The sequence below is a fragment of the Rhodococcus sp. NPDC003322 genome, from assembly GCF_053589555.1.
In genome coordinates, this window is the sequence record NZ_JBSFSC010000003.1 from 518,313 (window position 1) to 574,429 (window position 56,117).

The window sequence follows — 56,117 nt, forward strand, 5'->3', positions numbered from 1 at the left end:
ACGGGATGCCGGACGCCGACGAAGCGACCGTCGTCGCGTACCTCGAGAAGCTGGCGGGCAAGCTCGACCGCTCGCCCGCCGCGAACTGAGCGGGGTCGAACACGCTGCGCCCGGACGGGTTTCCCGCCCGGGCGCCTTCGTCTCAGATGGAGGAGGTGTGCGGTGGCGCATTTCGTGACGCGATACGACTTCCGGGCTCCGGGATACTCGCCCGATGCTCGGCGGCGCCTGTTCGCGGTCGCGCTGGAGCAGGCGTCCTATGTGGATGCGAAGGGGCACACGGCGATCACGCTGTCCGAGCATCACGGCTCGGACGACGGCTACCTGCCCAGTCCGCTGCTCGTGGCGTCCGCGTTCGCGGCACGCACGACGCGGATCCCGATCTCCGTCGCCGCGCTGGTGGTGAACCTCTACGACCCGATCCGTCTCGCCGAGGACATCGCCGTGCTCGACCACCTCAGCGGCGGGCGCGTCACCTACACCGTCGGACTCGGGTACCGGCCCGAGGAGTACGCGCTGTTCGGGCGTCCGTGGACAACCCGCGCGCGAGACCTGGAGACGGCGATCGGGCGGATGTTCGACGCCTGGGCGAGCGGCGCGGTGACACCGGCGCCGTTGACCGCGCCGCACCCGGTCATGTTCTACGGCGGCGGCGTGCCGGCGGCCGCAATGCGGGCGGCACGGCTGGGGTTGCACTTCCAGCCGGAGGTGGCAGACCGGGAGCTGAAGCGGCTGTACGTCGACGAGTGCCGGGCGCTCGGCCGCGAGCCGGGGCTCGTGATGTTCCCGCCGCCGGGTCCCGCGACCGTGTTCTGCGCCGACGACCCCGACGCGTTCTGGGCGAAGTTCGGCCACCACCTGCTCGCCGATGCACTGGCCTACCGGGCCTGGATCGGCGAGCGCGACTCGCACGTGAAGGACTCCTCGGCGACCGTCGACGAACTGCGCGAGTCCGGCGTCTATCGGGTGTACACGCCGCAGGATCTGATCGGGGCGTGCCGGTCCGGCGTGGTCCCCGTGGTCACCAGCCACCCGCTGTGCGGCGGTATGCCCGAGGAGCCGTCGTGGGAGAGCCTGCGGCTCATCAGCGAAGTGGTCATGCCCGCAACGTGATCAGCGGGGCCTCCCACCGTCCGCCTGGGGGAGCCCGCAACTCCAAGAAGGTTGATTCCGCAGGTTCAGGGGTTGTGCGCGCGGCCGAAGCAGCGGCCAGACCTGGCCTGAGCAGGGCGCCAGTGGTTCGCGTTGCACGGCGGCGGATGCAACGAGTACCCAGTCCCGCTGGTCGTCTTTCCCAGCAACGGACGGCTTTCCGTTGCTCGTGCCGTCGTGACCCATGAGAAGTCGGCTCGCGGGGCGGCAGGAGATGGTCGACGGCCTCGGCGCACTCGGCAGTCGGATGCCGATGACCAGTCCCTGTGCGTGGCACAGCAACGCCCCGGGCCGCGACCCGTCGTGGGGTCGTGGCCCGGGCGGTGCTGTTCGGTTGTGCTTGTTCAGCTGGTGAAGATGAGTTCTCTTCGGTTGTGGGCGGGCACGGGTCTTCGCTGCGGGTCCATCCAGCGCGGAGGCACGAACCACGGGTGACCGTCGTCCGTGCTGACGAACACTTCCCATTCACCCTTGTGGATGAGGCCGTGGTGGAAGCGGCAGAGCAGCACCAGGTTCGAGAGTTTCGTGGGACCGCCGTTCGACCAGTGGTGGATGGGGGCACCTCCCTGCACGAAGTGCTTGGGGGAGGGTGGCCGTCGGTCCAGGCGGCCGGGCGGCCGCAGCCTGGGGGTGCCCCCTGCACGAAGTGCTTGGGGGAGGAAGGCGCAGCCGCAGTCGCGGGCGTCGAGGGCGCGGCGGATGCGGCGGGGGATCACGCGGGTGGTGGTGCCGACGTCGAGGGGGTTGCCGTCGTCGTCCATGGCAATCGGGGTTACTGAAGCGTCGCAGGACAGCATGGCCGCGAGGCGAATGCTGATCGGCCCCAGCCATGGCATCCAAGCGGGACCTCTGCGGATGTACGACCGCCCCGGCTCGGCGGCGTTCGCGACGGCCTGCGCGACAGGGCAGCCGTCGGATCCGCAAGTTCCGTAGCAATCTCCTGGACCGCACTGGTTCTCGCTGCGATCGCAGAGGGTCGATCGAGCATTGCTCGTGCCGCGGGTACCAATACCCGTGCGGGTGCTCGTGTCGGTATCGGTGTCGGTGCATGCGACGGTGACAGTGACTGTGTTGGTGGTCGGGGTTCCTGCGTCCGTGGTGGTGCGAGTGGCGTTGGCGAGGTCGTTGAGTCCGACGAACACGGTCATGTGTGGTTTTTCGCCGCCTTCTCCGGGTGCGTCACCGGAGTCGAAGTAGTGGCGGACGATGTCGGCGAACGCGTCGGCGCGGCGTTGCGGCGCGGTCCTGGGGTCCTGGTCGGGTTCGCCGTGGGTGTTGTTGCGTCCGGGTTGCGGTTTGGACAGCGCGGACAGGGCGGTGAGGAGTTGCTCGCCGGTGGTCTTGTCGAAGTGCCCTTTGACGCGGACTCTGCCGGCGGCGGTGGGGGAGGCGAAGAACTCGTTGAGTGCCTCGTTCTCGTCGTCGGAGGGTGGCCCGTCGTTGTCCCTTTCGAGCATGGTCTTGAGGGCGGTGGCGCGGTTGGCGGTGTCGGCGGAGTGTTCGTGTTCGGCGGCGGCCACGAGGTAGTCGGTGCACTGTTGGGTGCATTCGGCGACCGGGTCGACCAGCTCGCCGTCCACGACGACGGGGTCGACGTCGGAGAGAAGGTCGGGGATCTGATCGAGCAGGTTGGTGATGGCCCGCACCTGATCGACATCGACGGTGCCGGCTGTGAAGGCGTCCGCGACGTCGGGTCGGTTCCGGAGGCTGCGTCCGGCGGTGATGATCTTCTTCGCGTGCCCGGGGGTGAGCTTGCAGGTGCCGGACAGCCACGCCTGTGTCGACGACGCGCCGACGGTCTGGGCGACACACCGTTCGTCGATCTCGTGGACCAGGCGCACCCGCAGGGCGTCGAGTTGCCGCATCCGCGCCGACAGCTCCGGTACCAACTCGAGCAGGGTCTTCTCGTCGAGACGCCAGGCCTCCACCCCGTGGGGTGCGGTGAGCATCTCGTCGAGTTCCATGAACCAACACTAGTCGAACGTATATTCGATTTCAATGGGTTAGATTGGTGCGCAACAATATTCGAGATCGGCAACTCGATCATCTGCTGGTGCGCGAGATGGGGGAAGCGGCGACGGTGGTCACGCCGACCATTGTCGGCCTGCCGATGGCACCGTAGTCGGGATCGGCAGTAGCTACTATCTTGACAGTAACTGTCATCTAGGGAGACACTTCCAGAACACGCTGAGGTGTCCTGGAGGTCGCCTTCGCGGTCATGGCCGGCACAGGAGGTCTGGAATGTCACTGAGGGAGCGGCAGCGGGCGTTGGTCCGAGCCGAGATTCAGCATGCGGCGTTCGCGCTGTTCGCCCGCGACGGGTTCGATGCCGTGACGACGGACCAGATCGCCGCCGAGGCGGGTGTCTCTCCGAGCACCTACTTCAGGCACGTCCGGAGCAAGGACGATCTGCTGCTGGATCCGGTCCGCGAGGGCGGTGCCGGAATCGTGGCGCTGCTCGAGGAGCGTCCTGCCGACGAGCCGGCGGATGTCGCTCTCTCGCAATCGATCCTGTCGCGCTCGAACGCATTCGCGGCGACAGAGATCGAGCAGTGGCGGGCGGCGTTCCGCACGGCCCCGCACCTGCTCGACCGGGTCGCGCTGATCACCCCGGAACACCGGACGCGGCTGGTCGAACTCGTCGGCCGGCGGATGTCACGGGATCCCGAGGTCGACAGCAACCCCGGACTGCTCGTGCACCTGATGCTCGCCGCCGCCGAATTCGGCTACCTCCAGTGGCTGCGCGGCCCGAGCGACCGAGGCGCTTCCCTGCCCGTGTGCGTCGAGGGAGCCCTCGACGCCGTGCTCGACGAACGGTGGAGCGCCGAACCGAAGGAGCCGCGCGGTCGGAGGGGCCGCGGCTCGTCATCGTGATTCACGACCAAGGACATGGAGGGCTGTCCCAATGAAGCAGGAGCTCAACTTGCCGGATGACACGGTCGATCTGATCGTCGTCGGATCGGGCGCAGGCGGGATGGCGGCGGCGATCACCGCCGCGCACAGTGGACTCGGCGTCGTCATCGTGGAGAAGTCCGAGTACTGGGGCGGATCGTCCGCCCGATCCGGTGGCGGGGTGTGGATTCCCGGCAACTCCGTGCTGCGACAGCAGGCGCCGGCGGACGATCTCGAGTCGGCACGCACATATCTGACGAGCATCGTCGGTGACGGTGCCGACCGCGAGCGGATCGACACATACATCGATCGCGGGCACGAGGCCCTCGACTTCCTCATCGAGAACTCGGGGCTGGACCTCGAGTGGGTTCGTGGCTACTCGGACTACTTCCCGGAAGCGCCCGGTGGACGCGTCACCGGACGATCCTGCGAACCGCGCCCGTTCGACGGCCGGAAGCTCGGGGACGATCTGGCGACCCTGCACCCGTCGTACACGAAGGCGCCACTCGGTGTGGTCGTCAAGCAGTCCGACTACCGGTGGCTGAGCACCGGGCTGCGGCACTGGCGTGGACCCCAGCGCATGGCCGCGGTGGGGACCCGCACCGCACTGGGCCGTCTCCGCGGAAAGAAGCTGGTCGGCCTCGGTTCCGCGCTCATGGGACAGCTGATGCTGGGTGTTCGCGCCGCCGGGGTGCCGGTTCGGCTGGGGACCTCGATGACCGAGCTTGTCACCGAGGGCGACCGCGTGGTCGGCGTCGTTCTCGACGAGGGAGGTGCCCGCACCATCCTGCGCGCCCGCCGCGGTGTAGTGCTCGCCTGTGGTGGGTTCGACCACAACGCCACGATGCGACAGCAGTACCAGCGCGCCCCGGTGGACACCTCGTGGAGCCTCGGGGCGCCGACCAACACCGGCGACGGGATCACCGCCGGCCTCACCGTCGGAGCCACGGTCTCCTTCATGGACGACGCCTGGTGGGCGCCGTCGATCCCGCTGCCGAACGGGCCGTGGTTCGCGCTGGCCGAGCGGTCGCTGCCGCGCAGCCTGATGGTCAACGCCCGCGGGACGCGGTTCATGAACGAATCGCTGCCCTATGTGGAGGCCACGCACCGCATGTTCGGCGGGCCGTTCGGGCAGGGCGACGGCCCGGCCGAGAACCTGCCCGCCTGGCTGATCTTCGACCAGACCTACCGGGACCGGTACATGTTTGCCGGCGTTCCTGCCCGGCAACCGTTGCCGCGTTCCTGGCAGCGCGCCGGAGTGATCACCACTGCGCCGACGCTCGCCGACCTGGCCGAGAAGATCGGGGTCCCGGGCGACGCGCTGACCGACACTGTCGACCGGTTCAACTCGCACGCCCGCGCCGGGCACGACCCCGACTTCGGTCGCGGCCAGAGCGGATACGACCACTACTACGGCGACATCACGAACAAGCCCAACCCCAGCCTCGGCGAGCTGACCAAGGCGCCCTTCTACGCGGCCAAGATGGTGCCGGGGGATCTCGGCACCAAGGGTGGAATCGACACGGACAGTTCCGCACACGCGCTCCGCGCGGACGGCACCGTGATCGCCGGGCTCTACGCGGTGGGCAACACCAGCGCCCCGGTCATGGGACACACCTACGCCGGACCCGGCGCCACCATCGGCCCCGCGATCGTCTTCGGCTATCTCGCCGCGCTCGACGCCGCGCGCAGCTGACGCCGGGCACAACGCGAGCGACGTCGAAGGCCTTTCATCGCGCCGGGTGATATCGGTTCGGGGCCGGCCGCCACGCATCGGCTCGGGGGCCTTCCCGACACCGAAACCTGCGAAAGTCACTCGGGCGCCGCCCATCCCTCGGGATGAGCGGCGCCCGTTTCCTGTGTCTGTCTAGGCCTTCGCGGCGGAGACTCCCGCGCGGCGGCCGTAGAAGCTGCCGTCGCCGAGGGAGGTACCCGATGCGTAGCCGCCGGCGCAGACGCCTGCGGTGCAGCGGCCGGCGGCGAAGAGGCCGGGGATCGGTTCGCCGGAGACGTGCAGGACCTCGGAGTCGATCGAGGTGCGCAGGCCACCGAGGGTGAAGCCGGCGGTGCAGTTCCGCAGATCGAGCGCGGCGATGGGGGAGCCGATCGGCTTGACCCACTCCGGCTTCTTGCCGAGCACCGGGTCCTCGCCGTTCTCCGCGTGCCTGTTGTACACGTCGACGGTCGCCTGCAGGGTGCCCGCGGGCAGCCCCATGTCGGACTCGAGTTCCTCGACGGTCTCGGCCACCCACTTGGGCTGGAACCGGAAGAACGGCGTCGAGCTGGTCGCCGCGCAGCCTTCTTCGTAGGCCGCCTCGTCGATGATCAGATAGGCCTGGTTCTCGTTGCGCAGCAACGTTTCCTGGCCGATCCTGCCGGGGTACGTGTCCTCGTTGACGTACCGCTGGCCGCGTCCGTTGACGAGGATGCCGCGGACCATGAGCTGTGGGTCGCCGAAGAACGCGACCTCGGTCGCGTCCATGTGCGCGAGGTCCGCGCCGATCGCCTGTGCCATCTGGATGGCCTTGCCGTCGTGCTCCTCGATCGCGGCGCCGGGGCGTCCGATCAGCCGCGGTGCGTACGACTGCACCATCTCCTTGTTGTAGGCGAAGCTGCCGGTCGCGAGCACGACACCGCGGCGGGCGCGGATCGCGAGTTCCTTGCCGTACTGCTTGGCGACGATGCCGACGACGCGCCCCGTCTCGTCCACGATCAGTCGCTGTACCCGCATGTCGTACTCGGACCGCACGCCGAGTGCCTCGGCAGTCTCGACGAGCGGCTTCATCAGCATGTAGCCACCGCCCTTCTCGCCGGTTCGCTTGCCCGTCATCTGCGGGACGTGACCGCGCGGGGCGGGGGAGGCGATCTCCTTGAACGGGGAGGAGTTCTCGCCGCCGGAGTACATCAGCCCGTCGTCGAACGGGGTCTCCCAGCCGGGCTGACCGTAGAAGCTCTCCTTGAACGGCACCCCGTTGTCGACGAGCCAGTTGTAGTGGTCGACGCTGCCGTTGCAGTAGTCGGTGATCTTCTCCTCGTCGGCGCCCGGACCGAGGGCGGCCATCATGAACGCCTTCATGTTCTCGGGGGTGTCGTCGAACCCGAGCGCCTTCTGCAGCGGCGTGCCGCCGCCCAGGTAGATGAACCCACCGGCCAGGGCGGCCGCGCCACCCCATCCGCTGGTCCGCTCGAGCACCAGCACCTCGGCGCCTGCGCGAGCGGCCTCGATCGCGGCGCTGACGCCGGCGATGCCGTAGCCGGCGATGACGACGTCGGCTTCGTGGTGCCAGGTCTCGACGCTCTCTGCGGACTGGGGACGGATGGGGGTGGCCTCGGCCATCGGTGATCGGGTCCTTCTCGTCGGGGATTGTTACTTCAGTGCAAGTATTTCCGCCGCGGGCTCGTCCCGCGGCGGAATCCGCGGACTAGTCCGAGCCGTTCTCGGCGGCCTTGGCCGCCGCCTTCTCTGCCGCTCGGGCGGCCTTCGCACGATCCGCGACGACCGCGATGCGGGAGGCGTTCACGCCGCTCGCGAGGGGATACCCGACGTAGTGGGCAAGGAGGATGACGATCTCCTCCATCTGCTCCTCGGTCAGTTCCTCGTTCTGCAGCGCCGCATTGATCTGCACCTTCGCCAGGTCGAACTGGCCCTGAGCCGCGAGCGCCCCGAGCACGAGCAGTCTGCGATCCCTGATCGTCAGCCCGGGCCGGTTCCAGATCTCGCCGAAGAGGTGCTCGACGGTCTGCGTGTAGAAGTCGCCGAGGTCGCCCGAGGGCATCTCCCAGCCGTACACCGTCTTCATCGTCTTCAGTCCGCGGGCACGGATCTCGCTGATCCCGTTCTGATCGGTCATGCGTTCTCCTTCGCAAAGGTGGTGGCGATCTCGCCCGGGCCGACGCCGAGGCCGGCGCCCAGTCCGGCGATCGCGCGGACGGCCAGCGGCAGCTCGACGTCGAGTCGGTCACCGAGGCCGAGGGCGAGCGAGAGGTCCTTCTCGCCGAGGTTGCGGGTGTGCGAGAGGATCGGGAACCACGGATCGGACTCCTCGAGCGCCGCGGTCGTCTCGCGCAGCATGATCGCGCCCGCCCCGCCGGTGATGGAATCGGTGTGCCGAACCACCTTGCCGAGCTTGCGGATGTCGATCCCGGCGGCCTCCGCCAGGCGCTGCGCCTCGGTCGCCGCCGTGAACGAGATGAAGTGAAGGAGGTTGCGGGCCAGTTTCATCCGGGTGCCCGCGCCCACCTCACCCGCGTGCACGACCATCTCCGCGAACAGGCCGAATGGCTCCTTCACGGCCGCGAACGCCTCCTCGTCGGCGCCGACCATGACGGCGAGGCGGCCCTGTTGGGCACCCATCGCGCCGCCACTGATCGGGGCGTCCACCAGATGCACGCCCTTCTCCCGGCAGGTCTGCGCCAGCTCCACCGCGGTGGTGTCCGAGATCGTCGAATGGACCGCGACGACGGTGCCTGGCCGCGCGGTGGACAGGATGCCGTCCGGTCCGGCAACGACATCGCGGACCTGGGCGTCGTCGAGGACGGTCACCGAGATGACCGACGCCTCGGCGGCGACGGCGGCCGGTGTGGCCGCGGCCCGGGCGCCGTCGGCGACGAACGGCTCGACTGCTTCGGGGCGGGCATCGCACACCACGAGCCCACCCGGCCAGGCGAGCAGACGCTTGGCCATCGGGGCGCCCATGTTGCCGAGGCCGATGTAGCCGACGGTCGCCGCCGTCGAATCGGGAGCGCTCACGAGCGGTACACCTGCCCGCCGTCGACGTTGTAGATCTGACCGCTGATCCAGCTCGCCTCGTCGGAGAGCAGGAACAGGCACAGCCCGGCGAGATCCTCGGGGGTTCCCATGCGCTGCAACGGGATCCGCTGGACGATCTGGTCGACAATGGCCTTCGGGGTGGAGGTGCGGGTGGCCTCGGTGTCGATCGGGCCGGGTGCGATCGCGTTGATCCGGATCTTCGACCAGCCCAGCTCGGTGGCCAGCTGCTGCGTCAGGCTGTTGATGCCTGCCTTGGCCAGGCCGTAGTAGTTCGAGTATGTCCAGGCCGCGGTCGAGGACTGGTTCACGATCGAGCCGCCCTTGGCCCGCATGTGGGGGACCACTGCGCGGCACACCAGCAGAGCGCCGTCCATGTTGACGCTCATGAACCTGCGGTAGTAGTCCCAGTCCACGGTGAGCAGCGAGTCGATCTTCATGCCGCCGTAGATCGCGGCGTTGTTGACCAGGTGGTCGATGCCGCCGAACTTCTCGATCGTCACGTCGGCCAGTTCCTGCGCCGAGGCGCCGTCGGACACGTCGACCCGCTGGAAGATCGCGGAGCCGCCGTCGGCGACGATCTGCTTGGCGACCTGCTCGCCGAGTTCGGCGTTCAGGTCGGCGACCACCACGTTCGCGCCCTCGGCGGCGAGGCGCTTGGCGTAGACCTCACCGATGCCCTGTGCGGCGCCGGTGACGATCGCGGTGCGTCCGTCGAAACGTCCCATGCTGTTGTCCTGCTTTCTGTCGAGTCGAAGATTGCTCGGGAAGTGGCCCGGTTCTAGGAGGTGGCCGGGCCGGCGACGAGCTTGGTCTCGAGGTACTCCTCGAAGCCCGCGACACCCATCTCCCGGCCGATGCCGGACTGCTTGTAGCCGCCGAACGGGGCGTCCGCGGAGTACCAGAGACCGCCGTTGACGCCGAGGGTGCCGGTGCGCACCCCGGCGACCACCCGTTCGATGCGTCCGGGGTCGGTGCCCCACACGGCCCCGGACAGGCCGTACGGCGAGTCGTTGGCGATCCGGATCGCATCCTCGTCCCCGTCGTAGGGCAGGATCACGAGCACGGGTCCGAAGATCTCCTCCTGTGCCACTCGCGCGGAGTTGTCCAGTCCGGCAATGAGAGTCGGCTGGATGAAGTAGCCGCGCTCCTGGCTTTCGAGGCGACCGCCGCCCGTGACGAAGGTGCCGCCCTCCTCGAGTGCGAGGTTCAGGTAGCCCTCGACGCGCTCGCGCTGCTTCGCCGAGATCAGCGGTCCGCAGACGACGCCGGGCTTGGTCGGGTCGCCGACCCCGACCCCCGCGAGTGCCTTGGCGGCGGCCGCGACGGCCTCGTCGTACTTCTCACGGGGCACAAGCAGGCGGGTGCACAGCGCGCAGCCCTGGCCGGCGTGCACGGCCACCGAGAACGCCGCCATGGAGCTTGCGGCCTTGATGTCGGCGTCGTCGAGGACGATGAACGCGGACTTGCCGCCGAGTTCGAGGAACACCTTCTTCAGGGACTGCGAGGCCGCGGCCATCACGGCGCGGCCGGTCGCCGTGGACCCGGTGAACGAGACCAGGTCGACGCGGGGGTCGGTGCACAGCTGCTCGCCGAGCTTGTGGTCGGTGGAGGTGACGATGTTGACGACGCCGGCCGGGATCTCGGTCTCCTCGGCGATCACCTTGCCGACCAGCGCGGCGCACCACGGGGTGTCGGGGGCGGGCTTGAGCACGACGGTGTTGCCCGCGGCGAGTGCAGGCCCCAGCTTGGCGAAGTTGATCTGGTGCGGGAAGTTCCACGGTGTGATTGCGCCGACCACACCGACCGCCTCCTTGAGCAGCCGGCGGTGCGTGGGGATTCCCATCGGAGTCGCGTTGCCGAGATCCTGTTCCCACGAATAGCTTTCGGCGAGATCTGCCCAGTAGCGCAGGTCCTCGATCGGACCCTCGAGCTGCGGGCCTGCGGTGAGCATGGCCGGCGCGCCGACCTCGGCGATGGTGACCTCGCGCAGTTCCTCGATGTGCGACTGCAGCGCGTCGCAGAGTTGGCGCAGGCAGCGGGCGCGGAAGGCGTGGTTTCGGGACCAGTCGGTGGTGTCGAAGGCGCGGCGGGCCGCGGTGATCGCGGCATCCATGTCCGACGCAGTGGCCTCGGCGGCGTGGCCGATCACCTCTTCGGTGGCCGGGTTCACGATCTCGAATGTGCCGCCGGAGCCGGGAACCAGTTTGCCGTCGACGAGCAGTGCCGAGCTGTCGGCAGGTCGAAGCGTCATTGCGCAGAACCTTCCTTTCTGGACAGGTGTCTGGACTATAGTTCGAACAAATGTCACACGCAATGGGTTTCGGGCAGAAGTGAATTCGAGATCGGGTCTCGACAAAACGTGAAAGCGGTGTCTACTGTGGGCACCGCCTCGGCGCCCCGGAGTCAGTTTCCGGGCCGTGGGTCGAGTGCTCTCTCGTTTCCCTGTTCGACTGATCGAAGGGAGTTCGTCATGAATCGAGTCGATGTGAGCGCCGGCGGCGGTGCCGTCGGTCGAACCGGGTTTGCCCGGTCGTGCCTCGTGCGATCGGAGCGGTAGGGCGCTCAGCCCTGCTGACCAGCGACGATGGCGCGCGACACGATCCGGGATTCGGCCCGGAAGGATGGTTACGGGCAGCGAACTGTAGTAATGTCTGGACATGTGTCTAGTAGTAATCGTGTTTCCAGTAGCTTCGAATCCACCCGCCGGCGTCTGACGCCCAAGCAGGCCGACACCGTCGACCGCCTCTGTGTGGCCGCGGTGGACGTTCTGCGAGAAGAGGACTTCGCCGGGCTGACGGTCCGCACCGTCGCGGCCAGGGCGGGTGTCGGCCCCGCGACGGCGTACACCTACTTCTCGTCCAAGGAACACCTCGTCGCGGAGGTGTTCTGGCGCAGGCTCTCGCAGTCGCCGCGACCGGAGACGAACGGACACGATCGCACCGGGCGCGTCGTCGCGGTGCTGCGGGACATTGCGCTGCTGCTCGCCGACGAGCCCGGGCTCTCCGCCGCGGTCACCAACGCGCTGCTCGGCAGTGACCCGGATGTCGAACACCTGCGGTTGCGGATCGGCATCGAGATCCGGGACCGGCTCGTCGAGGCGCTGGGCGAGGACGCCGACCCCGACGTGCTCGAGACGCTCGAACTTCTCTACGCCGGAGCGCTGCTCCGAGCCGGCATGGGCTACGGGTCCTACGCGGACCTCGCCGACCGGCTGGAGCGTTCCGCCACAATAATTCTGGAGTAGCCAATGACCGACCCGACTGGTGCGACCCGCGCCGGATCCCTGATCGACCCAGTGGTCTTCAACCCGTACGACTACGACTTCCACGAGGATCCGTATCCCACGTACGCGCGGTTGCGCGCCGAGGCGCCGCTCTACCACAATCCGGAGATCGGGTTCTGGGCGTTGTCCCGGCACGCCGACGTCCAGGATGCGTTCAAGGACAACACGCGGCTCTCCAGTGCCAACGGGGTCTCGCTCGACCCGGCGGCCTACGGTCCGCACGCACACCTGGTGATGTCCTTCCTCGCCATGGACGACCCACGGCACATGCGGCTCCGGCAGCTCGTCTCCCGCGGCTTCACTCCGCGCCGCGTCGCCGAGATGGACGGCCGGATCCTGGAACTGACACGGCAGTACCTGGATCCGGCGCTGGCGTCGGGTGAGTTCGACTGGATCGCCGAGGTCGCGGGCAAGCTGCCGATGGACGTGATCTCCGAACTGATGGGTGTGCCCCAACCCGACCGTGCGGAACTGCGACGGCTCGCGGATCTGGTGGTGCACCGCGAGGACGGGGTGCTCGACGTGCCGCAGGCGTCGGTCGAGGCGTCGATAAGCCTGATGGGCTACTACAAGGAGATGATCGAGCAGCGCCGGCGCTCTCGCACCGAGGACCTCACGTCGGCCCTGCTGGACGCCGAGATCGACGGCGACAAGCTGTCCGATCAGGAGATTCTCGGGTTCATGTTCCTCATGGTGGTCGCAGGCAACGAGACCACCACCAAGCTCCTCGGCAACGCCCTGTACTGGGGTGCGCACAATCCGGACCAGGTCGCGCCGGTGCTCGGTGACCCCGACCGGGTGTCGGACTGGGTCGAGGAGACCCTCCGCTACGACACCTCCAGCCAGATCGTCGCCCGCACCACCGCCGTCGACCTCGAGTACTACGGGCAGACGGTGCCGGCGGGGGAGAAGATGCTGCTGGTGATCGGGTCGGCCAACCGGGACGAGGACGTGTTCGACGACGCCGACCAGTTCCAGATCGGTCGTGACTCGACCAACAAGCTCGCGAGTTTCGGTGGCGGGGTGCACTTCTGCCTCGGCGCCCACCTCGCCCGGCTCGAAGCCAACATCGCGCTGCGGGAGTTCGCAACCCGGGTGCGCGAGTACGACGTCGACGAGTCCGGAATCGAACGTGTCCATTCGACGAACGTGCGGGGCTTCGCGGCCCTGCCGGTGAAGGTGAAGGTGCGCTGATGCCCCGTTTCGAACCCAACCCCGACCGCAGGCCCGCGCTGATCAGCGGGGCATCCTCCGGAATCGGCGAGGCCACCGCCTACGCCCTCGCCGAGCTCGGGCACCCGGTCGCACTCGGCGCCCGCCGAGTCGAGCAGACCGAGGCGATCGCGGAGAAGATCCGCGCCAACGGCGGCGAGGCGTTCGTCCACCACCTCGACGTCACCGACGGCGAGTCCGTCGACGCATTCGTCACCGCCGCCGAGGCCGCCCTCGGACCGATCGAGATCGTGGTCTCCGGTGCCGGCGACCTCGAGTTCGGCATGGCCGACGAGATGGATCCGCTCCGCTTCTCCAAGCAGATCGACGTGCACCTGGTCGGCGCGCAGCGACTGGCTCACCGGGTGCTGCCCGGCATGCGCGAGCGCCAGCGCGGCGACTTCGTGCTGATCGGGTCGGACTGCGCCGACCGCCCGCGGCCGGGCATGGGCGCCTACGACGCCGCCAAGGCGGGCCTCGAGGCGATGGGCCGACAGATGCGAATGGAACTCGAGGGCACCGGAATTCGGGCCTCGATCGTCCGCCCCGGGCCGACCTTCACCGGGATGGGCATGGACTCCACCCCGGAGATCCTCGCCCCCGTCGCCGAACTCTGGAGCAAGTGGGGCTTCGCGCGGCACGGCTACATGCTGCGCGCCTCCGACATGGCCAATGCCGTGCTCGCGGTCGTCACCGCGCCGCGCGGAGCGCATCTCGTGCTCGTCGAGGTGCAGCCGGAGGCCCCGCTGGCACCCCGTCCCACCCCCGAGAGCACCGACTCCACCGAGGAGAAGAACTGATGACGCTTCCACTCCCGCCCCGGGTGTCCGGCGGCGAACACGAGCACGGCCACCTCGAGGAACTGCGCACCGACCCGATCGCGCTGATGCGCCGGGTTCGCGAGGAGTGCGGCGATGTCGGGGTGTTCCGGCTCGTCGATCGTGACGTGGTGATGCTCTCGGGCGCCGAGGCCAACGAATTCTTCTTCCGGTCCGACGACGAGGACCTCGATCAGCAGGCCGCCTACCCGTTCATGAAGCCGGTGTTCGGCGAGGGTGTCGTCTTCGATGCCAGCCCGGAGCGCCGCAAGGAGATGCTGCACAACACCGCGCTGCGTGGTGAGCAGATGAAGGGCCACGCGACCACGATCGGCATCGAGGTCGAGGACATGCTCTCGCGGTGGGGCGACGAGGGCGAGATCGACCTGCTCGAGTTCTTCGCCGAGCTGACCATCTACACCTCCTCGGCGTGCCTGATCGGCAAGAAGTTCCGGGACGAGCTGGACGGCCGCTTCGCCGAGCTGTACCACGATCTCGAGCAGGGCACCGACGCGCTGGCCTTCGTGGACCCGTACGCGCCGATCGAGAGCTTCCGCCGCCGGGACGCCGCGCGCGTCGCCCTCGTCGAGCTGGTGCAGGGCATCATGGACGGCCGGATCGCGAATCCGCCTCAGGGCAAGGAGGATCGGGACATGCTCGACGTCCTGGTCTCGATCAAGGACGAGGAGGGCAACCTCCGGTTCTCCGCCGACGAGATCACCGGCATCTTCATCTCGATGATGTTCGCCGGCCACCACACCACCTCCGGCACCGCGGCGTGGTCGCTGATCGAACTGCTTCGCCACCCGGAGACGATGGCGGCGGTGACGACCGAGCTCGACGAGCTGTACTCCGACGGCGCGGACATCAGCTTCCACGCGCTACGCCAGATCCCGGTGCTCGAGGCCGTGATCAAGGAGACCCTCCGCCTGCACCCGCCGCTGATCCTGCTGCTGCGCGTCGCCCGCGGCGACTTCGAGGTCGGCGGGTTCGCGATCAACGAGGGCGATCTCGTCGCCGCGACCCCGGCGATCTCGAACCGGATCCCCGAGGACTTCCCGAATCCGGACCACTTCGATCCGGGCCGCTACATCGACCCGAACCAGGAGGACATCGTCAACCGGTGGACCTGGATCCCGTTCGGGGCGGGCAGGCACCGCTGCGTCGGCGCGGCCTTCGCGCAGATGCAGCTCAAGGCGATCTTCTCGTTGCTGTTGCGGGACTACGAGTTCGAGATGGCGCAGCCGGCGGACAGCTACCGCAACGACCACTCCAAGATGGTCGTCCAGCTGCAGCAGCCGTGCACGGTCCGCTACCGCAGGCGCACGAGCCGCGCGGCCGCCGTCGGTGCGGCCGCCGCTGCACCCGCGGGCTGCCCCGTCGCGCACAGCACGAGCGAGGCGTGATCATGCGCGTCGAGGCGGACCTGGACCTGTGCCAGGGGCACGCCGCCTGCGAGATGGAGGCGCCGGACGTGTTCACGGTGCCCAAACGGGGGAAGGTCGAAATCCTCGACGCGAACCCGCCCGAGTCGTTGCGCCCCGACGTGGAGAACGCGGTCCGTTACTGCCCGACCCAGGCGCTGCGGATCGTGGAGGACTGACGGCCGGGCGGCCGTCACACACACAGCCCCACCCACACACTTTTTCGAAGGAGAAGAAACCGATGACCGGATTCGATCGCGCCGAGCTCGACGAGATGGTGCAGCGTTGGCTGGATGCGAACAAGAAGGCCGAGGCCGAGGGTGACTGGAAGCCGTTGGCCGAGTTCTACACCGAGGACGCGACGTACGGCTGGAACTACGGTCCGAAGCAGGACTTCATGGCCGTCGGTCGGGACGAGATCCGGGAGGTGGCGCTGGGCCTCGAGATGCAGGGCCTCGAGGGCTGGGAGTACGAGTACAAGCACGTTCTCGTCGACGACCGCACCGGCGACGTGATCGGGCTCTGGACCCAGGTCTCCGACGCCAAGCGTGAGGACGGCACCAACTACTCCGTGTACGGCATCGGCGGCAGCTGGTTCAAGTACGGCGGCAACTTCCAGTGGTCCTGGCAGCGCGACTTCTTCGACTTCGGCAACGTCTCCGCACTCTTCATGGAGATGATCCAGAACAACGCGCTGTCCGCGGGTATGCAGTCGCGGATCCAGCGATCCATCTCCGGCGAGAAGCTGCCGGGCTGGTACCCCGTCGGCCAGGCCCCGGTCCCGCTGTGGTGAGTCCCGAGACGGAGCCGGCGCGCTCGTTCGCGGCGCTCTCGCGTGCAGATCTCGCCACCCTGGTGCCGGAACTGCTGCTGACCGGCCAACTCATCGACCGCTCCGGCATGGCGCACCTGATCGTCGAATTCGGGCGCGAGGGTATGGCGCAGGTCGCGATCGAGGAATGGCAGGCGTCGAGTCCCTGGTACACCCGGCGCATGCAGAAGGCGCTGCGGTACGAGGGCGACGACGTGGTGACCATCTTCAAGGGTCTGCAACTCGACATCGGGGCGCCGCCGCAGTTCATGGACTTCCGGTACCGGGTGGACGACCCGCAGCACGGGGAGTTCTGGCTCGATCACTGCGGGGCACTGATGGACGTCGAGCCGCTCGGCGACGAGTACGTCACCGCGATGTGCCACGACATCGAGGACCCGACCTTCGACGCGACGGCACTCGCGACCAACCCGCATGCGCAGGTGCGGCCGATCCACCGGCCGCCGCGGCGGCCCGCCGACCGGCACCCGCACTGCGCGTGGACGGTGATCATCGACGACGCGCACGTTCCGCCCGTCATGGAGTCGCACACCGAGCAGATCGGGCGCACCGCCGCCAACGGCCTGGAACTGAGCCCGATCGACATCAGCGGCGAGGGCAACCACGACTACTCGGGCCCACTGCTCTCGGATGTCCGGTTCGCGGATTTCTCGCAGTCGGCGCTGGTGCGGATCGCCGAGGAGGTGTCCCTGCAGCAGCATCTGCTCGCGCTCGGCTTCCTGATCGCCGTCCGCAAGCGGGCCGACGAGGACAAGGCGCTGGAGATCACCCGCAAGCAGCTCACCGGTATCGCCGGCGTCACCGCGCAGCGGATCCGGGACGCGCTCGGACTGTCCGACGATCTCGAGAGTCTGGCGACGGTGCTGTCGCTGCATCCGCTGTTCAACCCGAAACAGTACGTGGACAGTGAGATTCGTTTCGACGGTGACCGGCTCGAACTCTGGATCGGCCGTGGCGGACCGGTGGACGCGGACGGTGGCTGGCCGACCCTGATCGACGGCGAGCACCTGGAGGCGCTGCACGCGCTGGTGCGCGGAGTGAACCCGCGCTTCACCGTCCGGGTCGTCGGCGAGGAACCCTCGGGCCTGCTCGTCGTGGTCGACACCACCGACGAGCCCGCTCGCGAATGCGTCGAGGTCGCGATCACCAAGGTCAGCACCGGCGCCGCTTTTGTTTTCGAAGACCGCGGAATTCCCCTGCCGCTGTATGTAATCTGACGCTCCACGTCAGCTGCGCGGCCGAACACTCGCAAAGGACATTTGCATGGCCTACACGTTCGCCGATCTGTTCGAGCACTCTGTGGACGCAATGCCCGACCGCCTCGCGATGATCGTCTCCGGCGAGGAGGTGACCTACCGTGAGCTCGACGAGCGGGCCAACCGGCTCGCCCACCACCTCGAGAACACCGGTTTCGGCGTGGGCGCCCACATCGGCATCCACATGCACAACTCGATCGAGACGATGGTCGCGATCATCGCGGCGTTCAAGCTCCGCGCCGTGCCGCTGACCGTGAACTATCGGTACACCGCCGACGAGCTGCAGTACCTCTACGACAACGCCGACCTCGAGGCCCTGGTGTTCCACCAGGGTTTCGCGGACAACGTCGCCGCGGTGCTGCCCGCGGCACCGCGGATCCGGCACCTCATCTCGGTTCCCGACGAGTTGGCGACCGGGCAGGAGACACAGGTTCCGGACGCGCTCGCGTTCACCGACGCCCTGGCGGAGAGCACGCCCGAGAGGGGATTCGGGGAACGCAGCCCCGACGACCACTACATCTTCTACACCGGTGGCACGACCGGCAGGCCCAAGGGCGTGGTCTGGCGGCACGAGGACATCTGGCGGGTGCTCGCCGGCGGCATCGACTTCTATTCCGGTGAGCCGATCGCCGACGAGTTCCAGCAGTCCCGGAACGGTGTGGCCGCGGGCGAGGCGATGCGGTGGGTGATGCTGCCGCCGCTGATCCACACCTCGGCCCTGATGCCGACCTTCAACGCCTTCTTCTCGGGCAACACCGTGATCATGGAGCCGAAGTTCGACGCCGCCCGGGTGTGGGAGTTGGTCGCCGACCACCGGCCGCAGGTCATGGTGATCACCGGAGACGCGATGGGCAGGCCCCTGATCGACACCTTCCACGAACAGGACCGGGACACCTCGAGCCTGGCGGTGCTCGCATCCGGTGCGGCGTTGTTCTCCGGGTCGGTCAAGGATGCCTTCTTCGACGCGATGCCGAACCTGATGATCTCCGACTCGGTCGGATCCTCCGAGACAGGATTCGGCGGTATCGGTTTCGCCACCAAGGGGGTGGAGCAACACGGCGGCCCCAAGGTCGGCGGCAACAAGTACTCGGTCGTGGTCGACGACGACGGCCGCATCCTGCCGCCGGGCTCCGGCGGCGAGGGGTGGCTCACCAAGCTCGGCAACATCCCGGTCGGCTACTACAACGACCCCGCGAAATCCGCCGAGATCTTCCGCACGGTGACGGGCTCCGCCGACGGGAGTTCCGCGAGCTCCACTCAACGCGCCGTCGTCACCGGCGACCGCGCCCGGATCGAGGACGACGGTTCGATCACCCTGCTCGGCCGCGGAAACATGGTGATCAACACCGGCGGTGAGAAGGTTTTCGCGGAGGAGGTCGAGGCGGTCGTCAAGGCGCACCCGGACGTCTACGACGCGATCGTGATCGGCGTTCCCGACGACCGGTGGGGTAACCGGGTCGCCGCGGTGTTGCGGGCCCGCGACGGCGTCGAGCTGGACTTCGAATCCATCGAGAAGCACTCGCGCAGCCAGTTGGCCGGCTACAAGATTCCCCGCACCTTCTGGGTCGCGGCGGAGGTTGTGCGAACTCCGAGCGGCAAGCCCGACTTCGGCTGGGCCAAGGCCCACGCGACGGCGAACGACCCAGACCACCGAATCGACTAGACCTCCGCGCTCGGCGCGGACCTACGAGGAGTCCACTGCAATGGCCGACAACATCGACCTCGATCTGCCCGAAGGCTTCGACTTCACAAGCCCACAACTGCACGGCGAGCGGATGCCGTTCGAGGAGTACGCGAAGCTGCGTCGGCACGCGCCGGTGTGGTGGAACGCAAAGGACCCCGGGATCGACGGATTCCAGGACGACGGCTTCTGGGTCGTCTCGCGGCACGCCGACATCCGGGACGTCTCCCTGCGTTCGGACGAGTTCTCCTCCAACGTGAACGGCGCGATTCCCCGCCACGAGGCCACGATTTCACCCGAGGAACTCGAGGTCACCAAGCACGTCCTGATCAACAAGGACGCCCCCGACCACACCAAACTGCGCAAGCTGGTCTCGCGTCTGTTCACGCCGAGGTCCGTGGAGTCCATGCGCGACGAACTCGAGGAACGCGCCGATCGGATCGCCTCGGGGGCCGTCGAGAGCGGTAGCGGTGACTTCGTGCACGAGGTCGCCAGTGAGCTCCCGATGCAGGCGATCTCGGAGCTGCTCGGGGTTCCCGCCGAGGCACGGCAGCAGCTGTTCGAGTGGTCCAATCAGATGACCGGTTACGACGACGAGACCCTGGCCGGCGAGTCCCGGATGGCCTCGGCGCAGATCCTCGGCTACGCGTACGAGTTGGCGGAGGCTCGGCGGGCGGAACCGCTCGACGACATCATCTCCGCCCTCGTGCAGGCCGACGTCGACGGCGAGGCCCTGACTCCGGAACAGTTCGGGTTCTTCGTCGTGATGCTCGCGGTTGCCGGAAACGAAACAACCCGAAACGCAACGACTCTCGGCTTGATGGCGTTTCTCGAGCACCCCGAACAGTGGGAGCTGTTCAAGCGGGAACGGCCGAAGACCGCTGCAGACGAGATCATCCGCTGGGCGTCACCGCTCATCGCGCAGCAGCGCACCGCGTTGCTGGACACCGAGATCGCGGGTACCTCGATCGCGAAGGGTCAGCGAGTGGTGCTGCTGTACGGGTCGGCGAACTTCGACGAGGAGGTGTTCGAGAACCCGAACACCTTCGACATCCTGCGTGACCCCAACCCGCATCTCGCCTTCGGCGGGACCGGTCCGCACTACTGCATCGGTGCGAATCTCGCGCGGATGGAGATCGATCTGATCTTCAACGCGATCGCCGACCACATGCCCGACATCACCAGACTCGGCGATGCGGTCCGGCTGCAGTCAGGGTGGATCAACGGCATCAAGGAGTTGCGGGTCGACTACGGCTGCCCGCAGTCGGCGAAGGCGCCGGCCGGCGCCGATCAGTGTCCCGTGGTGCACTGAACGTGACGGCGCCGGCGGGTTCGGGGGGACGCAGCGCCGCGGTTGCGTTGCGGGGGCCGACGCGGGAACTCGGGAGAGGTGCACTGCGGGGGCTCGGCGAGTTCTACAAGATGGCGGCGGATGTCGCCGTCGGCTTGGTGCGGACCCGTTTCCAGCTCCAGGAGTTCCTCGAACAGAGCTGGATGATCGCGCGGGTGTCGATCGTGCCGACCGTTCTGGTCGCCGTGCCGTTCACCGTGCTGGTGAGCTTCACCCTCAACATCCTGCTCCGTGAGATCGGCGCCGCGGACCTCAGCGGTGCGGGTGCCGCTCTCGGTGCGGTCACACAGGTCGGTCCGGTCGTGACGGTCCTCATCGTGGCCGGCGCAGGCGCGACCGCGATCTGCGCCGACCTCGGGTCCCGGACCATCCGGGAGGAGATCGACGCGATGGAGGTGCTCGGCATCGACCCGATCAACCGCCTGGTCATCCCGAGGGTCGTCGCGTCGACGGTGGTCGCGCTGCTTCTCAACGGACTGGTGTGCGTGATCGGCATCGCCGGCGGTTTCGTGTTCTCGGTGTTCCTGCAGGGCGTCAACCCGGGCGCGTTCGCGGACGGCATCACACTTCTCACCGGCCTGCCGGAGGTGGCCATCTCGATGGTCAAGGCGGCACTGTTCGGACTGCTCGCGGGTCTCGTCGCGTGCTACCGCGGCCTGACCGTCCGGGGAGGCCCGAAGGGCGTGGGTGAGGCGGTCAACGAGACCGTCGTCTACGCGTTCATGGCCCTGTTCGTGGTGAACACCATCGTCACCGCCGTCGGCATCCGCCTGACGGCGGGCTGAGAGGGGGCGCACGTGGCACTCACACCGACCGGAAAGTTCGGTCCCACCCGGGCCCGTGTCGCCCGGGCGTCGAGGTCGATGGACGACCTCGGGCGCCAGGCCGTGTTCTTCGCCCGCGCCATCGGGTTCATCCCGTGGGCACTGCGCAAGCATCCGAAGGAGGTGCTGAGGCTGATCGCCGAGATCAGCATGGGCACCGGTGCGCTCGCCCTGATCGGTGGCACCGTGGCCGTCGTGGGGTTCCTGACCCTGGCCTCGGGCGGCACCATCGCGATCCAGGGCTTCAGTTCGCTCGGCAACATCGGTGTCGAGGCCCTGACCGGATTCTTTTCCGCGTTCATCAACGTGCGGATCGCGGCACCGGTGATCGCGGGAATCGGGCTGTCCGCGACCATCGGGGCCGGGTCGACCGCACAGCTCGGCGCGATGCGGATCAGTGAGGAGATCGACGCGCTCGAGTCGATGGCGATCAGCTCGATTCCCTACGTCGTCAGTACCCGCGTCCTCGCAGGCATGCTGTCGATACTCCCGCTGTACTCGCTGGCGCTGGTCGCCTCGTTCCTCGCCGGTCGCTTCACCACCGTGATCATCTTCGGGCAGTCCTCGGGCCTGTACGACCACTACTTCACGACCTTCCTCGACCCGGTCGACGTCGCGTGGTCGTTCGTTCAGGTGCTGGTGATGGCGATGCTCGTGATGCTCATCCACACGTATTACGGCTTCAACGCCGCCGGTGGGCCGTCCGGAGTGGGCACAGCGGTCGGTCGCGGCGTACGGCTGTCCCTGATCTGCGTGGTCGCGGTGACGCTGCTCGTCTCGCTCGCGATCTACGGCGGCTCCGGCAACTTCAATCTGTCCGGTTAGGGGGGTACGTGCGCAGGTACGGATACAAGCTGGCCGCGGTGGCGCTGGTCGTCGCGGTCGCCGGCGTCGTCACCCTGGCGATCGCGCTGTTCAATCAGTCGTTCACGCAGCGTGTCCCGGTCACGGTGGTCGCCGAGCGCGCCGGACTCGTCATGGATCCCGGCGCCCGGGTGAAGATGGCCGGGGTGACGGTCGGGACCGTCGAGTCGATCTCCCCGGACAGCGATGCGACCGCGCGACTGTCGCTGCTGCTCGACCCGGACGCGCTCGCCGCGATCCCCGCGAATGTGGCGGTCGAGATCACCTCGAACACCGCATTCGGCGCCAAGTTCGTGAGCATGTCCGCGCCGGCGGAGCCGAGCGACGCCAGGCTGGCTGCCGGCGCCACCATCGACGCGTCGCACGTGACCGTGGAGATGAACACGGTCTTCGAGAACCTGACCGAGGTGCTGCGCACCGTCCAGCCCGAGAAGCTCGACGCCACCCTCGGCGCCATCTCCACCGCACTGCAAGGTCGGGGTGACCGTCTCGGAAACGCTCTCTCGCAGGCAGATTCGTCCTTGGTCGAGTTCTCGGGCGCCTACCCGGAGCTCGATCGGACGCTGACCTCGCTGCCTCCGGTCACCGACACCTACGCGGCTGTGTCTCCGGACCTCATGCGGTCACTGGAGTCGCTGACCACCTCGGGCGACACAATCGTGGACCAGCAGAAGAACCTGAGTCTGCTGCTGCTGAACGTGACCGGGCTGGCGAACACCGGGGGCGAGGTCCTGGCGCAGAACACCGACGCGGCAACGGCGGTGATGTCCCTGATGCGGCCGACCACCGCCGTGCTCGAGGAGTATTCGCCGGTGTTTCCGTGCATGTTCCACGGTCTGGAGGAGAGCAAGCACATCGGGTGGGGCGCCTACAACGGCCAGCCCGGACTGAAGATGTCGATCAGCCTCGTCCCCGGTGCCGAGCCCTACCACTACCCGGACGACCTGCCGAAAGTCGCGGCGACCGGCGGACCGCACTGCATGGGTCTGCCACTGCGTGACCCGAACGTCAACGCCCCCTACCTGGTGACCGACACCGGAGTGAACCCCTTCGCGCCGGACCGGCAGCCGGGCGGCGGGCAGTCGAACACCACGAAGGATCTGATGAGCTACCTGTTCGGGACGGCGGGCCGATGAGCGCCGGTTCGGCCCTGCGCAAGGGCTACGCGGTCAAGTTCGGCATCTTCGTTCTGGTCATGCTCCTCGTCAACGCGGGCCTGATCCTGGTGTTCGGCCAGCTGCGCAGTGGTGGCGCCACCACCCATGCCGCCGAGTTCACCAGTGCGTCGGGCCTCAAGCCCGGCGACAAGGTGCGCATCGCCGGCGTGCCGGTCGGCGCGGTCAGCTCGGTGCGGCTCGCCGGCGACCACCGCGCCGACGTGGAATTCACCGTCGACGACGGCAACACGCTGACGATCGCGACGAGGGCCGCGGTCCGCTACCAGGACCTCGTCGGGAACCGGTACCTGGAACTGCTCGACAGTCCCGGTGGTGCCGGCAGCGCACAGCCGCTCGCAGCGGGGGAGACGATCCCGGTGGAACGCACCGCACCTGCCCTCGACCTCGACGCGCTGCTCGGCGGGTTCAAGCCGCTGTTCCAGGCGTTGGATCCGGATCAGGTCAACCAGCTGTCGATGTCGCTGCTGGAGGTGTTCCAGGGCCAGTCGGGCACCGTCTCCTCGGTGCTCGCGCACACCGGGTCCATCACGAACACTCTCGCGGACCGGGACGAACTGATCGGCCGGGTGATCGACAACCTCGACGCCGTCCTCGCGGAACTACGGGGACGCGGCGGGCAGTTCGGCGACACCCTCGACCACCTGCAGCAACTCGTCAGCGGCCTGGACGCGGACCGGGAACTGATCGGCGCGGCGGTGTCGAGCGTGAACACGGCGACCGGTACGTTCGCCGACCTGCTCGCGGACACCCGGCCGGACATCTCCGGAACCCTCACCCAGCTCGGTGCGACCCTCGATCCACTGGTCGAGCAGCAGGGCGAGCTGAACCGGATCGTCGAGTCGATGCCGGCGAACTACCGCCAGCTCGTGCGAATCGGCGCCTACGGGTCGTTCTTCAACTTCTACCTGTGCGGCATCGCGATGAAGGTCGACGGCGCCGAGGGCAAGCCGATGACCGTGAACCTGATCGAGCAGAAGACCGGGAGGTGTGCGCCGCGATGAGAACCATGACGGAGAACCGGGCGGTGCGGGTGGGTGTGGTCGGACTGGCCGTCACCGCCGCGGTCGTGGTGGCCGCTCTGCAGTACCAGAACCTGCAGTTCCTCAAGTCCGGTGTCCGGTACAGCGCGGTGTTCGTCGACGCCAGCGGACTCGCTGCAGGCGACGAGGTGAACGCGGCCGGCGTGAAGATCGGCACCGTCGAGGCCATCGACGTCGAGAAGGGCCGGGCACGAGTCGATTTCCGCCTCGACGAGACCGTCGGCATGGGGGAGAGCACCGCGGCGGCGATCACCACGATGTCGCTCCTCGGCAAGCGGGCGGTGAGCCTGGACCTGCAGGGCGAGGGGCGGATACCCGTCGAGGGGCAGATACCGCTCGATCGGACCCGCTCGGCGTACTCGCTGCCCGACGTCCTCGGTGACCTGACCACCACCGTCGAGGACATCGACCTCGATCAGCTGTCGGCGTCGCTGGACGAGGTCGGAAAGGTGATGGCGGACAGTGCCCCCAACCTGCGGCCGGCGCTCGACGGTGTCGCCCGCATCTCCGACAGCCTGAACCGGCGCGACGAGACGCTGCGGGCGCTGCTCTCCGACGCCGACAACGTCGCCGGCATCCTCGCCGAACGTGGCCCCCAGGTCGATTCCCTGCTCGTGGACGGCAACGCGCTGCTCGGGGAGCTGGACCGGCGCCAGGCCGCGCTGTCGGAGGTGATCACCAACGTCTCGGCCGTCTCCACCCAGCTCAGTGGGCTGGTACACGACAACGAGGCGCAGATGGCCCCGGTCCTGGACAAGCTCAACACCGTGGTCGGGATCCTGCAGAAGAACAGGGACAACATGTCCCAGGGCATCGACGGGCTCGGCACCTATGTCGGCACGCTCGGCGACACCGTGGCCAGCGGACCCTTCTACTACTCGTACATCCAGAACCTGCTGCCAGGGCAGTTCACCCAGCCGTTGCTCAACGCGGGATTCGGGTTGCCACCCGCGCCGCTGCCCATCCCGGAGATCAAATGACGACCATCCCAGCCGCCTGGCGCAGGCCGGCCCTCGCGGTGGCCGCGCTCGTGCTCGTCGCCGCGCTCGTCGGCGCGGGTTACCTTGCGGTGCCGCATCTTCGCTACTACCGGGTGACCGCCTACTTCACCTCCACCACCGGCCTCTACGTCGGTGACGACGTCCGGGTGGTCGGGGTGGACGTCGGCCGCGTCACGGGTATCGACCCCGACGGGGAGCGGATGCGGGTGCAGCTGAAGCTGGACCGGGCGGTGCCCGTCGCCGTGGACGCGAAGGCGGTCATCGTGGCGCAGTCGCTGGTCTCCGCGCGTTTCGTGCAGTTGACGCCGGCGGTCACCGACGACGACGCGCCCGCGCTGGCCGACGGTGCGGTCATCGGGGTCGATCGCACCGCGGTCCCGGTCGAGTGGGACCAGGTCAAGGCCGAGTTGGGGCGCGCGGCCGACGCCCTCGGCCCCAAGGACGGTGACCCGGGTCCCGCCGCGAACCTGCTCAACGGCGCGGGAACCGCGTTGCAGGGCAACGGAACCGCACTGGGTAACTCGGTCGTCGAGCTGTCGCAGGCGATGAGCACGCTGTCCGACAGCGGCGGCGACCTCTTCGGTACCATCCGCGGACTGCAGGCGTTCACCACGGCGCTCGCCGCGAGCAACGAGCAGATCGTGCAGTTCCAGGGTCGACTGGCGTCGGTGTCGGGCCTGTTGGCGGACAGTCGAACCCAGCTGGCACCGGCACTCGGAGACCTGGACACCGCAATCGTCGACGTGCAGCGGTTCGTCGCGGAGAACCGGACCGGCCTCACCGACCAGGTGCAGAAGCTGGCGGACGTGTCGCAGGTGCTGGTCGACAAGCGGGACGGACTCGAGAAGATCCTGCACCTGGGTCCGACCGCGCTGTCGAACTACTACAACATCTACCGGCCTGCGCTCGGCTCGATGATCGGTGTGCCCGCCTTCCAGAACGTCGGCAATCCGATCAACTTCATCTGCGGAGCGATCGCCGGTGTCGCGAACGAGACGTCGGAGAAGGGCGCCGAGCTGTGCGCCCAGTATTTGGGCCCGCTGCTGAACACGGTCAAGGCGAACTATCCGGACCTGACCTTGAACCCGAGCCGTTCCCTCGGTGCCCATCCGGATCAGTTGGTCTACAGCGAGCCGCAGCTGAAGCTGGCCGCTCAGGCGACCGCGGCGGCGACCGTGACGTCGATGCCTGCGCTGACCATGCCGACCGTCCCGGTGCCTGACCTGGGCGGGCTCCTCGCACCGTGGAAGGGGAATCGATGATCGGCAGAGCGTGGGCGGCGGGCGGCGTCGCGTTGACGGGGGCGCTGCTGCTGTCGGGCTGTCAGTGGAGCGGGCTCAACTCCGTCGCTCTGCCTGGCGCGGCGGGACGCGGCGAGGGCAGCTGGTCGGTGGTGATCGAGATGCCCGATGTCACCACCATCAGCCCGAACTCGCCGGTGATGGTCGGCGACGTCACGGTCGGCAGCATCAGTGCGATCGAGACCGCCGACTGGCATGCGAAGGTGACCGTCTCCCTGGACGGTTCGGTGCAGTTGCCGGCGAACGCCACCGCCCGGATCGGTCAGACCAGCCTGCTCGGGTCCAAGCACATCGCTCTTGCGCCGCCCACCGACGTCCCGCCGGAGGGAACGCTGGCCGACGGTTCGGTGATTCCGCTGGAGCGGGCGGGGGTGTATCCGACCACCGAGGAGGCACTGACCGCGCTGTCGGTTGTTCTCAACGGTGGTGGGCTCGCGCAGGTGCAGACCATCACCACCGAACTGAACAAGGCACTCGACGGCCGACAGGATTCGGCGCGGAACCTGCTGTCCCAGATGGACACCCTCGCCGACACCCTCGACCGGCAGCGGGGCGCGATGGTGACCACGATGGCGAACCTCGACGGGTTCGCAGGCGAGATCGCGTCGCAGCGCGACGTACTCGGTCGTGCGCTCGACACCCTGGACCCGGCGATGAAGGTGCTCTCGGATCAGCGTGCCGAGCTGACGTTGGCCCTCGGTTCGGTCGGTCGGTTCGGTGACGTGGGAACCGAACTGGTCAACCGGACCCGGGACGACCTGAAGGCCAATCTGGCCGCGCTGGAGCCGACGTTCGCGCAGATCGCGGCCGCGGGACCGGACCTGATCAACAACCTCGGCAGTCTGAGCACCTTCCCGTTCCCGCAGGTCACCCTCGATCAGGCGATGCGGGGCGACTACACCAACCTCTGGGTGCTGGTGGACCTCACGGCCGCGCGCCTGCAGGAGAGCATTGCCGGTGGCGCCCTGGTGGGACCGCCGACGGCCGTCTCCGCGGGCGCGGTGGCCGACCCGATGACCGCGCCACTGGCGGCGGTCGCAGGGCAGCAGCAGTCGCCGAAGGGGGAGGGCAGCGGCCGATGATCCTGACCAAACTGGTTCGCACGCAGTTGACGATCTTCGCGGTCATCGCGGTGATCGGGATGACCGCGGCGGCGATCTCGTACCTGCGGATCCCGACCACCCTCGGGATCGGTCGCTACACCGTCACCGTCGAGATGCCGAACGCGGGCGGGCTGTACCGCAACGCGAACGTCACCTATCGCGGTGACACGATCGGACAGGTTCGCGAGGTACGCCTCGACCCCGACGCGGTGCGGGCCGAGCTGTCCCTGCAGAGTTCGACGCCCGTGCCGACCCTCGATCTCGCGGTGGCGGTGCGTAGCGTCTCGGCGATCGGCGAGCAGTACGTGGACCTGCAGCCGAGCACCACCGAGGGTCCCTTCCTGAGCGACGGGGACGTGATCGAGGCATCGCAGGTGACCGTGCCGCAGGAGATCGGTCCGGTGCTCGACCAGGCCAAGGCGATGCTCGCGACCGTCCCGCAGGACAAGCTGCGCGCGGTGATCGACGAGTCCGCGGCCGCGTTCGCCGGTAAGGGCCCGGACCTGGCGCGCCTGCTCGACTCCACCACTTCGTTCGTCGATCAGGCTTCGGCCGCAACGACTCCCGCGACCACCCTGGTGCGAAATCTGGCGCCGCTGCTCGACACGCAGGTCGTCACCGGCGACCAGATCCGGCAGTGGACCGCGAACGTGGCGCATCTGAGTGAGCAGCTCGCGGTCGCGGACGGCTCGGTCCGCGGCATCCTCGACAATGGGCCCGCGGCGGCCGCCGAGGCGGACACCCTGTTCCAGGACCTGCGACCGACGCTGCCGGTGCTGCTCGCGAACTTCACCAGTACCGCCCAGGTGGCGGTCACCTACAATCCGTCGATCGAGCAGGTGCTGGTGATCCTGCCTCCGCTCGTGGCCGCGCAGGAGACCGTCGTGCAGAAGGGGCAGGCCGACGGCGCCGCGTACGTCAACTTCCATGTGCAGGCACAGGACCCGGCCGCGTGCTCCACCGGCTACCTTCCCGCCGACCAGCGCCGGGACCCGACCGACATGAGCGTGCCCGACACCCCACCGGACCTGTTCTGCAGTGTGCCGCAGGACTCGAAGTTCGCCGTCCGCGGATCCCGGAACATCCCCTGCATGGACGTACCCGGCAAACGCGCCCCGACGCCCGCGATCTGCAAGAGCGACGAACCGTTCGTGCCCGCGGGCACCAACGCCCCCGACGAGTTGTACGCCGGGCCCGACGGAACGCAGTACGTCCACACCGAGGTGGCGCCCGCGGCGGCGGGTGGGGGAGGTGACACCGGATGGCAGCAACTCCTGGGCCCACGGCCGTGACCGCGGCGCGACCCGACGCCGTCGTGGCGATCACCGACACCGGCGGCGCCGACGGTGACGATGCGCCCCACGGGCGGCGATGGTTGCGGATCCTGCTGTCCCTCATCGGGATCGCCGCGACCGGTGCGTTGGTCGCCGGAGTCGTGACAGCCGGGTCGACGTGGCTAGCGGACCGGTCCCTGGCCGCGCATCGGCAGGCGCGCGTCGACGCCGCCACCGAGGGTGTGCTGGCAATGATCGACGTGCACACCGACACGGCGGACGCCGACCTCGCGCGACTACGCGAACGGAGTACCGGGCAGTTCGCCGACGAACTCGCCGACGGACACGCGGGACTGGCCACCGCGATCCGGGACGCGGCGGTGAACTCCGACGGCCGCATCGACTCCGCCGCCCTCGCGTCGGAGACGGATGGATCGGCGGTGGTGATCGTCGCGGCATCCGCCCAGGTCGCGAACGTCGACAGCCCGACCGCCGCGCCGCGCAGCTACCGGTTGCGGGTGACGGTGGACGGCGTCGACGGACGGCTGCTGATGTCGAAGGTGGAGTTCGTGCCATGAAGGGAAGGTGCATCGCGCTGGTGACCGCCGCCCTCGCGGTTGTCGCGATGGTTGTCGCCTTCACGGCGCTGTCGTGGGCGAACCGTGCGGCCGCCGAGCGGGAAGCGGTCCGGACCGACGCCGTGGCCGTGGGGCCTGCTCTGGTCGAGTCGGTGCTGAGCTACAACTCGCCGACCGTCGACGCGGATCTGGACCGGGCCGCACAGGCCGCCACCGGAGGATTCCGGGAGCGCTTCACCGACTACGCAACGAAAACCGTTGCCCCGCAGTCCAAGGAGCAGGGGATCAGTACCCGGGCTCGGGTGGTGGATGTCGGATTCGTCAGTGGCACAGACGATCACGCGCAGCTGCTGATGTTTGTGGACCAGATCACGACGTCCACGGCGCAACCGGCCCCCGCGAGCGCGACCAGTCGGGTGGAGGTGGGTCTGGACCTGGTCGACGGTCAGTGGCGCATCGCGGAGTTGACGCCCGTGTAGGTCGCGGTGTTCGTGCGAGGGGTGGGGTGAGTCGCCACCTTGGGTGTCTGTCGACGCCGGCTGTGTGGGCGGAGTCTTGATGTCAGCAAGCAAGACCAACCCCCACCACCAGCAAGGAGAAACACCATGTCGAACACCATCAAGCGAGTTCTGGCCACCGCGGCGATCGCCGCTTTCGCAGTCGCCGGCGGCGCCGGCATCGCCTCGGCTGACGGCGGTGCCGCGAACGGTGGCAGCGCAAACGGCGGCTCGGCGACCACGGGCGCGGGTGGTGCCGGCGGTGCCGGTGGTGCCGGTGGCAACAACGGTGGCGTCGTGCTCGGCGGCGTCAACATCGGAGGCGGTAACCAGACGGGGCCGGTCGTCGGTAACGGTGGCGCCGGTGGCGCCGGTGGCAACAGTGGCGGCGCCAATGCCAACGGTGGCAGCGCGAACGGCGGGACCGGTGGTGCCGACACCTCGAACAGCGGCAACAACAGCGGCAACACCACCACGACGACCACGACAACCGAGGACAACTGCGGCATCATCTGGTTCTTCTGCTGACGTACCTGCGTCTGCGACACCTACCGACAGGCCCGGCACCTTCTGGTGCCGGGCCTGCCGGCCTGCGTTCCTGCGGGGCCGCTCGCGTGGACGAACACGGGTGGGGGTGGGGTCGACACTCCACCTTGGGTGTCTGTCGGTGGGGGGCAGATGAGCGGAGTCTTGATGTCAGAAGGCAAGACCAACCCCCAATCATCTTCCAGGAGAACACAATGTCGAACACCGTCAAGCGAGTTCTGGCCACCGCGGCGATCGCCGCTTTCGCAGTCGCCGGCGGCGCCGGCATCGCGTCGGCTGACGGCGGTGCCGCGAACGGTGGCAGCGCAAACGGCGGGACGGCGACCACGGGCGCGGGTGGTGCGGGCGGTGCCGGTGGTGCCGGTGGCAACAACGGTGGCGTCGTGCTCGGCGGCGTCAACATCGGTAGCGGCAACCAGTCGGGTCCGGTGGTCGGTAACGGCGGTGCGGGCGGTGCCGGTGGGAACAGTGGCGGCGCGAACGCCAACGGTGGGAGCGCGAACGGCGGGACCGGTGGTGCCGACAGCTCGGGCAGCAACAACAACAGCGGCAACACCACCACGACGACCACGACAACCGAGGACAACTGCGGGTTCGTCTGGTTCTTCTGCTGACGCGGCGGAATTCGACGCCACCTGAGCGACGGGCTCGGCACCTTCTGGTGCCGGGCCCGTCGGCGTTGCCGCGTCCCGGTTTCGGCGATGAGATGTTGGTGCCGGGTGCGTCGGGGGGTGGGGCCGATACGCCACCTTGGGTGTCTGTCGGTGGGGGGCAGATGAGCGGAGTCTTGATGTCAGAAGGCAAGACCAACCCCCAATCATCTTCCAGGAGAACACAATGTCGAACACCATCAAGCGAGTTCTGGCCACCGCGGCGATCGCCGCTTTCGCAGTCGCCGGCGGCGCCGGCATCGCGTCGGCTGACGGCGGTGCCGCGAACGGTGGCAGCGCAAACGGCGGGACGGCGACCACGGGCGCGGGTGGTGCGGGCGGTGCCGGTGGTGCCGGTGGCAACAACGGCGGTGTCGTGCTCGGCGGCGTCAACATCGGTAGCGGTAACCAGTCGGGGCCGGTGGTCGGTAACGGCGGTGCGGGCGGTGCCGGTGGGAACAGTGGCGGCGCGAACGCCAATGGTGGGAGCGCGAACGGCGGCACCGGTGGTGCGGACAGCTCGGGCAGCAACAACAACAGCGGCAACACCACCACGACCACCACCACGGACGTCCAGGACTGCCCCTTCTACTGGCCCTTCTGCTGATGCCACGGCCGCAACGGCCCAGTTGACACGGCCGGAACCGCCCAGTCGACACGGCCGGAACGGCCCAACCCGTCGGGGCCGGTGCTCCACCCGGAGCGCCGGCCCCGACCCCCGACCACTCGCCACGAAAGGACCACACAATGTTCACCACCACCTCGACCACCGTCCGCGGGACGCTCGCCGGACTCGCCGTGACCGCAACCCTGCTGTCGGGCGGCACTGCCCTCGCCGCCGCCACTCCGATTCCCGAGGGGCCGCCCGCGCCGGCAGTCGCGCCGGGCGCCACCGGACCACTGCAGAACGGGCCGGGCGGCGTCGTGCTCGGCGGCGTCAACGTCGGACCCCTGGGCGCGGGTGGCCTCACCGCCGGGCCCGGTGGAGTCGGGTTCGGTGGCATCGACCTCGGTACGGGTTCGCCGCTCGGATTCTGACGATTCCGATGTAAGGAACTGACGAGCTGCGGCGATACATCCATTGCCCGCACATGCGAGACCGGGACGGGAGGACGTCATGTCGAGCACCACCCCTGAACAGGGCCGCCGCACCACCGTGGTCGCCGACGACGGAGTCCCGATCGCGGTCCACGAATACGGTCCCGCCGATGCCGACGTCACCGCGGTGTTCCTGCACGGGCACTGCATGCAGTCCGGGTCCTGGGACCTGTTGCGGTACGCGCTGGAAGCGTCCTGGGGCGGCCGGGTGCGGATGGTGTTCTACGACCACCGCGGCCACGGCCGGTCCGGCCACGCGGATGCGAGCACCTACACGATCGACCAACTCGGTCGTGACCTCGACACCGTGATCAGCACCGTCGCACCATCCGGCCCGCTGGTGTTGATCGGGCACTCGATGGGCGGCATGACCGTGCTCACCTACGTGCGCCAGCAACCGGATTCGGTGCGGGGCAGGGTGGCCGGGGTCGCGCTGATCTCAACGGCCGCAGCCGGATTGGCCGATGCGGGACTCGGGCGGCTGTTGCGCAGCCCGGCGGTCGGTGCCTTCCACGCCGCGGTCCGCTGGGCGCCGCGCGTCACGGCCGGCTCGAAACGGGTGAGTTGCCTGGTCGGGGCCGCCGCGGTCCGTGTCGCGGGCACCCGCGGCCGCGTCGCCGACCCCAGGATGGTCGCGGTCGTCGCGGCGATGGCGGGCGAGACGTCGGTGGTGACGATGTCGAGCTACCTGAAGTCGTTCGTGGATTTCGACGAGTCCGCGGCCGTGGCCGCGCTGGCCGGTATCCCCGCGGTGGTGGTGTGCGGCTCCGCGGACGTGCTGACGCCGCTCACGCACTCGGAGGCACTGGTGGCCCGTTTGCCCGGCGCGGACCTGGTGCGCATCACCGGAGCCGGTCACTCGGTGATCGTCGAACGGGCAGCGGAGGTGGCAGCAGCGCTGGACGGACTGATCGCACGTGTGGGTGGAGGTCGGGACAGCCTCGTTCCCGCCGGTTGAGGTCACAGGTCGTGACTGGTGACGATTCCGCTGTGCAGGGCGCGTTCGGCGAGCGCCACCCGCTTCTGGTTCTGCGGCAGGTCCTCGACCCCGAACTTCCCGAACAGCGTCCGCAGGTGCGCCTTGACCGTGTCGACGGTGAGGAACAGTTCCTCCGCGATCTGCTGATTCGACGCCGGATTCGAGAACGAGACGCCGTGCTTGTACGGCCGGCACAGTGCGACCAGCACCGACCGCTGCGTCTGCGTGAGGGCGCGCACGTTCGGTGCCGACCCGGCCACCATCGTCGCGTCGTCCGCGACACCGCCGAACTCCTGGAACGTCAAGGCCGTCCCCCCGACCCGGACGCTGTCGCCGGGCCGCAGCCGACGGCGCCCGGTGATCCGGTCGCCGTTGACATAGGTCCCGTTCCTGGACAGCCCGTCGTCCACGATCGTCCAGTGCCCGCCCACGTACTCGAGCACCGCGTGGATCCGTGAGACCTCGTCGTCGTCCGGGAGCGACAGTTCCGCTTCGGTGGAGCGTCCGACGATGACACGGGGCCGATCGGGTGACAGCTCCCACGCAGTCTGCCCACCCCGGCCGTCCGAGGAGGTCAGCCGGGCCAGCGCGACACCGTCCGTGGTCACGAACTCATCGTCCCCCGTGGTGGGCGGTGCGCGCCAGCCGACCGGCAGATTCAGCCCGTGGGCCCGAACAGGGGACCACCACCGAACGCGCCGCGGTGCGACACCGGTTGGCCGCCCGTGACATCGGTGACGCCGTACTCCAGCGCCGTCTCCGCGGTGACGAGGGTGTGGCCGCTGCGGTCACCCACGTTCGGGTCGTTCGCCAGCGCGACGATCACGCGCCCGACGAACTCCGGTGACTCGGCGTCCTCGAGGGAGAAGCCCTCGAAGCTCTTCATGCCGCTGGCGACCATCCGCTCGTTGCGGATCAGCCCGAGCCAGAAACTGAGGGCGGTGACACCGGTGCCCTTGAGTTCGACGGCCATGTCGGCCGCCATCTTGTCCAGTCCCGCCTTGGACATGCCGTACAGCACCGAGTGCAGGTAGCCGCGGGTGCCGAACGAGGAGATGTTGCCGATGATCCCCGAGCCGCGGGGCACCATCAGCTTCGCCGCTTCGACGCTCGCGACGTAGTGCGCGCGCAGCCCCAGCCCGATCAGGCTGTCCCAGTCGTCGACCGGGCGCTTCCAGAACGGCTGCGAGAATCCCGCGTACCCGTCGGACGGGCCGGCCCACACATTGTTGATCAGCAGGTCCAGCCGCCCGCCCTGCTCCTCGGCGATCCGCGCGAACAGCTTCTCGATCTGGGCGTCGTCGCTGTGATCGCACTGCACCGCGATGCCCTGGCCGCCGCGTTCGGTGACCTCGGTGGCCGTGCGGTCGAGCTTGCCGCCGGTCCCGACCTCGCCGCGCGCGGTGACGTACACCGTCCAGCCGTCCGAGCCGAGAGCGAGGGCGATGCCCTTGCCGACACTGCGGCTCGCGCCCGTGACCAGCGCGACGCGCCGGTCGACCCCGCTGTTCGTGCCCGGCGCGCTCACGAGGCCGCCTCCGCGAACGCACCCTCGACGACGACGGTCTCCGCCGGGAGCGGACGGACCATCGCCCACGTCTCGGTGAAGTGGCACTTCGACATCTTCCACTCGCCGTCCTCGAGGACGTACTCGTCGTTGTACTCGCCGGTCATCAGCTTCTCGGTGTTGTCCATGAGGTTGAGCTGGCGGAACCGCAGCGTCCACCGGCCGGTCGCGGTGCCGTCGCCGGTGACCGTGATCTCGGGGTGCATCCCGTGATGCATGTCGAAGATGACGTGCTTGCCGTCGACGGTGTGCAGTGCGACCTTCGTGAAGATCTCCGCCATCGGGTCCGCGTCGTCGAACGCGCCGAGGCGGCCGTAGTCGATGCGCGCGCCACGGCGAATGAAGCAGTCGCGGAACGTCTTCGGATCCTTCGCGTCGCACGCGCGCCAGTACCGGTGTTTGAGCGCCTTGATCGCCTCGACCTGTTCGATTCGTTCGAGGCGACGCGAGAGGTCTGTCTCCATGCTGTTCGTCACCACCCCGACACTAGAGTGTCGGCCGTCACACGGGGGCGGTTCTCCCGCCCAGTGACACGGAACCGGGCGGCGGCCTGCGCCGACCGCGTTGCCTGCGTCGAGTCCTGTCCCGAGCGAACCCGCGACCCGGCTCCGGTCGTCGGATGACGGTGCGGGTGACCACGCTCAGGAAGTACTGTGCGGGCACCACTTTCGTGTTCATGGTCCACGGGGGAGCGCCGGGCGAGGTCCGCGCGTGTCCTCGTCACAGGTCAGGAGTCGCCTTGTCCCGGTCGTCCGTAATCCGTCGCGCCGTCCTGGCCGCCGCGCTGTCGACTGCCGTCATGGCTCACGCGCCCGCGGTCGGCGGTGCCCAGTCGTCCTCGTTCCCGTCCTCGTCGCAGGAAGGGTGTGCGACCGCCGGACCGGAGGCAACCTGTGTCGAGGCCACGGTCGAACTGGCCGGATCCACGCGCGACGTGCTGTGGTACCTGCCGAGCGGCCCGGCGAGCGCGCTGATGCTCGTCGAACACGGATTCGGGCGCAACTGCGCGAACCTGCACGGTACCGCCGAGACGATCGCCGGGCAGGGCCTGATGGTCGTGTGCCTGGACGAGGACATGACGGCGGGCAATCCGGCCCTGGCCACAGCGTTCGCGGACGCACTGGCGGAGCGGTCGCTGGTGCCGCCGAACGGCGCGCCGCTTCCACAGCGGTACATCGTCGGTGGTCATTCCGCGGGTGGGCACTTCGCCGCGCTCGTGGGCGCGGGCCTGGTCGAGCGGGGCTATCCGGACCTCGCCGGGGCGGTGCTGTTCGATCCGGTCGCCGCGGAGGGCTTCACCGCTGCGGTCCGGGCGGTGTCGGCGTCCGGGACGCGTCCGGTGCTGTCGATCGCGGCCCGGCCGAGCCTGGTGAACCTGTTCGGCAACTCGTTCGGGGCGCTGGCCTCGCTCGGCGCGGGCTTCGTCGGTGTCCAGTTGCTCTGGGCGGAGGTGGAGGCCGGCCGTCCCACCGGGGGCAGCTGCCACATCGACGCAGAGGGGGAGGACACCGACCTGATCGGCATCGCCGGCGCCGCGTGTGCGCCCGACCCGGTCCAGACGGCGCGGCTGCGGGACTTCGCCGGGACCTGGGCCCGCGACCTGGCGACGGGCGCCCGGACACCGTCCCATTACTGCCTGGACGCCGCCGAGCCGGGCAGCTGCGGCGAGACGGTGGCGGCGATGCTGGCGGGGGCGCGACCGGTCGCGGCGGTGATCCCGGCCGGCTGACCTGCGCTCGGTCGGACCCCGCGCCGAAGAGCGGAAGGCGAATCCCGATCGCTCGTTGTCAGACGCGCGCAGCCACGGCACGGGCCAACTGGTCGACGGTTTCGCTTGCGCAGAGGCGGTTGTCGCCGACGCCACCGCGCGCCCCGCGTTTGGCCCAGCCGACGACGTACAGGTTGTGGAGGGGTGCCCCGGTCTCGTACGAGATCACCCGGCCGCGATCGTTGGGGACGGCACCACGCGCGTCGAGGGGGATCCCATCGATGGGCTTGGTGGTGAATCCGGTGGCGCAGATCGCGGAGTCGGCGCGGAAGGTACGCCCGGTCTCCGTCGTGACGGTGACGCCGCCGGCCGCGTCCCGGCGCACGCCGGCAACCTCTTGCCCGAATGACAACACGACGCGCAGACGGACGCCGGTGCCGTCGGCGGACGCAGTCGCGGCGTCGAGGTCGGTCGAGCTCAGATCGGTGACGGGGAGCCGCGCGAGGTCGCGCACGAGCGCGTCGTCGGCGTCGGGGCTCGGCGCGGAGCCCGCGCTGTCGATCAGCAGCTCGGTTTCGGCGAGGTCCCGCAGTTCGTGGAACGCGGACGGCGTGAACGACGCACGGTCGGGGGCCGAGCGCGACAGGACGACCACCTGGTTGATCCGCCCGTCGGCCGGACCGCGGGCGCGGGAGTTCGCCGCCCACCGGACGACGTCGAAGGCAACGTTCCCCGCGCCGACCACGAGGCAGGTCGCCCCGAGGGGAGTCGGCGGGCGGAAACCGGACTCCTCGCAGTTTTCGGCCACCAGGATGTCGATCGCCTGGTGAATGCCGTCGTCGGTGCCGACGGTCACGCCGTGGCCGGCGACGGACCCGGGTCGGCGCGGCTGCGAGGCGCCGCAGGCGAGGACCACCGCGTCGAACCTCGCGCGGAGTTCGTCGACCGAGATGTCGACGCCGACCTCGGTGTTGGCGACGACGGTGACACGGTCGTCCCCGAAGGGAACGTCGAACAGCCGAATCATCTCGCGCACGCCGACGTGATCGCGTGAGACTCCCCGGTGCAGCAGGCCACCGATCGTGTCGTACTGCTCGTAGACGGTGACGCGAATCGACGTCGACCGGCGGAGGAGTTCGCGCACCGTGTACATCGCGGCAGGCCCCGAGCCGACGACGGCGACCGTGATCCCGTCGCCCGGACGGCCCAGCGGTCGATCGAATGTGGTGCGCCGCCGCTGTGTCCTCGTGGTTGCCGAGCTCCGAGCGTAGAACTCCCTGTTACGAGCGGCGTTCGGACGCTCGACGACGGTCAGCGCCCATTCGGGTTTGATCGCCGACGCCGGGCAGGCCTCGACGCAGGCGGTGCAATCGATGCACGAGCCCGGATCGATGAACAACGTCTCGGCCGTCTCGAAATCCGGTTCGCCGGGAACCGGATGGATGCAGTTCTGCGGGCACACCCGCACGCATGAGGCGTCTTTGCAGCAATGCCCCAGGATGACGTGGGTCACGATGACTCCTGCGTGATCAGAGAAGGTTCGACTTTCGATAGATCCATCGCGCGCCTGGATTCAGCAACCCTTCTCTGCTGAGGAACTCGATGAACGGCTCGGCTGCTTTGCGGAACATCATCCGGTGATGCTCGTTTGCGTCGATGTTCGCCTTCACGACCTTCCAGTCGAGGCCGAGATCCTCGTACACGCGTCGATTGACCAGCGTCCGCGCGATGAGATGGGTGCCGCCCGCGAGGGCCAGGGTGCTGACGAACCGCCGCAACCGCGAGATTCCCACCAGCCGATCCCGGATCTGCCGCCGGGCGAAGGCCATGTGCCTGGACTCCTCGACGACGTGGATGTACGAGGTGCGGCGGATGGGTGCGGCGACGTCCTCGTCGGTCATCCAGTCGCGTTGCATGACGTCGAAGATCTCTTCGCCGGCGAGCACGACGCCATATGCCACTTCGCCCCATACGAAGTGCCGGAACACCCATCCGAAGAAGTCCAGGATGCGATCGCGTGGATGGAAGCGGGATCCGATGGCGTCGACGACATTGACGAACATCAACGAATGCAGATTTTCGTCCGCGCACTCGTTCAGAAGGAACTTGACGTCCGGACGTGACGGGTCTGCACTGTGGCTCGCCCGCAGCAGCGCCACCTGCAGGCCGACCTCCAGCCAGATGGCCACACCGAGGAACTGCCCGACTTCGGTCCGGGTGAGTCGAACCCGTTCGGCCTCGGACATCTCCGCCCACAATGGGGTCCCGAACAACGGCGACCACTCGGGCGTCATTCCATGACGCCGGTCGTCCGCCGGATCGGCGTCGCACACGAGCGGATCCCTCGGATCGAAGGACAGTCGCCGGGCGGACTCCGTCAGAGTCTGGAACAGCACATCGCTGTCGGAAACGGACATCCCTTTCGTGCTCCTCTGGCTTCCCCGTGGGGGGTGAATGGAACATGTGGCCTTCGCACATGTACGTGTGGCAGTCACAGTCACAATTCTTCAAAGATCACGAAAACGATCGCCGCCACCAGTTGTACCGACTTGGAATCCCGTTCGCCACTTGGACATTCGACCAGGCGGCAGGCCGGAGGGTGTCCCGCATACCGACCGTTCCGAACGGATCTGTCGCTCACGTGGTTGCGGTACCGGGTGGACGTGGTCGGCTCACTCGGACCGACGACGGCGGCACGGGTGCCGGGCCGATTCGATGAGTCCGGGTCGCCGTCCGTGCACGCGCCGAGGAGGCGAGTTGCCAGGTCCGGCTCAGTCGAGGGCCGGGTCCCCGGCGCCGAGCGCGGCGTGCAGGGTGTCGCCGAATGCGCACCGGGACAGTTCCGCGAGCCCGGGCTCCTCGTCGACGTGCTCGGGAGCTCGCATCGCGAGCAGGACGTTGAGCAGCATGCCGTTCGCGATGAACTCGCGCGCCTTCTCCGGCGTACATCCGGTGCGCGTTCGGATCTGCGTGTAGATCCGCGACATGGCTGCGCGCGCCTGGGCGCCGATCTCCGGGGTTCCGCCCGCGGAGAAGCCGTGCATCATCACCAGCAGCATGTCGCCGTCGGAAACCAGGTCGCCGTAGGCGGAGCCGAGTCGGGTCCAGTACTCGTCGGTGTCGGCCGAGGGTGCATCGGGGTCGGCGTCGATCCGGTCCAGTTCGGCGTCGAAGGCCTCGACGATCTTGGTCAGTGCGCGCGCGAACACCTCTCGGAACAGTTCCGCCTTGGTGCCGAACATGCGCACCACGTACGGCTGCGACACCCCGGCGAGTTTGGCGACGGCGTCGGTGCTGGTCCCGGACCAGCCGCCGCGGGCGAAAGCGGTGGTGGCGGCCGCGAGGACGAGCTCACGACGATCGGCGGCATTCATCCGCGTGGCCGGGCGGGAACCGTTCGTCGCAGACATGTTGACAGGTTATCACCCGATACCTTAGCTTCGTGGCAGATAAGTAATCATTCGATGCTTACAAAGCTCGGAAATGCGACATACCGAGTCCACCGACATATCGAGTCCACTGTGAACTCCGTTCGAGGAGAAGTGATGACCGCAACCACAGACCAACTCGCGCCGTCCGGCGCCGCACCCGAGGCCGTTCCCGGCCGGCGGGTCCCGATCTGGCTCGCGATGCTCGCCGCCTCGCTGCCCATGTTCATGGCCACGCTCGACAACCTGGTGATGACGAGCGCGCTGCCCGTGGTCAGGGCCGACCTCGGCGCCTCGGTCGGGCAACTGCAGTGGTTCCTCAACGCCTACACCCTGGCGTTCGCGACATTGATGCTGTCCGCCGCCGGGCTCGGCGACCGCTGGGGGCGCAGGCGCGTGTTCGTGTACGGCATAACAATTTTCGCGGTGGCCTCGGTCGCGTCCGCACTGTCCACGACGGCGGGGATGCTGATCGCGGCCCGCGCCGTGCAGGGTGTCGGTGCGGCGGCGATCATGCCGCTCTCGCTTGCCCTGCTCGCCGGCGCCGTACCCGCGGCGAAGCGGGCACTCGCGATCGGGGTCTGGGGCGGGGTGTCCGGTCTCGGTGTTGCGCTCGGCCCGGTGGTCGGCGGCGCCGTCGTCGACGGTGTCTCCTGGCAGGCGATCTTCTGGATCAACGTGCCGGTCGCGGTGATCGCCGTGCCGCTCGCCCTGTACGCGCTCGGGGAGTCGCGCGGGAGGCGGCAATCGCTGGACCTGCCGGGTGTGGCGCTCGCGGGCGCGGGAGTCTTCCTCGCGGTCTGGGGGATCGTGCACGGCAACGACGACGGGTGGACCTCGGTGACCGTGCTCGGCACCCTTGCTGTCGCGGTGACCGCCTTGTCCGCGTTCGTGATTCGCGAGCTCCGCACCGACAGTCCGGTGATGCCGATGCGGATGTTCCGCTCCCGGAGCTTCACCGTCGCCAACGTGATCGGCCTGACGTTCACCCTCGGCATGTTCGGTGCGGTGTTCCTGCTCTCGCAGTACCTCCAGATCGTCATGGGCTACACACCCTTCGAGGCCGGCCTGCGGACCCTGCCCTGGACGGCGGCGCCGATGGTCGTCGCCCCGATCGCCGGCCTCCTCGCGCCCCGGCTCGGGCTGCGGACACTGCTGGTGGCGGGTCTGACCCTGCAGGCGGCATCCCTGGTCTGGATGGCGTCGATCATCGAGCCGGGGACGCAGTACCCGACGATCGTGCCGGCCCTGGCCATGGCGGGCATCGGCATGGGCCTGACCTTCGCGCCGAGCGCGACCGCCGTCCTCGCGGACATGCCGGACGACGACCACGCCACCGCCAGTTCGGTGAACTCCACGATCCGGGAAGTCGGGGTCGCGCTCGGTGTCGCCGTCCTCACCGCCGTGTTCCTCGGGCAGGGGGGCGCCCTCACCCCGACCGGATACACCGACGCGCTGCAACCCGCACTGCTCGTCGGCGCCGCGTCCGTGGGCGTCGCGGTGCTCGCCGCGCTGATGATGCCGGGCCGCACCCGCGGGTGAAAAAACTGATGCGGGGTGTGCCCCGACCGTGACAGGGTCGAGGTACACCCCGTATTCGACACGACCGACGGCGCCGCCGTCGCCACGACCTGACGGCGCCGCCGTCGTGGGGTGCCATCACCGAAATCGAGGAGTTGTCACCCATGCCCCCGACCCGGGTGGGTCCCACACTGATGAGCTGGGCATCCCAGCTCGAGGAATCCACACTCGCGCAGGCCCGGCAGACCGCCGCCATGCCGTTCATCCATCCGCACGTCGCTCTGATGCCGGATGCGCACAGCGGCAAGGGAAGCGCCGTCGGCACCGTCATCCCGACCCGCGGGGCCGTGATGCCCGCCGCCGTCGGCGTCGACATCGGCTGCGGCATGATCGCCGTCCGTACCGCGTTCACGATGAAGGACGTCGAGCGCCGGATCGCCGTCACCGGCGTCGGGCTGGGCGCGCTGCGCAAGTCCGTCGAATCGGCCATCCCCCTCTCGCCCGGTCACTACAACCGCGACACCCACCAGTGGGACTTCACGGCCCCGCGGATCGCGGAACTCGAATCCCGGGCGGCCGCCGACGGCGTCGATCTCGCGCACTCCCCGAAGTGGCGGCAGCAACTCGGATCCCTCGGGGGTGGAAACCACTTCATAGAACTGTGCCTCGACGAGTCGGATCGGGTGTGGCTGTTCCTGCACAGCGGAAGCAGGGGAGTGGGCAACCGGATCGCCCAGCACCACATCCGCGTCGCCCAGCAGGCGTGCGCGCACCGACACGTCGACCTGCCCAACCGGGACCTCGCCTACCTGACCGAGGGTACCGCCGAGTTCGATCGGTACCTGGCCGACCTGCACTGGGCGCAGCGCTTCGCCTACCTGAACCGCGCCGAGATGATGGACCGGTTCGGTGCCGTCTTCGCGCGGTGGATGGGCACGCCGGATCATCGCGAGACGGAACGCACGAACTGCCATCACAACTACACCCGGCAGGAGACCCACGGCGGCGAACAGGTGTGGCTCACCCGCAAGGGAGCGGTCGATGCGCACGTCGGAGTCCGCGCCGTCATTCCCGGATCGATGGGCACCCACTCGTACGTCGTCGAGGGCCTCGGCAACGCCGATGGCCTGTGCTCCGCCCCGCACGGTGCCGGCAGGCGCTTCTCCCGCACCGAGGCCAAGCGCCGGTTCACCCGCGCCGACCTGCGGGCGCGGATGGTCGGCATCGAGTACCGCGACAGCGCCGAGTTCATCGACGAGATCCCGGATGCCTACAAGGACATCGAGACCGTCATGTCCGACGCCCGCGACCTGGTCCGGGTCGTGCACGAACTGCGGCAGATCCTCAACGTCAAGGGGACCTGACGTGCCCTGACCGAACTACGGCTGGCCGGGGAAGGCGACGGTCGGGGGAGCGACGCCGAGCACGGCCCGCCAGTTCGCGGCCCGCACCGCCGACTCGGTCAACGCGTCGACGGCGCTCGCGCGGGTCGGTTCGGACTGCGCGCGTTCGATCACCGACCGCCATGCCACCGCGGCGTCGACCTCGACCTGCACCGCCAGCTGGAGGGCGGCGGTCGGGTCGGTGACCGGGAACGGGAGGGTGTAGCCAGGTTCGCCGCCCGGTGCGGTGACGGCGGCGGCGGAGAGTGCGTCGATCGTCGCGTCCCGTCGGGCCCGGTGGGCGGCGGTGTCGGCCGCGACCTGGGCGGCCCGGGTCGGGTTCGAGTACGCGGCCACGATGCCGTACGCGAACACGGCGGCATGCTCGGCACGCAGAGCGTCGACGAGGGCCTGCTGCTCGGGTCCGAGCTTCGCCGTCGCCGAGGTGGTGGGGGAGGTCACAGCAACATCACCGCCTGCTGCGCGGCGACGGCCGCGCTGATCGAGCCGAGCAGGCCGGCCCGGTGGCCGTCCAGTCGGCGAGCGAGAGTGGCTGCGCCACGCTGGGATTCGGCGAGCATCGCTCGCAAGTCGTCGACCGTCGCCGGTGCCGACGGGGTCGCGCTCGGCGGCGCCGAGGAGGTCGCGGTGGCGGTGGCCGGGTCCTGACCCGCGGCGCGGGCGATCTCGGCGGCCAGTGCGTCCCCGTGGGCGGTGCGCTCGGCGGCGATCACCGCGAGGGCACCGGCCCGCTCCGGTGCCACCGCGGCCGCGGCAGCGGCGGCCGTGGCATCGCGGCGGGCCGCGTCGAGCGCGGTCGTCAGCGGATCCGGCTCGTCGGTCCGGTCGTCGTCGGTGCTCGCACACCCCGCCGCGGTCACGACGGTGGCGAGTCCGAGGGCAAGTGCACCGACCTTCAGGGCGGCGCGTCGGGACAGTGCGTACGACGAAGGTGGGTTCACGCCGGGCGGCGGAGTGAGGTTGGGGGCTGCGGGCACGCCGCTCATCTTGTCAGGCGTTGCGGGCATACGGCGGCAGGGGCGGCTTGGTCACCGAGCCGTCGAATGCGCGTTATTCTAGATCTTCGCGCCCCGAGGTGAGCGAAACGCGCAATCCCGGTGCCGACGACTTGTGATCCGACCACAACTGAACGAGGAGCTCTACTGATGCCGGTTCCGTCGAGGGAGAGGGTGATCGAGCTTCTCTCCGATCTCGTGCCCCGTCAGGGCTACGACCTGGAGGACGTGACGGTCACGAAGGCCGGCAGCCGCAGTGTGGTTCGGGTGATGGTCGACAGCGACGCCGGGCTCGCGCTCGACGACGTCGCCGACCTGAGTCGGCTGATCTCGGACCGGCTCGACGGCGAGTCCGAATTCGGCGAATCCCCCTACACCCTCGAGGTGACCTCCCCGGGCGTCGACCGCCCGCTGACCGAGCCGCGGCACTGGCGCCGGGCGCAGGGTCGCCGGGTGCGGGTCGACATCGGCGACGAGAAGCTGCTGGCCCGGGTCGGCGTGCTCGGCGATGGCGTGGTCGCCCTCGTCGTCCCGGCCAAGGGAGGCCCGGAGGTCCGCGAGATCGCACTCGCGGACGTCGTGAAAGCCGTGGTGCAGGTGGAGTTCTCGGCGCCGAACGCGAAGGAACTCGAATTGGCGGGTGGTGTGGCCGCCGGCCGCGCGGTCCCGGGCGAGATCGACGAGACAGACCTCGACGAGACAGACGACGAAATCCAGGCGGAGGGATAGACAAGTGCATATCGAAATGTCGGCGCTGCGAGCGATCGAGGACGACAAGGGCATCTCGGTCGACACGATCATCGAGACCATCAAGAGCGCGCTGCTGACCGCATACCGGCACACCGAGGGTCACCAGCCGCACGCGCGAATCGACGTCGACACCAAGTCCGGCCTGGTGCGGGTGATGGCGCACGAGGTCGACGCCGACGGCAACCGGGTCGGCGAGGAGTGGGACGACACCCCGGAGGGGTTCGGCCGCATCGCCGCGACCACGGCCCGTCAGGTCATCCTCCAGCGGCTGCGCGACGCGGAGAACGAGAAGAGCTTCGGCGAGTTCTCCACGCACGAGGGTGAGATCGTCGGCGGCGTCATCCAGCGCGACACCCGCGCGAACGCGCGCGGCGTCGTCGTCGTCCGGATCGGCAGCGAGGCCACCGGCGCCGAGGGCATCCTGCCCGCGGCCGAGCAGGTGCCCGGCGAGGTGTACGAGCACGGCGAGCGGATCAAGTGCTACGTCGTCGGCGTCACCCGGGGACAGCGCGGACCGCAGATCACCCTCTCGCGGACGCACCCGAACCTGGTGCGGAAGCTGTTCGCACTCGAGGTGCCGGAGATCGCCGACGGCTCCGTCGAGATCGTCGCGGTCGCCCGTGAGGCCGGCCACCGGTCGAAGATCGCCGTCGCGTCGCGGGTGTCGGGTCTGAACGCGAAGGGCGCCTGCATCGGCCCGATGGGGCAGCGGGTGCGCAACGTGATGAGCGAACTGGCCGGTGAGAAGATCGACATCATCGACTTCGACGAGAACCCGGCGAAGTTCGTCGGCAACGCACTCTCGCCGTCGAAGGTGGTGTCGGTCACAGTCGTCGACGCCGACGCCCGGGCTGCCCGCGTCGTCGTGCCGGATTTCCAGCTGTCGCTGGCCATCGGCAAGGAGGGGCAAAACGCCCGCCTGGCTGCACGGCTGACGGGGTGGCGGATCGACATCCGCAGCGACGCCGCTCCGGACGCCGACGCCCCCGCCGGACCGTCGTCGACGCGCGTGTAGTGGACGCCATGCGGATATCGGTCGACAACAGCGGTAGAGTGGTCAATGGCTCGGCATGAGTTCTCGGCAGACGTGCGCCTGCGACCCGGTCACCCGGTGCGGACGTGCATCGGATGTCGGCAGCTCGCGCCAGCCGCAGATCTGCTGAGGGTCGTGGCACGACCCACCGAGCCGGAGGGCTGGGTGGTGGTGCCCGACCCGGGGCGCAGGCTTTCCGGCCGCGGTGCATGGTTGCACCTCGACCGGCGGTGCCTGGGTCAGGCGGAGAAGCGTCGAGCGTTCGGAAGAGCGCTGCGAGTGTCCGGAAGCCTGGACACGGCGGCCCTCGGTCGCGCGATCGGTACGGATCTTGCGATCGGTACCGATCTCCCAACCGAACCGCATCCACAACAGAGCAGTACCTCGTGAACCCGGTACTCAAATATGCAGTACAGAACAGCGGTACCCGGGAACACAGGCAATCTCTCGAGAAGAGTCAGGCAAACACACTCATGAGCACACCGTGAAGCACCAACGATGATCGTCCATCGGAGTTAACCCGAGGTCGTGCGGGCATTTCGCCACGCTCGGCCTCTCAGTAGAGGAGAGCAGTGGCAGGCAAGGCCCGCGTGCACGAGTTGGCCAAGGAACTCGGTGTCACCAGCAAGGAACTTCTCGCTCGGCTCAAGGAGCAGGGCGAATTCGTGAAGTCGGCGTCCTCCACCGTGGAGGCGCCGGTTGCGCGACGGCTGCGGGAATCGTTCCCGTCGGCCAAGGGTGACGCGGCTCCCGCGCGCCCGGAGGCCGCGAAGCCGGCCACCACCGCCAAGCCCGGCGGACCCCGTCCCGGCCCGAAGCCGGCCGCACCGGCTCCGGCCGCCCCCGCTGCAGCGGCCCCCGCCGCTCCGGCACCGGCCGCACCGGCTCCGGCCGCCGCGGCGCCGATCCCGGCCGCACCGAAGCCGCCCACCCCGGGCCCGAAGCCGGCTGCCCCGGCTCCGGCAGCTCCGGCTCCGGCGGCTCCCGCCGCCAGCGCCGCCCCCGCACCCCGTCCTGCGGCTCCGGGCCCCAAGCCCGGTCCGAAGGCGCCGCGCGTGGGCAACAACCCGTACTCGTCGGCCCCCGCCGAGCGTCCGGCACCGCGTCCGGCGCCGCGGCCCGGCGGCCCGCGTCCGGGTCCCGGCCAGGCCGGTCCGCGTCCGGTTCCCGGCGCGCCGCGTCCCCAGGCGGGCCCCGGTGGCCCGCGTCCGGCCCCCGGCCAGGGTGGCCCGCGTCCGAGCCCCGGCTCGATGCCCCCGCGCCCGAACCCGGGTGCCATGCCCGCACGCTCGTCCCGTCCGGCCCCCGGTGCCGGTCGCCCCGGTGGTGGGCGTCCCGGCGGTCCGGGTGGACGCCCCGGCGGCGGTGGCGGCGGCTACCGCGGTGGCGGCGCCCCCGGTGCCGGCGGTGCAGGTGCTCCCGGTGGAGCTCCCGCGGGCGGTTTCCGCGGTCGTCCCGGTGGCGGCGGCGGTCGTCCCGGCCAGCGTGGTGCTGCGGCCGGTGCGTTCGGTCGTCCCGGCGGCGCGCCCCGGCGTGGCCGCAAGTCGAAGCGTCAGAAGCGGCAAGAGTACGACTCGATGCAGGCGCCCGCCGTCGGCGGCGTGCGGCTGCCGCGCGGCAACGGCGAGACCATCCGGCTCGCCCGCGGCGCGTCCCTGTCGGACTTCGCCGAGAAGATCGACGTCAACCCGTCGGCCCTGGTCCAGGCGCTGTTCAACCTCGGTGAGATGGTCACCGCGACGCAGTCCGTCAACGACGAGACCCTCGAGCTGCTCGGCGGCGAGATGAACTACGTCGTCCAGGTCGTCAGCCCGGAGGACGAGGACCGCGAGCTGCTCGAGTCGTTCGACCTCACCTACGGCGAGGACGAAGGTGGCGAGGAGGACCTCGAACAGCGTCCGCCGGTGGTCACCGTCATGGGTCACGTCGACCACGGCAAGACCCGACTGCTCGACACCATCCGCAAGGCCAACGTCCGCGAGGGCGAGGCCGGCGGCATCACCCAGCACATCGGTGCCTACCAGGTGCTGACCGAGCTGGACGGCGTCGAGCGACTGGTGACGTTCATCGACACCCCGGGTCACGAGGCGTTCACCGCCATGCGTGCCCGTGGTGCGAAGGCCACCGACATCGCGATCCTGGTCGTCGCGGCCGACGACGGCGTCATGCCGCAGACGGTCGAGGCGATCAACCACGCCCAGGCGGCCGACGTGCCGATCGTGGTCGCGGTCAACAAGATCGACAAGGAGGGCGCCGACCCGGCGAAGATCCGCGGTCAGCTCACCGAGTACGGCCTGGTGGCAGAGGAGTACGGCGGCGACACCATGTTCGTCGACATCTCCGCCAAGCAGGGCACCAACATCGAGCAGCTGCTCGAGGCGGTCCTGCTCACCGCGGACGCCTCGCTCGACCTGCGTGCCAACCCGGACATGGACGCCCAGGGTGTCGCCATCGAGGCGCACCTCGACCGCGGCCGTGGCCCGGTGGCGACCGTGCTCATCCAGCGCGGCACCCTGCGGGTCGGCGACTCGATCGTCGCCGGCGACGCCTACGGTCGCGTCCGGCGCATGGTCGACGAGTACGGCGAGGACGTGCTCGAGGCCCTGCCGTCGCGTCCGGTGCAGGTCATCGGCTTCACGTCGGTGCCCGGCGCGGGTGACAACCTGCTGGTCGTCGACGAGGACCGGATCGCCCGGCAGATCGCGGACCGGCGCAATGCACGCAAGCGCAACGCGCTCGCTGCACGCAGCCGCAAGCGGATCAGCCTCGAGGATCTGGATGCCGCGCTCAAGGAGCACAACGAGCTCAACCTCATCCTCAAGGGCGACAACTCCGGCACCGTGGAGGCCCTCGAGGAGGCGCTGCTCGGGATCGAGATCGACGACGAGGTGCAGCTGCGGGTCATCGACCGCGGTGTCGGTGGCATCACCGAGACCAACGTCAACCTGGCGTCGGCGTCGAACGCGATCATCATCGGCTTCAACGTCCGCGCGGAGGGCAAGGCGACCGAACTCGCCAACCGCGAGGGCGTCGACATCCGGTACTACTCGGTGATCTACCAGGCCATCGACGAGATCGAGAAGGCCCTCAAGGGCATGCTCAAGCCGGTCTACGAAGAGGTCGAGCTCGGCAAGGCGGAGATCCGTGCCATGTTCCGGTCCTCGAAGGTCGGCAACATCGCGGGCTGCCTGGTCACCTCCGGCATCATGCGGCGCAACGCGAAGGCGCGCCTGCTGCGTGACAACGTGGTTGTCGCGGAGACGATCACCATCTCCTCGCTCAAGCGGGAGAAGGACGATGCCACCGAGGTGCGCGAGGGTTACGAGTGCGGTCTGACCGTCACCTACAGCGACATCAAGGTCGGTGACGTGATCGAGGCGTACGAGCTGCGCGAGAAGCCGCGCGACTAGTGGTGGCACGGGTGTCCCGCGGGCCGGTGCGGCCCGCGGGACACCCGCCGCACCCGATCCCCCAGGAGGCTGCTTGTATCTCGGCGCGCTCGAACTGGACATCCTCCTCGGCGACATCCGCTCGCTGAAGGAGAAGCGTTCGGTGGTCAAGCCCGTCATCGCCGCGCTCGCCCGATACGGGGTGTCGGTGGCGGAGACCGGGGAACACGATCATCACCGGCGCGCCGCGATCGGGGTGGCGGTGGCCAGCGCGGACGTCAAGCACCTCAACGAGATCCTCGACACCTGCGAACGTACGGTCGCGGCGCGCCCCGAGCTGCAGTTGCTGTCCGTGCGTCGAAGGATGTTCGGTCCGGAGGACTGAAACCGGTTCCCGGGTGTATATCGATGGAAGAACCGACGGCACCGCCGTCGGCAGCAGTACCGACGGCACCGCCGTCGGGTGGTATGAACGGCGGCACTACCGTCGGGTGATGTGGGCGGCACGTGCCGTCGTGTGAGAAGGGACTTCGGTCATGGCAGACCCGGCGCGGGCACGAAAGCTCGCCAAGCGCATCTCGACGATCGTGGCGTCGGCGATCGACCACGAGATCAAGGATCCGCGGCTCGACTACGTCACCATCACCGACGCGAAGGTGACCGCCGATCTGCACGATGCGACCGTGTACTACACCGTGCGGGGCGTGGACCTCGACAGTGAGCCGGACTTCGAGGGCGCGGCCGCCGGCCTCGCGAAGGCGACCGGAGTGCTGCGGTCGAAGGTCGGGGCGGGAACCGGGGTTCGGTTCACCCCGACACTGACGTTCGTCGCCGACACCGTCCCCGATGCGGCGCGGCACATGGAGGAACTGCTCGCCCGGGCGCGCGCCGCGGACGACGAAGTCGCGAAGGCCCGTGAGGGGGCTTCGCACGCCGGTGAGTCGGACCCCTACAAGGAGCCGAAGCCGGTCGAAGACGACCGCGCGGACGACGCCGACTAGGGCCCGGCGATGACCGTGACCGCGCAGACCTCGCACGTGCAGGAACCCGGTGGAGACATCGACCTCGAGACCGCAGTCGTGCTGCTGTCGGAGGCCACCTCGGTGACGGTGCTCTGTCACGTCCAACCGGACGCGGACACCATCGGCAGCGGGCTGGCGCTGGCGTTGGCATTGGATCGCCGCGGCACACCGGTGCAGGTGTCGTTCGCACATCCGGCCGTGCTGCCGGAGTCGATGCGCACCCTGCCCGGGGTGAATCTGCTCGTGCCGCCGGACCAGGTGGCCGACGAGGTGGACCTGGTGGTCACGGTGGACTGCGGCAGCCGTGGGCGCCTCGGTCGCCTCGGTGCGCGGCTGGACACCGCCCGCGAGACGCTGGTCATCGACCATCATCGGTCGAACACCCGGTACGGCAGGCACAACCTGATCGACGAGACGGCGGAGGCGACCGCGGCCGTCCTGACCCGGCTGTTCGACCAGTGGGGGGTGGCGATCGACCGGGACATCGCGCACTGCCTGTTTGCCGGTCTGGTCACCGACACCGGGTCGTTCCGCTGGGTGCAGCCCGGCACGCACGCGCTCGCGGAGCGGCTGATCGACACCGGCATCGACTCCGCGGCCATCACCCGGCGGCTGCTCGACACCCATCCGTTCGGCTGGCTGCCGATGCTGTCGTCGGTCCTCGGATCGGCGCAACTGCTCCCCGACGCCGCCGGTGGTCGCGGCCTGGTCTACGCGCTGGTCCGGTACGCGGACACCGCCGGGATGGGCGCCGAGGAGATCGAGTCCGTCATCGACATCGTGCGCACGACCGCGCAGGCCGAGGTCGCCTCGGTGCTCAAGGAGAACGAACCCGGCGTGTGGTCGGTGTCGCTGCGGTCGAAGTCGGCGATCGACGTGTCCGAGGTCGCCGCCCGGCTCGGCGGCGGCGGGCACCGGTTCGCGTCCGGCTACACCGCGCACGGTGACGCGGACGCCGTCGTCGCCGACCTGCTCTCGACCGTTGGCTGACGCCATCGGCACCGACCCCGACCGGGTCGACGACCGGCCTTCGGCCAGGCGGATCCTCGGACTTGCCCTGCCCGCGCTCGGGGTCCTGGCCGCCGAGCCCCTGTACCTGCTTTTCGACATTGCCGTCGTCGGTCACCTGAACGCACTCGCGCTGGCGGGTCTGGCGGTCGGAGGTCTCATCCTCGCGCAGGTCAGCACCCAGCTGACGTTCCTGTCCTACGGCACCACCGCCCGGGCGTCCCGGTTACACGGTGCGGGTGACGAGCGGGGTGCGGTCGAGGAAGGTGTGCAGGCGACGTTCCTCGCCGCCGCGATCGGGATCGCGATCGTCGTGGCCGTGCAGGTGCTGGCCCGGCCGGTGACGACGCTGATCGCCGGTGGCGACGACATTGCGACGGAGGCGGTGGCCTGGTTGCGGGTCGCGGTGTTCGGGGCGCCGCTGATCCTGATCGCGATGGCCGGGAACGGCTGGATGCGCGGTGTGCAGAACACGATGCGTCCGTTGCGGTTCGTCCTCGCAGGGCTCGCCCTGTCCGCGGTGCTGTGCCCGGTTCTCGTACACGGATTGCTCGGGGCGCCCCGGCTGGAACTGGTCGGATCGGCGGTGGCGAACGTGGTCGGCCAGGTGGTGACGGCGACGTGCTTCGTGCTGGCGCTGGCGCGGTCCGGAGTGCCGCTGCGACCGCGGTCCTCGGTGATGCGTGCGCAGGTCGTGCTCGGCCGGGACCTGATCCTGCGCAGTCTCGCGTTCCAGGCCTGCTTCCTGTCGGCGGCTGCGGTGGCGTCCCGGTTCGGTGCGGCCGCCGTCGCCGCGCACCAGGTGGTGCTGCAGTTGTGGAATCTCGTCGCGCTGACCCTCGACTCGCTGGCGATCGCCGCGCAAACCCTGGTCGGTGCCGCCCTCGGAGCCGGTCGGGTCGCCGGTGCCAGGGGACTCGCGCGCCGGCTGACCGGCTGGTCGACGATCTTCGCGCTGGTGCTCGCGGCGGTATTCGCGCTCGGCCACCAGATCATCCCGACCCTGTTCACCCCGGATGCGGACGTCCAGGACCAGACGCGGGTGATCTGGTGGTTCTTCGTGGCGATCATGCCCGTCGCGGGCGTGGTGTTCGCCCTCGACGGGGTGCTCCTCGGTGCCGGCGACGCGGCCTTCCTGCGGACCGCCACCCTGGCCTGCGCGGTCGTCGGTTTTCTGCCACCGATCTGGTTGTCGCTCGTGTACGACTGGGGGCTGGCAGGAATCTGGACGGGGCTGACGGTGTTCATGGTGCTACGGATGCTCGCCGTCGTGTGGCGGACGGCTTCGGGGCGCTGGGCCGTCGGCGGTGCCGACCTTCAGCTCGGATCCGGAACCGAAGATCAGGTGGGAAGGTAGTGAGCGTGACACGCAAGTTGTGGGCGGTGAGCGACATTCATGTCGGGCACCGCGGAAATCGTCCCGTCACGGAGGAGCTGTACCCGGAGTCCCCGCAGGACTGGTTGATCCTGGCCGGTGACGTCTCGGAGAAGACCGACGACATCGCCTGGGCGCTCAAGACGTTGCGGGGGCGGTTCGAGAAGGTCATCTGGGTGCCGGGTAACCACGAACTGTGGACCACCGCGAAGGATCCGGTGCAGATCCACGGCGCCGCCCGCTACGACTACCTGGTGACGATGTGCCGGGAACTCGGTGTGGTCACCCCGGAGGACCCGTATCCGGTGTGGGAGGGGGAGGGCGGCCCAGCGACTCTGGTGCCGATGTTCCTCCTCTACGACTACACCTTTCGGCCCGAGGGCACGTCGACGAAGGAGGAGGCACTCGAGTTCGCCCGCGAGAAGAACGTCGTCGCCACCGACGAGTTCCTGCTCGGGTCCGAGCCGTACGCCACCCGTGACGCGTGGTGCGCGGCGCGATTGGAGTCCACCCGAGCCCGCCTCGACGCGCTGGACCTGTCGATTCCGACCGTGCTGATCAACCACTTCCCCTTGGTGCGGGAACCCACGCGGGTGCTGTTCTACCCGGAGTTCTCGCTGTGGTGCGGCACCGAGCACACCGCGGACTGGCACACCCGGTACAACGCGATCTGCAGCGTCTACGGGCACCTGCACATTCCGCGCACCACCTGGTACGACGGGGTCAGGTTCGAGGAGGTCTCGCTGGGCTACCCGCGCGAATGGCAGCGGCGCGGTCTGCCCGAGAGGCTGCTGCGGCAGATCCTCCCGGTGCCCGAGTACGCGCCGGGCACGCTCAACAAGTGGGGCGGACACTTCAAGGTCACCCCCGAACAGGAAGCCGAGATGGAACGAATGAGGGCGGCGCGCGCGTGATCGAGAAGATTCTCCCGACCGGTGTCGAGTACGCCGAACTGTTCTCCGACCCGCCGGAACTGGTGCCGCACCCGAGCGAGGCGGCACTCATCGCGCGGGCAGTGGACAAGCGTCGCCGCGAGTTCGTCAGTGTCCGGCACTGTGCCCGGCAGGCGATGGGCAAGCTCGGGGTCGACCCGGCACCGATCCTCAAGGGGGAGAGGGGTGTTCCGCTGTTCCCGCGCGGTGTCGTCGGCAGCCTGACGCACTGTGACGGCTACCGCGGGGCGGTGCTCGGCTACTCGATGGCCGTGCGGTCGGTGGGGATCGACGCCGAGCCGCACGGACCGCTGCCCGACGGCGTCCTCGACGCGGTCAGCCTGCCCGCCGAACGGGACTGGCTCGCCGGCGGGACACCCGACGGCGCCGACGTGCACTGGGACCGGCTGCTGTTCTGCGCGAAGGAGGCCACCTACAAGGCGTGGTTCCCGCTCACCCACAGGTGGCTCGGGTTCGAGGACGCACACATCACGTTCGAGCTGGACGGCGCCGGTGCCGGGTCCGACGGCGTCACCGGCACCTTCCACTCGGATCTGCTGGTGTCAGGGGAGACGACGGACGGCCCGCCGCTGTCCTCGTTCGACGGCCGCTGGCTGGTGGACGGCGGCCTGGTGATCGCCGCGATCACCGTCCAGTAGTCTCGAAAACCGTGTCTGCTCACCGCCCCCCGTCCTCCGGCCTGCACGGCGCCGGGTTGTTGATCGTCGACAAGGACGCGGGCATGACCAGTCACGACGTCGTCGCCCGCTGCCGGAAGATCCTGCACACCCGCAAGGTCGGGCACGCGGGCACCCTCGACCCGATGGCCACCGGCGTGCTCGTACTCGGCGTCGAGCGGGCCACGAAATTGCTCGGCCTGCTGTCGCTGACGACGAAGGCGTACTCGGCGACGATCCGGCTCGGACAGTCCACCACCACCGACGATGCGGAGGGGGAGGTGCTGGCCGACGCGGACGCCTCCGCGGTGACCGACGAGCAGATCGCCGCGGTGATCGCGACCCTGACCGGGAAGATCTCCCAGGTGCCGACGCGGGTCAGTGCGATCAAGGTGGACGGGCAGCGGGCCCACAAACTGGTCCGTGAGGGCGAGGACTTCGAGCTCGAGGCCCGGCCCGTGACCGTGGACCGGTTCGATGTGACGGCGACGCGACGACTGGACACGTTCGTGGACCTGGACGTCGAGGTCGAATGCTCGTCCGGCACGTACGTCCGAGCGCTCGCCCGCGACCTGGGTGCCGCCCTCGGTGTCGGCGGACACCTGACCGCGCTGCGCCGGACCCGGGTGGGACCGTTCACCCTCGACCACGCCCGCACCCTGGAGCAGTTGGCCGAGGCTCCGGCCGTCAGCCTCGACATCGACCAGGCGTGCCAGACGGCGTTCGCGCACCGGCAGATCTCGGCGGACGAGGCCGAGTCGATCAGCCAGGGCCGCTGGCTCGACCCGATCGGTATCCCGGGCACCTACGCCGCGATCGACCCGACCGGACACACCATCGCACTGCTGCAGGAACGCGGCCGGCGGGCCAGCTCGGTGATGGTGGTGCGACCGGCGACACTGCGCGGCCTGTAGGCCCGCCGCGGACTCGCGCGGGCCGACCGGCCCTCGCGAGGGCTCAGCTCTCCACGAGCCAGATCGCTTCCGCGGCAGGGTTTCCCAGTTCGACCGCGTCTCCGTCGCCGAGTCGGACCGAGACGGTGCCTGCGAAGTCGCGCCGCTGCAGCACGGTGATCGTCAGGTCCAGGCAGATCCCGACGGTGTCGAAGTACCGCAGCATCGCCGGGTCGGAATCGGAGATCCGTGCGACGACACCGGACTCGCCGTCGGTGAAGTCGCTCAGCTGGCGTGCCGGCGGGGTGGGGATGGTGCCGTCCGCCGCTGGAATCGGATCGCCGTGCGGATCGCGTTCGGGGTGACCGAGCTTGGCGTCGATCCGAGCGATCATCAGGTCGGAGACGGCGTGCTCGAGCACCTCGGCCTCGTCGTGCACCTCGTCCCAGCCGTACCCGAGCTCGCCGACGAGATACGTCTCGATCAGACGGTGCCTGCGCACCATCGCCACCGCCGCGGCGCGACCGGCGTCGGTCAGCGAGATCGACCCGTAGCGGGCATGGTCGACCAGGCCCTGGTCGGACAGTTTGCGGATCGCCTCGGAGACGGTCGACGCCGACACCCCGATCCGCTCGGCGAGCATCTTGGTCGACACCTGCTCGCCCGACCACTCGCCGGCCGTCCAGATCACCTTGAGATAGTCCTGCGCGACCGTCGTCAGCGTCAGGCCGCGGCCCGCCGTGGGGGCGACCCCGCTGGTCGACCCGTCTGATCCGCTTCTACGCTCACCCACGGAACTGAGCTTAGGCAA

57 protein-coding genes (1 of these 57 only partly in view) are annotated in these 56,117 nt (G+C 69.1%); 42 read left to right on the forward strand and 15 right to left on the reverse strand.

What is annotated here, in order from left to right:
* Nucleotides 1-89, forward strand: the 3' end of a protein-coding gene (locus ACWDUM_RS14620) for an LLM class F420-dependent oxidoreductase (RefSeq protein ID WP_450116467.1). 772 nt of this gene lie to the left of the window's left edge; only the last 89 of its 861 coding nucleotides appear in the window; its start codon lies off the left edge, out of view; the stop codon is at nt 87-89.
* A gap of 73 nt (nt 90-162) precedes the next feature.
* Nucleotides 163-1,113 carry an LLM class flavin-dependent oxidoreductase gene (locus tag ACWDUM_RS14625; protein WP_450134517.1) on the forward strand — a complete coding sequence of 317 codons (951 nt, stop codon included), beginning with the start codon at nt 163-165 and terminating at the stop codon, nt 1,111-1,113.
* Between the two features lie 383 nt (nt 1,114-1,496).
* On the opposite strand, the gene ACWDUM_RS14630 is transcribed toward ACWDUM_RS14625, so the two are convergent.
* Nucleotides 1,497-3,116: a DUF222 domain-containing protein gene (locus ACWDUM_RS14630; RefSeq protein ID WP_450134518.1), complete on the reverse strand. Its 1,620-nt coding sequence runs from the start codon at nt 3,114-3,116 to the stop codon at nt 1,497-1,499.
* A gap of 277 nt (nt 3,117-3,393) precedes the next feature.
* Between ACWDUM_RS14630 and ACWDUM_RS14635 the strand changes: the two genes are divergently transcribed.
* Complete coding sequence (locus ACWDUM_RS14635; protein ID WP_450134519.1) at nt 3,394-4,026, forward strand: TetR/AcrR family transcriptional regulator; 633 nt, start codon at nt 3,394-3,396, stop codon at nt 4,024-4,026.
* Between the two features lie 31 nt (nt 4,027-4,057).
* Nucleotides 4,058-5,740 (forward strand): 3-oxosteroid 1-dehydrogenase, encoded by a 1,683-nt coding sequence (gene kstD, locus ACWDUM_RS14640; protein ID WP_450134520.1) that lies wholly within the window; start codon nt 4,058-4,060, stop codon nt 5,738-5,740.
* A gap of 171 nt (nt 5,741-5,911) precedes the next feature.
* Here kstD and ACWDUM_RS14645 read toward each other — a convergent pair whose 3' ends face one another.
* The 5 genes from ACWDUM_RS14645 to ACWDUM_RS14665 all read right to left on the reverse strand — a co-directional run bounded on the left by ACWDUM_RS14645 (nt 5,912) and on the right by ACWDUM_RS14665 (nt 11,066).
* Nucleotides 5,912-7,381, reverse strand: a complete 1,470-nt coding sequence (locus tag ACWDUM_RS14645) for an FAD-dependent oxidoreductase (RefSeq protein ID WP_450134521.1) — start codon at nt 7,379-7,381, stop codon at nt 5,912-5,914.
* Nucleotides 7,382-7,466: 85 nt separating this feature from the next.
* Nucleotides 7,467-7,895 carry a carboxymuconolactone decarboxylase family protein gene (locus tag ACWDUM_RS14650; protein WP_450134522.1) on the reverse strand — a complete coding sequence of 143 codons (429 nt, stop codon included), beginning with the start codon at nt 7,893-7,895 and terminating at the stop codon, nt 7,467-7,469.
* Entirely contained in the window at nt 7,892-8,794 is a 903-nt protein-coding gene (locus tag ACWDUM_RS14655) for an NAD(P)-dependent oxidoreductase (RefSeq protein WP_450134523.1), read from the reverse strand. The genes ACWDUM_RS14650 and ACWDUM_RS14655 overlap by 4 nt, the downstream gene beginning before the upstream one ends.
* A complete protein-coding gene (locus tag ACWDUM_RS14660) occupies nt 8,791-9,540 on the reverse strand; it encodes an SDR family oxidoreductase (protein WP_450134524.1) in 750 nt (249 codons plus the stop codon). Before ACWDUM_RS14660 ends, ACWDUM_RS14655 begins: the two co-directional genes overlap by 4 nt.
* Nucleotides 9,541-9,593: 53 nt before the next feature.
* Nucleotides 9,594-11,066 (reverse strand): aldehyde dehydrogenase, encoded by a 1,473-nt coding sequence (locus ACWDUM_RS14665; protein WP_450116506.1) that lies wholly within the window; start codon nt 11,064-11,066, stop codon nt 9,594-9,596.
* 396 nt (nt 11,067-11,462) lie between these two features.
* Between ACWDUM_RS14665 and ACWDUM_RS14670 the strand changes: the two genes are divergently transcribed.
* The 24 genes from ACWDUM_RS14670 to ACWDUM_RS14785 all read left to right on the forward strand — a co-directional run bounded on the left by ACWDUM_RS14670 (nt 11,463) and on the right by ACWDUM_RS14785 (nt 33,584).
* Complete coding sequence (locus tag ACWDUM_RS14670; RefSeq protein ID WP_450116505.1) at nt 11,463-12,059, forward strand: TetR/AcrR family transcriptional regulator; 597 nt, start codon at nt 11,463-11,465, stop codon at nt 12,057-12,059.
* 3 nt (nt 12,060-12,062) lie between these two features.
* Nucleotides 12,063-13,292 (forward strand): cytochrome P450, encoded by a 1,230-nt coding sequence (locus tag ACWDUM_RS14675; protein WP_450134525.1) that lies wholly within the window; start codon nt 12,063-12,065, stop codon nt 13,290-13,292.
* Entirely contained in the window at nt 13,292-14,110 is an 819-nt protein-coding gene (locus ACWDUM_RS14680) for an SDR family oxidoreductase (RefSeq protein ID WP_450116503.1), read from the forward strand. Before ACWDUM_RS14675 ends, ACWDUM_RS14680 begins: the two co-directional genes overlap by 1 nt.
* The gene (locus tag ACWDUM_RS14685; RefSeq protein ID WP_450116502.1) at nt 14,110-15,534 is read left to right on the forward strand and encodes a cytochrome P450; all 1,425 of its coding nucleotides are present in this window, start codon (nt 14,110-14,112) and stop codon (nt 15,532-15,534) included. Before ACWDUM_RS14680 ends, ACWDUM_RS14685 begins: the two co-directional genes overlap by 1 nt.
* A 2-nt stretch (nt 15,535-15,536) precedes the next feature.
* Nucleotides 15,537-15,731, forward strand: a complete 195-nt coding sequence (locus ACWDUM_RS14690; protein WP_450116501.1) for a ferredoxin — start codon at nt 15,537-15,539, stop codon at nt 15,729-15,731.
* A 62-nt stretch (nt 15,732-15,793) separates the two neighbouring features.
* Nucleotides 15,794-16,345, forward strand: coding sequence for a nuclear transport factor 2 family protein (locus tag ACWDUM_RS14695; protein ID WP_450134526.1), 552 nt, complete (start codon nt 15,794-15,796; stop codon nt 16,343-16,345).
* Nucleotides 16,339-17,601, forward strand: a complete 1,263-nt coding sequence (locus ACWDUM_RS14700; RefSeq protein WP_450134527.1) for a hypothetical protein — start codon at nt 16,339-16,341, stop codon at nt 17,599-17,601. The genes ACWDUM_RS14695 and ACWDUM_RS14700 overlap by 7 nt, the downstream gene beginning before the upstream one ends.
* Before the next feature lie 46 nt (nt 17,602-17,647).
* Nucleotides 17,648-19,303 carry an acyl-CoA synthetase gene (locus tag ACWDUM_RS14705; RefSeq protein ID WP_450134528.1) on the forward strand — a complete coding sequence of 552 codons (1,656 nt, stop codon included), beginning with the start codon at nt 17,648-17,650 and terminating at the stop codon, nt 19,301-19,303.
* Between the two features lie 40 nt (nt 19,304-19,343).
* A complete protein-coding gene (locus ACWDUM_RS14710) occupies nt 19,344-20,633 on the forward strand; it encodes a cytochrome P450 (RefSeq protein WP_450116497.1) in 1,290 nt (429 codons plus the stop codon).
* Between the two features lie 110 nt (nt 20,634-20,743).
* On the forward strand, nt 20,744-21,457 hold the full coding sequence (locus ACWDUM_RS14715; protein ID WP_450116516.1) for an MlaE family ABC transporter permease: 714 nt from the start codon (nt 20,744-20,746) through the stop codon (nt 21,455-21,457).
* Between the two features lie 78 nt (nt 21,458-21,535).
* A complete protein-coding gene (locus ACWDUM_RS14720) occupies nt 21,536-22,321 on the forward strand; it encodes an MlaE family ABC transporter permease (RefSeq protein WP_450116515.1) in 786 nt (261 codons plus the stop codon).
* An 8-nt stretch (nt 22,322-22,329) separates the two neighbouring features.
* On the forward strand, nt 22,330-23,496 hold the full coding sequence (locus ACWDUM_RS14725) for an MCE family protein (protein WP_450134529.1): 1,167 nt from the start codon (nt 22,330-22,332) through the stop codon (nt 23,494-23,496).
* Nucleotides 23,493-24,539, forward strand: coding sequence for an MCE family protein (locus ACWDUM_RS14730; RefSeq protein ID WP_450134530.1), 1,047 nt, complete (start codon nt 23,493-23,495; stop codon nt 24,537-24,539). The genes ACWDUM_RS14725 and ACWDUM_RS14730 overlap by 4 nt, the downstream gene beginning before the upstream one ends.
* Nucleotides 24,536-25,558 carry an MCE family protein gene (locus ACWDUM_RS14735; RefSeq protein ID WP_450134531.1) on the forward strand — a complete coding sequence of 341 codons (1,023 nt, stop codon included), beginning with the start codon at nt 24,536-24,538 and terminating at the stop codon, nt 25,556-25,558. The genes ACWDUM_RS14730 and ACWDUM_RS14735 overlap by 4 nt, the downstream gene beginning before the upstream one ends.
* Nucleotides 25,555-26,841, forward strand: a complete 1,287-nt coding sequence (locus ACWDUM_RS14740) for an MCE family protein (protein WP_450134532.1) — start codon at nt 25,555-25,557, stop codon at nt 26,839-26,841. The genes ACWDUM_RS14735 and ACWDUM_RS14740 overlap by 4 nt, the downstream gene beginning before the upstream one ends.
* Nucleotides 26,838-27,962: an MCE family protein gene (locus ACWDUM_RS14745; protein WP_450134533.1), complete on the forward strand. Its 1,125-nt coding sequence runs from the start codon at nt 26,838-26,840 to the stop codon at nt 27,960-27,962. Before ACWDUM_RS14740 ends, ACWDUM_RS14745 begins: the two co-directional genes overlap by 4 nt.
* On the forward strand, nt 27,959-29,275 hold the full coding sequence (locus ACWDUM_RS14750) for an MCE family protein (RefSeq protein ID WP_450134534.1): 1,317 nt from the start codon (nt 27,959-27,961) through the stop codon (nt 29,273-29,275). Before ACWDUM_RS14745 ends, ACWDUM_RS14750 begins: the two co-directional genes overlap by 4 nt.
* A complete protein-coding gene (locus tag ACWDUM_RS14755; RefSeq protein ID WP_450116490.1) occupies nt 29,245-29,835 on the forward strand; it encodes a hypothetical protein in 591 nt (196 codons plus the stop codon). Before ACWDUM_RS14750 ends, ACWDUM_RS14755 begins: the two co-directional genes overlap by 31 nt.
* The gene (locus ACWDUM_RS14760; protein WP_450134535.1) at nt 29,832-30,314 is read left to right on the forward strand and encodes a hypothetical protein; all 483 of its coding nucleotides are present in this window, start codon (nt 29,832-29,834) and stop codon (nt 30,312-30,314) included. Before ACWDUM_RS14755 ends, ACWDUM_RS14760 begins: the two co-directional genes overlap by 4 nt.
* Before the next feature lie 126 nt (nt 30,315-30,440).
* Nucleotides 30,441-30,860: a hypothetical protein gene (locus ACWDUM_RS14765; protein ID WP_450134536.1), complete on the forward strand. Its 420-nt coding sequence runs from the start codon at nt 30,441-30,443 to the stop codon at nt 30,858-30,860.
* A 212-nt stretch (nt 30,861-31,072) separates the two neighbouring features.
* The gene (locus ACWDUM_RS14770) at nt 31,073-31,492 is read left to right on the forward strand and encodes a hypothetical protein (protein WP_450134537.1); all 420 of its coding nucleotides are present in this window, start codon (nt 31,073-31,075) and stop codon (nt 31,490-31,492) included.
* A gap of 223 nt (nt 31,493-31,715) precedes the next feature.
* Entirely contained in the window at nt 31,716-32,135 is a 420-nt protein-coding gene (locus ACWDUM_RS14775) for a hypothetical protein (RefSeq protein ID WP_450116487.1), read from the forward strand.
* A 140-nt stretch (nt 32,136-32,275) separates the two neighbouring features.
* Nucleotides 32,276-32,566: a hypothetical protein gene (locus ACWDUM_RS14780; RefSeq protein ID WP_450134538.1), complete on the forward strand. Its 291-nt coding sequence runs from the start codon at nt 32,276-32,278 to the stop codon at nt 32,564-32,566.
* Between the two features lie 79 nt (nt 32,567-32,645).
* Nucleotides 32,646-33,584: an alpha/beta fold hydrolase gene (locus tag ACWDUM_RS14785; RefSeq protein ID WP_450134539.1), complete on the forward strand. Its 939-nt coding sequence runs from the start codon at nt 32,646-32,648 to the stop codon at nt 33,582-33,584.
* Nucleotides 33,585-33,586: 2 nt separating this feature from the next.
* Here the strand turns inward: ACWDUM_RS14785 and ACWDUM_RS14790 are convergent, their stop codons facing one another.
* From ACWDUM_RS14790 to ACWDUM_RS14800, 3 genes are read right to left on the reverse strand one after another with little or no spacing between them, the layout of a single operon-like run.
* Complete coding sequence (locus ACWDUM_RS14790) at nt 33,587-34,213, reverse strand: FHA domain-containing protein (RefSeq protein WP_450134540.1); 627 nt, start codon at nt 34,211-34,213, stop codon at nt 33,587-33,589.
* Nucleotides 34,214-34,263: 50 nt separating this feature from the next.
* A complete protein-coding gene (locus ACWDUM_RS14795; RefSeq protein WP_450134541.1) occupies nt 34,264-35,133 on the reverse strand; it encodes an SDR family NAD(P)-dependent oxidoreductase in 870 nt (289 codons plus the stop codon).
* Nucleotides 35,130-35,636 (reverse strand): nuclear transport factor 2 family protein, encoded by a 507-nt coding sequence (locus ACWDUM_RS14800; RefSeq protein WP_450134743.1) that lies wholly within the window; start codon nt 35,634-35,636, stop codon nt 35,130-35,132. The genes ACWDUM_RS14795 and ACWDUM_RS14800 overlap by 4 nt, the downstream gene beginning before the upstream one ends.
* Nucleotides 35,637-35,971: 335 nt before the next feature.
* Here ACWDUM_RS14800 and ACWDUM_RS14805 point away from each other — a divergent pair, with 335 nt between their 5' ends.
* Complete coding sequence (locus tag ACWDUM_RS14805; protein ID WP_450134542.1) at nt 35,972-36,901, forward strand: hypothetical protein; 930 nt, start codon at nt 35,972-35,974, stop codon at nt 36,899-36,901.
* Between the two features lie 58 nt (nt 36,902-36,959).
* Here ACWDUM_RS14805 and ACWDUM_RS14810 read toward each other — a convergent pair whose 3' ends face one another.
* From ACWDUM_RS14810 to ACWDUM_RS14820, 3 genes are all read right to left on the reverse strand, one after another.
* Nucleotides 36,960-38,393 (reverse strand): FAD-dependent oxidoreductase, encoded by a 1,434-nt coding sequence (locus ACWDUM_RS14810; protein ID WP_450134543.1) that lies wholly within the window; start codon nt 38,391-38,393, stop codon nt 36,960-36,962.
* A 16-nt stretch (nt 38,394-38,409) separates the two neighbouring features.
* The gene (locus tag ACWDUM_RS14815; RefSeq protein WP_450134544.1) at nt 38,410-39,297 is read right to left on the reverse strand and encodes an AurF N-oxygenase family protein; all 888 of its coding nucleotides are present in this window, start codon (nt 39,295-39,297) and stop codon (nt 38,410-38,412) included.
* 354 nt (nt 39,298-39,651) lie between these two features.
* Entirely contained in the window at nt 39,652-40,290 is a 639-nt protein-coding gene (locus ACWDUM_RS14820; protein ID WP_450134545.1) for a TetR/AcrR family transcriptional regulator, read from the reverse strand.
* Nucleotides 40,291-40,425: 135 nt separating this feature from the next.
* Between ACWDUM_RS14820 and ACWDUM_RS14825 the strand changes: the two genes are divergently transcribed.
* Together ACWDUM_RS14825 and ACWDUM_RS14830 are read left to right on the forward strand one after the other, a co-directional pair.
* Nucleotides 40,426-41,850: a DHA2 family efflux MFS transporter permease subunit gene (locus tag ACWDUM_RS14825; protein ID WP_450134546.1), complete on the forward strand. Its 1,425-nt coding sequence runs from the start codon at nt 40,426-40,428 to the stop codon at nt 41,848-41,850.
* Nucleotides 41,851-41,993: 143 nt separating this feature from the next.
* Entirely contained in the window at nt 41,994-43,193 is a 1,200-nt protein-coding gene (locus ACWDUM_RS14830) for an RtcB family protein (protein ID WP_450134547.1), read from the forward strand.
* Nucleotides 43,194-43,208: 15 nt separating this feature from the next.
* Here the strand turns inward: ACWDUM_RS14830 and ACWDUM_RS14835 are convergent, their stop codons facing one another.
* The gene (locus ACWDUM_RS14835) at nt 43,209-43,673 is read right to left on the reverse strand and encodes a ferritin-like domain-containing protein (RefSeq protein ID WP_450134548.1); all 465 of its coding nucleotides are present in this window, start codon (nt 43,671-43,673) and stop codon (nt 43,209-43,211) included.
* Complete coding sequence (locus ACWDUM_RS14840) at nt 43,670-44,209, reverse strand: hypothetical protein (protein ID WP_450134549.1); 540 nt, start codon at nt 44,207-44,209, stop codon at nt 43,670-43,672. Before ACWDUM_RS14840 ends, ACWDUM_RS14835 begins: the two co-directional genes overlap by 4 nt.
* 168 nt (nt 44,210-44,377) lie before the next feature.
* Between ACWDUM_RS14840 and rimP the strand changes: the two genes are divergently transcribed.
* From rimP to truB, 11 genes are all read left to right on the forward strand, one after another.
* Nucleotides 44,378-44,956: a ribosome maturation factor RimP gene (gene rimP, locus ACWDUM_RS14845; RefSeq protein ID WP_450116474.1), complete on the forward strand. Its 579-nt coding sequence runs from the start codon at nt 44,378-44,380 to the stop codon at nt 44,954-44,956.
* A gap of 16 nt (nt 44,957-44,972) precedes the next feature.
* Nucleotides 44,973-45,992 carry a transcription termination factor NusA gene (gene nusA / locus ACWDUM_RS14850; protein ID WP_450134744.1) on the forward strand — a complete coding sequence of 340 codons (1,020 nt, stop codon included), beginning with the start codon at nt 44,973-44,975 and terminating at the stop codon, nt 45,990-45,992.
* A 45-nt stretch (nt 45,993-46,037) separates the two neighbouring features.
* Nucleotides 46,038-46,400, forward strand: coding sequence for a YlxR family protein (locus tag ACWDUM_RS14855; protein WP_450116473.1), 363 nt, complete (start codon nt 46,038-46,040; stop codon nt 46,398-46,400).
* Nucleotides 46,401-46,582: 182 nt separating this feature from the next.
* On the forward strand, nt 46,583-49,420 hold the full coding sequence (gene infB, locus ACWDUM_RS14860) for a translation initiation factor IF-2 (protein WP_450134550.1): 2,838 nt from the start codon (nt 46,583-46,585) through the stop codon (nt 49,418-49,420).
* Nucleotides 49,421-49,493: 73 nt separating this feature from the next.
* Nucleotides 49,494-49,784, forward strand: a complete 291-nt coding sequence (locus tag ACWDUM_RS14865) for a DUF503 domain-containing protein (RefSeq protein WP_450134551.1) — start codon at nt 49,494-49,496, stop codon at nt 49,782-49,784.
* A 151-nt stretch (nt 49,785-49,935) separates the two neighbouring features.
* Nucleotides 49,936-50,400, forward strand: a complete 465-nt coding sequence (gene rbfA / locus ACWDUM_RS14870; protein WP_450134552.1) for a 30S ribosome-binding factor RbfA — start codon at nt 49,936-49,938, stop codon at nt 50,398-50,400.
* 9 nt (nt 50,401-50,409) lie between these two features.
* Nucleotides 50,410-51,411, forward strand: coding sequence for a DHH family phosphoesterase (locus ACWDUM_RS14875; protein WP_450134553.1), 1,002 nt, complete (start codon nt 50,410-50,412; stop codon nt 51,409-51,411).
* Nucleotides 51,404-52,786 carry an MATE family efflux transporter gene (locus ACWDUM_RS14880; RefSeq protein ID WP_450117177.1) on the forward strand — a complete coding sequence of 461 codons (1,383 nt, stop codon included), beginning with the start codon at nt 51,404-51,406 and terminating at the stop codon, nt 52,784-52,786. The genes ACWDUM_RS14875 and ACWDUM_RS14880 overlap by 8 nt, the downstream gene beginning before the upstream one ends.
* Before the next feature lie 5 nt (nt 52,787-52,791).
* Nucleotides 52,792-53,718: a metallophosphoesterase family protein gene (locus ACWDUM_RS14885; RefSeq protein WP_450134554.1), complete on the forward strand. Its 927-nt coding sequence runs from the start codon at nt 52,792-52,794 to the stop codon at nt 53,716-53,718.
* Nucleotides 53,715-54,395 (forward strand): 4'-phosphopantetheinyl transferase Npt, encoded by a 681-nt coding sequence (gene npt / locus ACWDUM_RS14890; RefSeq protein WP_450134555.1) that lies wholly within the window; start codon nt 53,715-53,717, stop codon nt 54,393-54,395. The genes ACWDUM_RS14885 and npt overlap by 4 nt, the downstream gene beginning before the upstream one ends.
* Nucleotides 54,396-54,406: 11 nt before the next feature.
* Entirely contained in the window at nt 54,407-55,327 is a 921-nt protein-coding gene (gene truB / locus ACWDUM_RS14895; RefSeq protein ID WP_450117180.1) for a tRNA pseudouridine(55) synthase TruB, read from the forward strand.
* A gap of 43 nt (nt 55,328-55,370) precedes the next feature.
* Here the strand turns inward: truB and ACWDUM_RS14900 are convergent, their stop codons facing one another.
* Nucleotides 55,371-56,033: a metal-dependent transcriptional regulator gene (locus ACWDUM_RS14900; protein ID WP_450117185.1), complete on the reverse strand. Its 663-nt coding sequence runs from the start codon at nt 56,031-56,033 to the stop codon at nt 55,371-55,373.
* Nucleotides 56,034-56,117 lie beyond the last annotated feature (84 nt).

What these genes read in the sequence shown, in the direction of transcription:
- ACWDUM_RS14630 (WP_450134518.1), bottom strand. Translation starts at nt 3,116, where the DNA reads ATGGAACTCGACGAGATGCTCACCGCACCCCACGGGGTGGAGGCCTGG.
- ACWDUM_RS14635 (WP_450134519.1), top strand. Translation starts at nt 3,394, where the DNA reads ATGTCACTGAGGGAGCGGCAGCGGGCGTTGGTCCGAGCCGAGATTCAG.
- kstD (WP_450134520.1), top strand. Translation starts at nt 4,058, where the DNA reads ATGAAGCAGGAGCTCAACTTGCCGGATGACACGGTCGATCTGATCGTC.
- ACWDUM_RS14645 (WP_450134521.1), bottom strand. Translation starts at nt 7,381, where the DNA reads ATGGCCGAGGCCACCCCCATCCGTCCCCAGTCCGCAGAGAGCGTCGAG.
- ACWDUM_RS14650 (WP_450134522.1), bottom strand. Translation starts at nt 7,895, where the DNA reads ATGACCGATCAGAACGGGATCAGCGAGATCCGTGCCCGCGGACTGAAG.
- ACWDUM_RS14660 (WP_450134524.1), bottom strand. Translation starts at nt 9,540, where the DNA reads ATGGGACGTTTCGACGGACGCACCGCGATCGTCACCGGCGCCGCACAG.
- ACWDUM_RS14665 (WP_450116506.1), bottom strand. Translation starts at nt 11,066, where the DNA reads ATGACGCTTCGACCTGCCGACAGCTCGGCACTGCTCGTCGACGGCAAA.
- ACWDUM_RS14670 (WP_450116505.1), top strand. Translation starts at nt 11,463, where the DNA reads ATGTCTGGACATGTGTCTAGTAGTAATCGTGTTTCCAGTAGCTTCGAA.
- ACWDUM_RS14675 (WP_450134525.1), top strand. Translation starts at nt 12,063, where the DNA reads ATGACCGACCCGACTGGTGCGACCCGCGCCGGATCCCTGATCGACCCA.
- ACWDUM_RS14680 (WP_450116503.1), top strand. Translation starts at nt 13,292, where the DNA reads ATGCCCCGTTTCGAACCCAACCCCGACCGCAGGCCCGCGCTGATCAGC.
- ACWDUM_RS14685 (WP_450116502.1), top strand. Translation starts at nt 14,110, where the DNA reads ATGACGCTTCCACTCCCGCCCCGGGTGTCCGGCGGCGAACACGAGCAC.
- ACWDUM_RS14690 (WP_450116501.1), top strand. Translation starts at nt 15,537, where the DNA reads ATGCGCGTCGAGGCGGACCTGGACCTGTGCCAGGGGCACGCCGCCTGC.
- ACWDUM_RS14695 (WP_450134526.1), top strand. Translation starts at nt 15,794, where the DNA reads ATGACCGGATTCGATCGCGCCGAGCTCGACGAGATGGTGCAGCGTTGG.
- ACWDUM_RS14705 (WP_450134528.1), top strand. Translation starts at nt 17,648, where the DNA reads ATGGCCTACACGTTCGCCGATCTGTTCGAGCACTCTGTGGACGCAATG.
- ACWDUM_RS14710 (WP_450116497.1), top strand. Translation starts at nt 19,344, where the DNA reads ATGGCCGACAACATCGACCTCGATCTGCCCGAAGGCTTCGACTTCACA.
- ACWDUM_RS14715 (WP_450116516.1), top strand. Translation starts at nt 20,744, where the DNA reads ATGGCGGCGGATGTCGCCGTCGGCTTGGTGCGGACCCGTTTCCAGCTC.
- ACWDUM_RS14720 (WP_450116515.1), top strand. Translation starts at nt 21,536, where the DNA reads ATGGACGACCTCGGGCGCCAGGCCGTGTTCTTCGCCCGCGCCATCGGG.
- ACWDUM_RS14730 (WP_450134530.1), top strand. Translation starts at nt 23,493, where the DNA reads ATGAGCGCCGGTTCGGCCCTGCGCAAGGGCTACGCGGTCAAGTTCGGC.
- ACWDUM_RS14735 (WP_450134531.1), top strand. Translation starts at nt 24,536, where the DNA reads ATGAGAACCATGACGGAGAACCGGGCGGTGCGGGTGGGTGTGGTCGGA.
- ACWDUM_RS14740 (WP_450134532.1), top strand. Translation starts at nt 25,555, where the DNA reads ATGACGACCATCCCAGCCGCCTGGCGCAGGCCGGCCCTCGCGGTGGCC.
- ACWDUM_RS14745 (WP_450134533.1), top strand. Translation starts at nt 26,838, where the DNA reads ATGATCGGCAGAGCGTGGGCGGCGGGCGGCGTCGCGTTGACGGGGGCG.
- ACWDUM_RS14750 (WP_450134534.1), top strand. Translation starts at nt 27,959, where the DNA reads ATGATCCTGACCAAACTGGTTCGCACGCAGTTGACGATCTTCGCGGTC.
- ACWDUM_RS14755 (WP_450116490.1), top strand. Translation starts at nt 29,245, where the DNA reads ATGGCAGCAACTCCTGGGCCCACGGCCGTGACCGCGGCGCGACCCGAC.
- ACWDUM_RS14760 (WP_450134535.1), top strand. Translation starts at nt 29,832, where the DNA reads ATGAAGGGAAGGTGCATCGCGCTGGTGACCGCCGCCCTCGCGGTTGTC.
- ACWDUM_RS14765 (WP_450134536.1), top strand. Translation starts at nt 30,441, where the DNA reads ATGTCGAACACCATCAAGCGAGTTCTGGCCACCGCGGCGATCGCCGCT.
- ACWDUM_RS14770 (WP_450134537.1), top strand. Translation starts at nt 31,073, where the DNA reads ATGTCGAACACCGTCAAGCGAGTTCTGGCCACCGCGGCGATCGCCGCT.
- ACWDUM_RS14775 (WP_450116487.1), top strand. Translation starts at nt 31,716, where the DNA reads ATGTCGAACACCATCAAGCGAGTTCTGGCCACCGCGGCGATCGCCGCT.
- ACWDUM_RS14780 (WP_450134538.1), top strand. Translation starts at nt 32,276, where the DNA reads ATGTTCACCACCACCTCGACCACCGTCCGCGGGACGCTCGCCGGACTC.
- ACWDUM_RS14785 (WP_450134539.1), top strand. Translation starts at nt 32,646, where the DNA reads ATGTCGAGCACCACCCCTGAACAGGGCCGCCGCACCACCGTGGTCGCC.
- ACWDUM_RS14800 (WP_450134743.1), bottom strand. Translation starts at nt 35,636, where the DNA reads ATGGAGACAGACCTCTCGCGTCGCCTCGAACGAATCGAACAGGTCGAG.
- ACWDUM_RS14805 (WP_450134542.1), top strand. Translation starts at nt 35,972, where the DNA reads ATGGCTCACGCGCCCGCGGTCGGCGGTGCCCAGTCGTCCTCGTTCCCG.
- ACWDUM_RS14815 (WP_450134544.1), bottom strand. Translation starts at nt 39,297, where the DNA reads ATGTCCGTTTCCGACAGCGATGTGCTGTTCCAGACTCTGACGGAGTCC.
- ACWDUM_RS14820 (WP_450134545.1), bottom strand. Translation starts at nt 40,290, where the DNA reads ATGTCTGCGACGAACGGTTCCCGCCCGGCCACGCGGATGAATGCCGCC.
- ACWDUM_RS14825 (WP_450134546.1), top strand. Translation starts at nt 40,426, where the DNA reads ATGACCGCAACCACAGACCAACTCGCGCCGTCCGGCGCCGCACCCGAG.
- ACWDUM_RS14830 (WP_450134547.1), top strand. Translation starts at nt 41,994, where the DNA reads ATGCCCCCGACCCGGGTGGGTCCCACACTGATGAGCTGGGCATCCCAG.
- rimP (WP_450116474.1), top strand. Translation starts at nt 44,378, where the DNA reads ATGCCGGTTCCGTCGAGGGAGAGGGTGATCGAGCTTCTCTCCGATCTC.
- nusA (WP_450134744.1), top strand. Translation starts at nt 44,973, where the DNA reads ATGTCGGCGCTGCGAGCGATCGAGGACGACAAGGGCATCTCGGTCGAC.
- ACWDUM_RS14855 (WP_450116473.1), top strand. Translation starts at nt 46,038, where the DNA reads ATGGCTCGGCATGAGTTCTCGGCAGACGTGCGCCTGCGACCCGGTCAC.
- rbfA (WP_450134552.1), top strand. Translation starts at nt 49,936, where the DNA reads ATGGCAGACCCGGCGCGGGCACGAAAGCTCGCCAAGCGCATCTCGACG.
- ACWDUM_RS14875 (WP_450134553.1), top strand. Translation starts at nt 50,410, where the DNA reads ATGACCGTGACCGCGCAGACCTCGCACGTGCAGGAACCCGGTGGAGAC.